Raw genomic sequence first — 53,803 nt, 5'->3', positions numbered from 1 at the left:
GAGTATAAGATCACACCCTGTTCGGTCGGTCAAATCCTCGTGCCCTGCTTAAAAAACGTTCGCGATCTTGCCCTGGGCATCTTCCCTTTTTGGTGGTATTAGCGGTGACTGCTTTTGCAGGATCAGCCGTGTTGGCGGCGGTCGTTGGCCTGGGCCAGCAGCATGCGGCTTTCCCGCAGGAACTGGTCGGCATGTTCACCGAAGAAACCGGAGACCTGCGAGAAGGCGTCGATAAAGCCGGCTCTGTCCCCCCGCTCCAGCAGCCCCAGCGCTTCGCCGAAGTTTTGGTAGTAACGGCGGATCATCGCCAGATTCTGCGGTGACGACAAAATGATGTCGGCATAGAGGTGGGGATCCTGGGCAAACAGCCGCCCGACCATGGCGAGCTCCAGTCGGTAGATGGGGGAGCTCAAACTCAGCAGGCGATCCAGATTGGCCTGCTCCCGGGAGAGGTGCCAGCCATAGGCAAAGGTGGCGAAGTGACGCAGCGCCTGAATGAGGGTCATTGCCTCATCGTGGGCCTTGGCTTCTACCTGTTGCAAGCGGGCGCCCCAGATGGTCATCTGATCCAGCAGCCATTGGCTGGCGGCGGGGTCACGACCCTGACAGCAGACGATCACCTGCTTGGCGAGGCTCGCCACATCAGGTCCGAACATGGGGTGCAGCCCCAGCACCGGCCCCTTGTGTACCGCCAGCATATGTTCGAGCGGCGCAGCTTTTACGCTGGTGACATCCACCAGCAGGCAGTGGGCGGGCAAGTTGCCGAGGCGGTCGATGATTTGGCAGGTGATGTCGATGGGCACCGCCACCATCACCAGACCGGCGTCGGCGAGGATCTCGTCAGCGCGCGGCCAGTCGGCTTGCTCCAGCGTCTCGACCCGATAGCCTGAGAGGCCGAACATATGACCGAACAGCCGGCCAAGCTGGCCCTGACCGCCGATGATGACCACCTTGCCAAGATCCGGCTTTATGCACTTGAAGCCGGTGTCTTTCTCACTGGCATAAGATTCGCGCATGACCCGGCGCAGTACGTCCTCGATGAGATCGCCGGGCACCCCCAGTAGCTCGGCCTCGGCGCGGCGGCGGGCCAGCATGCTCGCCTCCCTGTCCGGTGCATAGATGGGCAGGCCGTGGCGGCTCTTCACTTCACCCACTTCCCCCACCAGGGCCAGACGGGCGGCCAGCAGAGCGATCAGCTGCTTGTCCACCGCATCTATCTTGTCCCTGAGTTCATTCAACTCTTCAGCCATATCCAGTCCCTGCTGGCGCCGAAAGCGGCGGCGCCCTGAAATTCAAGAGGCAACAAGGTATCACTGCGTGGGCAGTGATACCTCTATGGTTCAATCAGTTACGACAAGATACCACGGCTTACCGTGCAGTTCTGCCCTTGAGCGGCGCAGCCAGCTCGCGATGGCATCGCGCCAGCAGAGTGGCTGTGCTATCCCAGTCGATGCAGGCATCGGTGATGGAGACACCGTAGCGCATCTCGCACTTGGGCTGCTCGCTGGACTGGTTCCCCTCGAACAGGTTGGATTCGAGCATTACCCCTATGATGGAGCGGTTGCCCTCCTGGATCTGGTGGATGACGTTGTCGGCCACCTTGGGCTGCAAACGGTGATCCTTGCTGGAGTTGCCGTGGCTGCAATCCACCACGAGGCTCGGCAGCAGGCCCGCTTTCTCCAGCGCCTCTTCCGCCAGCGACACGTTAACCGAGTCGTAGTTGGGATGTTTGCCGCCGCGCAGGATCACGTGGCCATCCGGGTTGCCCTGGGTCTGCAGCAAGGCAACCTGACCCTGCTGGTTGATCCCCATAAAGGCGTGGGGGCTGGAGGCGGCCTGCAGCGCATTGATGGCAGTACCCAGGTTGCCGTCGGTGCCGTTCTTGAAGCCCACCGGCATGGAGAGACCGGACGCCATCTCCCTGTGGGTCTGGGATTCGGTAGTACGGGCGCCGATGGCCGACCAGGAGAAGAGCTCGGCCAGGTATTGCGGGCTGATGGGATCGAGCGCCTCGGTCGCCAGCGGCAGCTCCAGCTCTGCCAGCCAGCAGAGCAGCTCGCGGGCACGGTGCAGTCCCAGCTCCACATCGAAGGTGCCATCCAGGTTCGGGTCGTTGATAAAGCCTTTCCAGCCGACCGTGGTGCGTGGCTTCTCAAAGTAGACCCGCATGACGATGTAGAGAGAATCCTGGTAAGCATCATGCAGCGCTTTGAGTCGGGTTGCGTACTCTTTGGCGGCATCCATGTCGTGGATGGAGCAGGGACCACAGATCACCAGCAGCCGGTGATCGCGACGGTGGATGATGTCGGCGATGGTAGTGCGGGCCCCTTGCACGAATGCCAGCGCCTTGTCGGAGATGGGTAACTTCTCCTTGAGCTGGGCAGGGGTGATCATCACTTGTTCGGACTGGATATGGATGTTGTTCAGGGGATCTCGTTGCATAGCCTGTTTGCCTCGCCAGAGTCAGCACACTGGTTTTGATACCACCAGCTGTAATTATATATTTACGAAAGTACCGCTTTCGTTACGATTGGCCACCACAATACCAAGTAAATGCCAACTTTCAAGTGCGAATATGGAATTTAATAGCCTTTTGGCAATATAAAAGTACTGTTCATCGCCAAAGGTTTGGATTAACTGCCAGATTTGTCCATGAAATGCCACCCTTGTAATCATATCTTTACGATCTGGCGATGGGAGGTCGAATGGCGGGGGCAAGTGGCCGTAAAAAACGGGAGCCTGCAAGGGATCCCGTTGTTTGTCGCGATAACAGTGCTGGGCGGAGAGTTATGCCGGCACGGCCTGCTCTACAGCCTGCTTGCGCGCCGTTTTTGCCAGTGCATCCAGCATCGGCTTGGTGACCAGTACGATCCCCTGTTCGGAACGATGGAAGCGGCGGGCATCTTCATCGGCGTTCTCACCGATCACCATCCCTTCCGGCAGCTTGCATCCCTTGTCGATCACTACCCGACGCAGTCGGCAACCCGCGCCGATCTCCACACCCGGGAAGATCACTGCCTGATCCAGGGTGCAGAATGAATCAACCCGTACATTGGTGAAGAGCACCGAACTCAGGATGAAGGAGCCGCTGACGATGGTGCCGCCGGAGAACATCGAGTTGATGGTCATGCCGTGCTGGCCGTTTCTGTCCTGCACGAACTTGGCGGAGGGGGTCATGTTCTGGCTGGTCCAGATGGGCCACTCCTGATCGTAGATATCGAGCTCCGGGGTCACCGAGGCAAGATCCATATTGGCTTCCCAGAAGGAGTCTACGGTGCCTACATCGCGCCAATAGGGGGCTCTGTCAGGGGCACAACCGACGCAGGACATGCTGAACGGGTGAGCGTAAGCGGTGCCCTCTTTCACCACGCGGGGGATCACATCCATGCCGAAATCGTGGTGGGACTGCGCGTTGGCGATATCTTCATCCAGCAGCTGATAGAGATACTCGGCATCGAAGATATAGACCCCCATGGAGGCCAGGGCGTGCTCTGGTTTGCCCGGCATGGCGGGCGGGTTGGCCGGTTTTTCGACAAACGCATTGATCTTGCGATCATCATCCACCGCCATCACTCCGAAGGCGCTTGCCTCGCTGCGCGGTACTTCGATACAGGCCACGGTGACCTTGGCGCCCATATTGACGTGATCCAGCAGCATGGCGGCGTAATCCATCTTGTAGATGTGATCGCCCGCCAGCACCACCACATATTTGGGGGCGTGATCGCGGATGATGTCCAGGTTCTGGTAGACCGCATCGGCGGTGCCACGATACCAGTTCACCTCGTCCACTCGTTGCTGGGCAGGGAGCAGATCGATAAACTCGTTCATCTGATAGCGCAAGAAGGACCAGCCGGATTGCAGGTGGCGCAACAGGCTGTGGGACTTGTATTGGGTGACGACACCGACCCGACGAATGCCGGAGTTGATGCAGTTGGAGAGCACGAAATCGATGATGCGGAATTTGCCGCCAAAATGTACCGCAGGCTTGGCCCGGTTGTCGGTTAACTGTTTGAGGCGACTCCCCCGCCCTCCTGCGAGCACCAAGGCCATGGTCTCGTTCAGCAACTGTCTGGATTTCGCTGTATTGGCAGGTTGTAACAACATCTCATATCCCTTTGTAGATAAATCACTACAATGGTGCCGCTTTTGAGCCCTCAAGAAAGTGCTTTCAGTCACATTTTGGCGGTTGATTTCGTAACAAAATGACTCTTCTGTCATTAAAAACGACGTTCCGATCAGAAAGTGTTGCGAATCTGTTCAGTTGTCAATTGAGACGAGACTGGGAGCGGTGGCCCCTGCCGTGGGTTGGCAGGGGCCTGGTCAGTACAAGGGTCAGGCCGCGTTGGCCAGTGGCTCCTCGCTCTTCTTCTGGTAGGCCTGCGGGGTGAGGCCCAGCAGCTCCTGCACGGTCGAGGCGACGGTGATGGAGGAGACGGTGCCCACCAGGATCCCGGCAAACAGGGTGAAGGAGAAGCCGTAGAGGGCGTCACCGCCAAACAGCAACAGAGCGCCCACGGTAAACAGGGTGGTGCCCGAGGTGATCATGGTGCGACTGAAGGTCGCCTTGATGGCCACATCGGAGCACTCGTGGATCCCCATCTGGGTGCGCGAGCTCAGCAGATCCCGCAGCCTGTCCGAGATGACGATGCTGTCGTTGAGGGAGTAACCGATCACCGCCATCAAGCCGGCGATGATGTTGAGGTCAAACTCGATCTGGCACAGGGAGAGCAGCCCCAGCGCCACGATGGCGTCATGGACCACCGAGAGCAGGATGCCGATGGCCTGACGCCACTCGAAGCGAAATGCCAGATAGGCCGACATCGCCAGCGAAGCCACCAGCACCGCCAGCATCCCCTGCTGGAACAGCTCGGCACCCACCTGAGGGCCGACGATGGTGGTGCGCAGCAGCTCGACCGGCATCCCCAACTGTTGGCTCAGCATGGTGGCCAGCTCGGTGGCTTGCCAGGGCAGTTCGTGGGGGGGCAGCTTGATCAGCCACTCACCGGGTACACCGGCAGAGCTCAGCTCAACGGCCCCCGCCAGCGGGGAGACCAGCATGGCATTGAGCTCATGGGCCTCTTTCAGGGTCTGGATATGAAACTCCAGCAGGATCCCGCCGGTAAAATCGAGCCCCAGAGTCAGGCCGTTCACCAGCAAGATGGCCACGCTGGCCACGGTCAGCAGGATGGAGGCCCACAGGCCGATATAGCGCCAACGGGTCAGCCCCATGGCAACGATCATTCTCAACATAATTCTCTCCTTGGCCAGCCAGCATCAGGCTGTTGGCCCATCACGACGTGTCGCGACACGCCGGGGAAAAGGGTTCTGCTTTGGCATGCCCCGGCCATCTCCATGGCCGATGGCGCCGCCAAAGCCGCTCATCAGAGGGACAGCAGTCCCGTTACACCTTCAACGTGCGCTCGCTGCTGCGTCCCCACAGGGGGTTGATGATGGCGCGCGTCCCCCAGATCCCGGTGATCATGCTGGAGAGCAGACCCAGAATGAGGGTGATGGAAAAGCCCTGCAGCGGCCCGGAGCCGATGGAGTAGAGCACCACGGCGCAGATGAGGGTGGTGATGTTGGCATCGAAGATGGTGTGGAAGGCCGAGCGATAGCCAAAGTCGATGGCGTTGGCCAGTGAGCCCCCTTCTCGCAGACGGTCCTTGATCCGCTCGAAGATCAGCACATGGGTATCCACCGCCATGCCCACCGTCAGCACCAGACCGGCGATCCCCGGCAGGGTCAGCACGGCGCCCGGCAGCACCGCCAGCATGCCGACCTGCATCAACAGGTTGGCGACCAGCGCCGTGATGGCAACCCAGCCGAACTTGCGGTACCAGGCCATCATGAACAGCATCATGCCTGCCATGCCGAAGGCCAGCGCGGTGAAGCCCGCCTCGATATTCTGCATCCCCAGCGTCGGGCCAATGGATCGCTCCTCGAGGATCTTGAGGGGGGCGGTGAGGGCGCCGGCACGCAGCAGCATGGCCAGCTCTTGCGCTTCCGGCAGACTGCCAATGCCGGTGATGCGGAACTGGTTGCCAAGGGCGGTCTGGATGGTGGCGACGTTGATCACTTCGCTCTGGGCGCGCAGCTTGCCTTGAGCGTTGGTCTTGTACTCGGTGAAGACGGTCGCCATCGGTTTGCCCACATGTTGGCGGCTGAACTGGTTCATCTTGCTGCCACCCAGGGTGTCGAGCACGATATTGACCTGGGGTTGACCCATCTCGCCCATGTTGGCGCGGGCATCGACGATGTGCTCGCCGGTCAGCACCGGTTTGCGCGCCATGCCGACGGCCTGACCGCTGCGATCGGCGATATAGAAGTGGCTGTCGGCTTTGGCCTCGTAGAAGGCCAGCGAGGCGGTGGCACCGATCACCTCTTTCGCCTGCTTGGGGTTGTGAACCCCGGGCAGTTCGATACGGATACCATCCTGCCCCTGACGTACCACCGAGGCCTCGACGATGCCGAGTTCGTTGATCCGTTTTTTCAGGATCGACAGGTTCTGGGTCACGGCGTTGTTGACCAGCAGGGTGCGCTCCGCGTCGCTCAGCACCAGTTTCAGATCATTGCCGGAGCGGGTCAGCTTCCACTGATCCTGACGGGTACCGGCACTCTCCTTGATGATGGAGAGCCAGCTCTCCTGTTCGGCGACCTCCGGCAGAGTCACGGCTACGGCGCCCTGGGCGCTGCGCATGACGCTGGCGCCGCGCAGGTTCGCTTCACGAAAGCGGGTGCGCAGGGTATCCACCAGATTCTTGGTCTGGGTGTCGATGACAAAATCCACGTCTACCCCGATCAGCAGTTGGGAGCCGCCACGCAGGTCGAGCCCCAGCTTGATGGGGTCGGCGCCGAGGCGGGTGATCCAGCCCGGCGCGTTGGAGTGAAACTCCAGGGTGAGGGCGGCACTGTCGACCCCTTGCTGCTCCAGCAACTGCTTGGCGCGCTGCTGTTCGCCCTGGCTGGCAAAGACCAGTTCGACCCGCTCAGGTTGCTCGATCACCTTGACCGGCATCAGGTGTTTGTCGGCCAGCAGCATCTGTTGCTGGGTGGTCAGGCGCTGCTGTCCGTGCAGGCCGAGGGAGGGCTGCTCACCGAAAAAGGTGGGCAGGGAGTAAAAGGTAAAGGTCAACAGCATCAACAGCAGCAGTGCGTACTGCCACTTGCTCATGCGGTTGAGAATGGTGCGATTGCTCTTTCTCATGGCAAACAAGCCTCTGTCAGGAGAATGGTGCGCAGGCCGATAGCAGCAAGGCTCGGCAAGGCGCAAAAAAATGGAATGCATCGGGTGCGGATCAGGCGGCAGCCGGATCCGTCAGGATGAGGAGATGTGCAAACAGTGGATGTGCCAGCCCCTCCGGGGTCAGGCGCTCAGATAGCTCTGGTTGAAGCGGTATTGCAGATGTTGGCGCTGTAGATGACGCCGGTGGATCGCGCCGAAGTGATGGCGAAAACTCTGTTTGTGATAGAGCTCGGGGGCCAGCATCAGCCAGCCGAGCAGCAACAGCAGGATGGCCTGGGCAGACCAGCTCTGGATCAGCTCGTAGACCACGCTATCGGGCTGGTCGTCACTGCGCAGGGATTGTTCGAGACGCAGCAGGTGATTCTGATGGCTGCCGACAAACTTGATGACGCCATCATCGCTGTCGCTCAACTGATTGAACACCTGAGTCTGCTGCTGTTCACTGTGGGGATATGCGGGTAACAGCGGGCCTTCCATTCGGGTGATGGAACAAAGCAGGGTGAGGGCGATAACCAGAGTTACCAGCACCAGTTTGGCTTTGTCGATAAGGCGCAAAAAGTTAATTCCCGATAAATAGAAAGGGCAAACTACCACAGGCGGCGGCGGAGGGACAACCCTTGCCGCCTAATTAGGATGATTCCGAGGTCGCGTTGTCAGCTTCCGGTCATCTGCTCGAAGTCGCGGGCGTAGCCCTTGAGCAGGGAGTAGAGATGGGCCCGCTGGGAGATGTCCAGCGACTGGCTCATGGCGCTCAGCCAGTTGACCGTGCGCTGGCGCGACTGTTCGGTATAGCCGGTAAAGCGGCCATCCATCAGGCCATCTCCTTCGGCCAGCAGGTCAGTCAGCTCGCGGGTAAAGTCGGGACTCTGGCGCTGCTTCATCAGCCTGTCCAGCTCCTGGGTCCATGACGCCTGAAACTCGAGCCAGGGGGGCATCAGCTCGTATTGCCACTCGGCCCACTGGGCCACCAGTGGCGCCTGTGCCGGTTTCACCTCGCCAATCCAGAATTCGAGCCGCTTGTTCATCTTGTCGCGAAACTCCGCCAGCATCTGTTCTTTGGGCTCGGTGGCGAAGTCGTGCTGCCGCTCCTGTTGCCGCTTGACCCGATCGGTCATGAAGCGGGCCACCTGATCGTCGGTCAGGGTGCGCGCCAGTCTCACTGCGCGGGGAATGGTGTTTTCCAGGGTACGGGTCAGGCTCTGCTGCACCGCATCAAGGTTGGTGGAGATCTGCTCCGGGGTCATGGGGCTGGCAATGGCTTTGGCCAGCGCATCGAGATCCTTGGCGTAGCGGGGCAGCTCATGCTGGCGATGCCAGGCCATCAACCCCTTCACTTCGCGGCTGAGCAGATCCTTTTGCGAATAGGAGAGGGCGAAGTAGTCATCCAGCTGCCAGATGATGGCGGTATCGAGCCAGTAGTAGATCACCCGGGTGGAGCACCCTGTCAGCAGCAGGCCGATCAGCAGCAGACCCCAGGTTTTCGGCTTGTGCCAGCGCACCTTGTTTATCATCTGTTACTCCAGTCGTTGCCGGTTGATGGCGATCAGGGTGTCATAGTCGTGTGAATCGTCGGGTGAGGCCTGTTGCTCGGCCATCAGCAGGGCCCAGAGCAGGCCGATATAGTCGACCCAGGGTAAAAATGCCTCGCTCTGAAAATCGGGCCACTGGTGGCGCGGCAGGGCCTGCAGATAGTGCGCTTCCAGCGCGTCGCGCCGCTCGGCGGGCCACTCGTGGGTGCGCTGGATGCTGGCGAGCTCAAAGCCGGGGTGACCTGCCGCGCCATACTCCCAGTCGATGACCCAGGGTTTGCTTCCCAACAAGTTAGCCGGATTGAGATCATGGTGGCAAGGGCGCCAGCAATCATTTGGCTCGCTACTGGCGAGCAAGCCCCGCTCCAGCACGGGCAGCCAGGAGGGAATGTGGGCCAGTCGGGCGCGATAGCCTGCCGCGTGGGCTCGCACCGCCATCACCACCGCAGGTAGCGGCAAGCGATGGAGCTTGCGCAGCACCTCAGCCAGCAGGCGGGGCTGATCGGCTGCCGGTGGCGCCGCGTGCACCCAGTTGGGCTCATCGCACCATTCGAGCAGCATCAGGCCGCTGGCGGGAGCGCCATAGTGGCAGGGTAGCGCCAGCCCTTCGGCCATCGCCCCCTGATAAAGCTGCCACTCGGTGGGGCGGTCGATGCCAAGGCGCAGCGGATCGGGGTGGCCTTGACGCAAAAAGTAACTGCGCCCCGAGGGGAGGCGCAGTCGATAGTTGCAGTTGGTCAGACCTAACCCGAGTGGTTCCAGCTGCCCCTCCCGCCAGGGGGCGGGCAGTCTGGCCAGCAGCGCATCACTGCTGCCCGTCAGCGGGAGCCGGTTACCAGCCAAAGGTGGATTTCTTCGCCTGTTTGCGGATCTCTTTCTGATCGGCCCACAGCAGTTCGCCGTTTTGCAGATCCATCAGGTTCATGGTCATCTGGTAGTAGACATCCTTCACCTTGCCATTGTCCTTGACGATGCTGGCGAGGTTGCCATAGACCATGTAGCGGGCACCGGTCTGTTTGCCCAGACGCACCATGGAGGCAGGGTCTACCATGCCGCTGCTCTGCTGGTATTCGAGCTGCTGCTTGACGGCAGCCACCTTGCTCATGTCAACGAAGCGGAATTTGCCGGCCCGCAGCAACTTGGTGCGGATGGTATCGGTGATGGCTTCGGTATCGATGTGCTCGGAGGTCTTGTTGCGGATGGAGTCCATAAACATCACCGGACGACCGCCAGCGGTGATCTCGCTGGTGGCGGGGGAGGCCAGCATGGAGTCCGCCATCTTGTCGGCGATGGCCTGCAGATCGCTTGAGCCGTAATCGACGGTGACGGTTTCGGTTTCAGTGGGATCGCCATAGCTGACGGTGGTGCTGGAGCAGCCGCCCAGCAGCAACGCGCCGGTCAGGATCAGCAGGGCATGATTCATTTTCATCAGTTGGATTCCTCAATCACTTCGCGTACGTAAATCCGGTAACCCTGCGCCGCCGGGCTGGGCGCCAGGGCCGAGAGGGTGCGGGTCTGATAGCCATGCAGCTTGATGGGGGTCCAGCCGCGGCCATCGCTGGCGACCTCCTGACCGGCCTCATCATACCAATAGAACATGTATTGCAGCTTGTTATCGCCGCGCTGGGTGCTGGCGGCGGCCACATTGACCTGCAGCAGGCCATTTTGCTGGCGGCGGCTCAACTCGGTCAGGGTGACATTGACGTTTTGATGCTGCTCCAGCGTGGGAGCGCCGCCAGCCGGGCCATAGAGCGCAATGCCGGAGGTATTGGTGGCGCAGCCGCTGAGCAGTAGCGCGAGCCCGAGGGCCAACCCGTATGCTTTCATCTTGCTCTCCTTAATCGGGGTGAGTGGGGCAGCGCGTGAGCCTGCCCGTTAATCGTCTCGTTCATCTGCGTTGGCTGTGTGTTCAAAGCGGCATCACCCGGGTGGTCAGACCGGCCCCGAGGCGCTGAACCCAGACCAGAGTGGTGCGTCCCTTGTGGATGGTGAGCGGCAATTGCCGCTGCGCCGCACCGGCTCCCAGAGTTATGGTCACGTCGCCTGCCGGCACCATTCCCTGCCAGCTCGATGCCTGCGCTGGCAGCGTCAGCCAGCTGCGGGTATCGGCCCGCTCGGAGAGGGTGTTGAAGATCCCCACCAGAATATTGCCCACATCGCCCCCCTCTTTGGCGGCGGTGTGGCGCATCTGCTCCTTGGCCACCAGTCGCAGCGCCTGACGGGTCAGCATGCCGGGCAGCCGCTCCTGCAGATCTTTGGCGGCCAACGCCTCCAGTCGCACCAGCTCGCTGGTCTGTTCGACCCGTTTGCCGACCTCCACCGTCAGCGGGCCGGTGTCGCTGGCCCGATTATCGTAATAGGGGATGGCGACGGTAAAGGTACGAAAATCGCCGCTGGAAGTGGAGATGGGCAGTGGCAGGAACAGCTCGCGCCGCGCCGGGATCAAGCCATCTTCAAACAGCACCACCAGCTGGCCTTGATCCTTGGCAAGCAGCGGCGCCTTGCGGCCCACCTTTTTTTCGGTCTCGCGGATCTCGTCCGGCGAACCACGCAGCCGCGCCAGTCGCAGCAAGGCATCTTGCAGGCTGCGGTTGTCCGGCGCTATCTGGTAGCCGCGCTGATAGTCGACCCAGGCATCGTTGAGATCCCCCGCAGCTTCATAGAGCACGGCGGAAAAATAGAAGGTGTAGGCGTTCTGAAAACCGTTTTTGACCTTGCCGATCAACCGGTCGAGATCCGGTGCGTCGCGCGACATCAGCTGGCGCATCTCGCCTTCTGCCTCGGCCTCTTCGCTCTCGTCCTTCGCCTTGCGCACCTCGTCGGCTCGCCGTTTCAGGGCCTGCTCCTGCACCTGATTGGCCCGGCGTACCTCCACCAGGGCACCATCGGCATCCCCCCGTTGCAGGTAGTTGAGGGCCAGATAGTGGTGCAGCATGGTGCGTTCGTAATCGGGGGTGAGATAGGCCATCGACTGATCGTTGGTGAGCAGACTGCCCACCTGATCGAGCCCGTGGCTCAGCCGGTATTCGGCCTGATTGTCTTCCCACTGAAGGCGGCTGTCGGCGGCGGTGAACGCCTGCTTGCTGCCTGCATCCTGTCCCGCCAGCCAGGCGATGCGCCCCTCTTCAAGGCGATCGAGGACAAAGGTGTCATCCCCAAGGGTCGAGTCACGCACCTCGGGCAGCGCCTCGGCGGCATGGCCCAGCAGCAGCTGGTTGCGCAGGGGCACCATCTGATCGGAGTAGGAGACGAACATATCCTGCCAGCGGGAGGCGCAGCCCCCCAGCAACAGCAGGGCGCCGCAGAGCAACAGGGCGCTGCGGCAGGTTGAGGCGTGGCGATTCATTACAGGCTGAGCAGCGGCCCCAGCGGTTGGCCACCGACCAGATGCATGTGGATGTGGTAGACCTCCTGCCCGCCGTGGCGGTTGCAGTTCATGATGAGGCGGTAGCCATCTTCGGCGATGCCCGCCTCGGCGGCCAGCTTGCGGGCCACGGTGAACATCCGGCCAAGGGCCAGTTCATGTTCGGCTTCCACGTCGTTGACAGTGGGGATCAGGGTATTGGGGATGATCAGAACATGGGTCTTGGCCTTGGGTTGGATATCCCGGAATGCGGTGACCAGATCGTCTTGATAAAGGATGTCGGCAGGGATCTCTTTACGGATGATTTTGCTGAAAATGGTTTCTTGCGCCATGGCTAACTCACTTATATGAAACAGAAAATTGAACTAGAACCCCAAGCGGCTCCCGAAAGGGGGGCGAGCAGCACGCCAAGTGTGACACAAGCCGACATTTGACACAGCTGATGTCCCATTCCCTTCAGTTATTGTTAAAAATACCGATAGCCAGAGGGACGTCATCTGCACCGCCTGTTCAGGGTGGTCTGCAGGGTATCAAAAGGACGGGGTACTCAGGCAAGGGACTTTTGCATATACAGCGGGACAATAATGAAACAAACAATGTCGGATCTCTCCATCTTGCAGCGAGTCTACCTTGGCTTCGCGATCCTGGTGGCCGTGATGGTGGCCAGTTCACTACTCACATTTCGTAGTCAGGAGACCCTGGGGAACGCGCTGGAGCAGGTTACCCAGCAGTCGATGCCGCTGGTGATTGCCAGCAGCCAGACCCAGATCACCCTGCTCAGCGCCAACAAGTGGCTGGGGGATGTGCTCACCGAGCAGGATCCCAAACAGCTGCCGGCCGAAGTGGCCGAACTGAAACAGGCCAAGGCCGCGGTAGGCAAGAGTCTTGACGCCTTGCGCCAGCAGGTCGCCCACCACCCCGAACTGCAAGGGGAGATGAGCAGCCTCAGCCAGCAGGTCGACAGCTATCTGCAACTGACTGACACCCTGCCCGGCGAACATGAGGCGCTGCTCACCCGGCTGCACAAGGTCAATCTGGCCAAGGGGCAGTTTCAGGTCAGTCTGCCCCAGTTCAAGAAGAGTCTGGGGGACATGATGGTCACCATCGACGACAGCTTCATCAAGATGCTCTCCGAGACCCTGACCACCAAGCTCTCCGCCATCGAACTCTCCACCATGGACGCCCTCAACCAGACCATTCCGGCTCCAATCGAAGGGGCGCTCAAGCGCAACAAGATGCAGATTGAAGGGTTCAACAGCACCATCAAGGATCTGCAGAGTGAGCTCAAGAACTTCGAGAACGACATGGGCCACTATGTTCACGGCTTCGTACGTGACACTACCGCGAGCGAAGGCGTGCTCGCCCAGTATCTGGCGCTGATGAAGCAGCAGGAGCAGATGCGGGAGAAGAGCAAGCAGGCCAGCGCGCTCATCGTCGAGATCCAGAACCGGCTTGAGCGGATCACCGGCCAGAGCCAGCAGCTGATGAGCCAAAGCATTGCGCACGCCAGAGCAGTGCAGAGCCAGAGCACCCTGACTCAGGGGGCCAGCATCGTGGTCGCCATCCTGATCGCTATGCTGGTGGCCTACACCCTCGGCAAGGCGATTCGCCGTCCGCTCAGGGAGTTGCTGCGGGTACTGACCGAAGTGACCCAGGGCGACATGACCCAGCGCATCGGTTTTCAGAGCAAGAACGAATTCGGTCAGCTGGGCAGCCAGATCAACCTGCTGATCGCCCAGATGGGGGAGGTGCTGGCGCAGCTTTCGCAGGCATCGGCCCAGCTTAACGATGCCGCCCACGGCAACCGCCACACCACCGAATCGGTGCGGGCGGATTTGGAGAAACAGCGTCAGGAGACCGCCTCGGTCGCCGCCGCCATGACCCAGATGGAGGCCTCGGTGCGGGAGGTGGCGCAGGCTGCGAACCAGACTCTGGAACGGGTGCAGGATGTGGAGAAGGCCTCCGAGACCGGCCGCAAGGTGATGGCAGGCAATATCACCACCACCCATCAGCTGGCGGGCAAGCTGCAACAGACCGGCAAGGTGATTGGCGATGTGAGCGCCATGAGCAGCCAGATCGGCAATATCCTCGATGTCATTCGCGGCATCGCCGAGCAGACCAACCTGCTGGCCCTCAACGCCGCCATCGAAGCGGCGCGGGCAGGCGAGCAGGGGCGCGGATTTGCGGTAGTGGCGGATGAGGTGCGCAGTCTGGCGGGCCGCACCGCCCAGTCCACCAGCGAGATCCAGACCATGATCGAGAATCTGCAGCAGGGGGTTGCCAAGGCGGTGACCGTGATGCAAGAGTGCTCTCGCGAAATGGATAGCTGCGTGGAGCAGAGCTCTCACGCCAACAACGCCATGGAGGAGGTGCAGGGGATCGTGGTGCTGATCAGCGACATGTCGAGCCAGATCGCCTCTGCCGCCGAGCAGCAGCAGGCGACCAGCGCCGATATCGCCACCAACCTCAACCGCATCTCCGATATCTCGGATCTCAACTATCAGGGGATCGAGCGGGTGGCCGAGACCAGCCAGCAGCTGGATTCCCTCGCCGAGCAGCAGGAGAGTCTGGTCAAGCGCTTCCGCCTCAGCGCCTGATGGTCGAACGTTGAAACTATAAGGCCCCGCAGATGCGGGGCCTTGTCCATTGTGCGGCAGTGATAAGAGGATCAGGCGTAGGCAATCGCGCCCTTGCCGACCCCTTCATAGGCGACAATCTTGACGAACTTGTCGCCCACCATCTTCTTCACTTCGCGGGCGATGTAGCAGGCCAGCAGCTCGACCGTGGTGTCGGTGTCGATCATCTCCACCTCGGCGCTGGGGATGGCCAGCTGGAACAGCCCCTGCGGCGCCACATATTTGAAGCCGATGTGATGATCGCCAAGCTGGGTATTGGCGCGGGGGCTCAAGGCGAGCTCGGTCAGCGCCACCTTGTCCTCCTCGGTGCCGAGGTAGATATCGCCCCAGCGTTCGGCCCAGTTGAGCTCAAGCTCCTGATCGCGCTCACCATCGACGTGGATCTCGATGGGGGAGCGATGGCCGTGGGCGATGCGCTGGCAGTTGCCATCATGCTTTTTCAGGCCGTGGCTGTAGTGATAGAAGGCACCGTCGATGGCTTCGTGGCGCAGGGTCAGCGACAGATCCTTGATATTGCCCGGCAGCCGTTTGGCCAGCACCGCCAGCAGGTAGCGGGTCACCGACTCTTTATCAACTTGCGGGGCAGGGATAAAGGCGAAGCCCTGGGTCGGGCAGCGCAGATGGATGGAGCGCCTCGGGCGCAGCAGATCCACCGTGCTCTCGTCGCCGTCCAGGGTTTCGATGTGGATCAGCGGGCACTCGGTCGGCACCAGCAGCTTGTGGTCCACTTCTTCATCGATGATCGATTTGATCAGCTTCTTTACCCGGCCAAAGTCCAGCAGCATGCTCATTTCGTTGAGCTCACCGCTCATCTCGATATCTACCAGCCAGCTCTCGCCGACCATGCCGCGGCGTTCGCACAGGTAGCTGGAGTCGATCACGGTCAAATCTCTTACAAATAACTTCATCAGTCAGGCCTTGCTACAGAGAAAGGGCAGTTTGCGATATTATGACCCGCGATTATCGGCAAAGGAACTGGAACCCCCCATGAACAAACTGCTTATCAAAAATGCCACCCTGGTCAACGAAGGCCGCATCTATGCCTCCGATGTGTTGATCGAGGGGGAACGGATTGCCCGCATCGCCCCGGATATCGAGGCGCCCGATGCGCTGGTTATCGATGCCGCAGGTCGTCACCTGATCCCCGGAATGATCGATGATCAGGTCCACTTCCGGGAGCCGGGATTGACCCACAAGGGGACCATCGCCAGCGAATCCCGCGCCGCCGTCGCCGGTGGCACCACCAGTTTCATGGAAATGCCCAACGTCAATCCCCAGACCACCACCCTCGAAGCCCTCGAAGCCAAATACCAGATCGCCGCCAACTCCTCCGTTGCCAACTACAGCTTCTATCTCGGCGCCACCAACGACAACCTGGAAGAGATCAAACGCCTCGACCCCAAGCAGTCCTGCGGGGTCAAGGTGTTCATGGGCTCCTCGACCGGCAACATGCTGGTGGACAATCAGGAGACCCTGGCGGCCATCTTCCGCGAGAGTCCGGTGATGATCGTCACCCACTGCGAAGACACCCCGACCATCGCCAAGGCGGAAGAGGCGGCGCGGGCCAAGTGGGGCGAGAATGTGCCGATGAGCGAGCACGGCCGCATTCGCAGTGACGAGGCGTGCTACAAATCCTCCAGCATGGCGGTGGCGCTGGCCAAACAGTACGGCGCCAAGCTGCACGTGCTGCACCTGACCTCGGCCAAGGAGCTGTCGCTCTTTACCGCCACTCCGGATCTGCGCGAGCTGAAGGACAAGAACATCACCGCAGAGGTGTGTGTGCACCATCTGTTCTTCAACGAGGCCGATTACGACACCCTGGGTAGCCAGATCAAGTGCAACCCAGCGGTGAAGAGCGCGGCCGATCAGCACGCCCTGCTCGATGCGGTGCGCAACGATGTGCTCGATATCATCGCCACCGACCACGCCCCCCACACCTGGGAAGAGAAGCAGAACAGCTACTTCAAGGCGCCGTCCGGCGTGCCGCTGGTACAACACTCCCTGCAGGCGCTGCTGGAGCTCTACCACAACGGCGTGTTCACCCTGGAGACCATCGTCAAGAAGACCTCCCACGCGGTGGCCGAGCGTTTTCAGGTGGAAGATCGCGGTTACATCCGCGAAGGTTACTTCGCCGATCTGGTGCTGCTGGATCTGGGCAAACCCTATGTGGTCAACGATGACAACCTTCTCTACCACTGCGGCTGGTCGCCCTTCAACGGCTACCGCTTCCACAGCACGGTGGAGATGACGCTGGTGAACGGCCAGATCGCCTGGCAGAACGGTCAGGTCAGCGACGGTATTTTGGGCAAGCGGCTGACCTTTAACCGCTGATTGTTCGCAAAGCAGGCGAACGCACCGTGGTCGGGGAATTGGCCGTGTTTCCCTGTTGACAGGGCGGGGTCATCTCCATAAACTCTGCCCCCGTCAGCCGAGCTGACTCCGTCGGTGTGTAGCGCAGCCAGGTAGCGCATCTGCATGGGGTGTAGAGGGTCGGAGGTTCGAATCCTCTCACACCGACCAAATTCCCCGGTAAAGGCCTTGTCAAACGACAAGGCCTTTTCTTTTGCGCGCAATTCGGCGCCGGTGTGTGGCCCGGACAGGCGGGCAGAGGCAGCTGCGAACAGAGACGGGTAGAAGAGGCGGCTAGAAGCAGCGGAGAGCGGAGATGGCCACTGTGATTGTGTCGCCACCGGGGTTTGTGCTGTAGTAACGGCTCAGTTGCTCACCCCCCCCAGCCGAGGTCCTCTGTGTTTGCATCTCTGTTCAAACCGGTTTGTCTGCTGATGTTCACCTTGCTGCTTGCGGGCTGCGCCACCCCTTACCAGAGTGAAAAGTCGTTCTGGAATGGCCAGACCGGTTTCTCCCAGACCCGGCTTGGCCCGGACAAATGGCAGCTGGAGTTTGTCGGCAACGATCTGGTGGACAGGGAGACCGCCCGCAAATATGTGCTCAAGCGGGCAGGGGAGCTGGCGCTCGCAGAAGGCTATAGCTGGCTCGGCGTCGATGAGCTGACCATTACCCGTGATGCCGTCAGGGTGACGCCATCGCGGCCGATCTTCGGCTTTGACGAGGATGAACCGGATCTCTTTATGGCCCAGATGCAGGTGCAGCACCGCATCTCGGCGCTGCTCACTTTTCGCCTGTTGCCACGGGCAATCGATGAGCGAACCCTCAACGCGAAATATCTCGCCACAATTAAAACAAACAGCGATTAATATTGGTGGCTTGCAAGATCCATATCACATACACCTAATGGCAGCATAAAATTCTGGAACAACCCTCTAGATTTACCCCCTGCTTTTAGGCATTCTCCCAGCATACCAGCCGCCAGGAATCAACGGCTCGGATCACAAAAACGGACTGTAGTGGCTCCCATGCCACCGTTAACGGCTTGCACCAATCAAAACCGGGACTCCCCCATGAAAATGAATAAACTGACGGTCGCCATCCTCATCTCCATGATGTTTGGCATCCTCACCGGCCAGGGCTATCGCATGTTTGCCGCAGATCAGGCTGCGGATTTCGCCAATAACATCACTATCCTGACCGATATCTTCCTGCGACTGATCAAGATGATCATCGCACCGCTGGTCTTCACCACTCTGGTGGTCGGCATCGCCAAGATGGGCGACACCCGCACTGTCGGCCGCATCGGCGCCAAAACCCTCGGCTGGTTCATGCTGGCCTCCCTGATGTCACTGAGCCTGGGTCTGGTGATGGTGACCCTGATGCAGCCGGGCGTGGGTCTTTCACTCTCCCTGCCCAATGACACCGCCAGTTCCGGTATTGCTGCCGGTGCCATTACCCTGAAAGATTTTGTGACCCACGCCATCCCCAAAAGCGTGGTCGAGGCGATGGCCACCAACGAGATCCTGCAGATCGTGGTGTTCTCCCTCTTCTTCGGTCTGGCTGCTGCCGCGCTGGGCGATCTGGCCAAGCCGGTGGTGGTGCTGATGGCCAGCGCTGCCGAGATCATGCTGAAAGTGACCGGTTACGTGATGAACTTTGCGCCGTTCGCGGTATTTGGTGCCATCGCCGCCATGGTCGCCAAAGAGGGGCTGGGTATTCTGGTTACTTACGGCAGCTTTATGGCTCAGTTCTACATCGCGCTGGCCTGCCTCTGGTTGCTGCTGATCGCCATGGGTAGCGTCTTCCTGCGTGGTCGCGTCATCAAATTGCTGGCGCTTATCCGCGAACCTATCCTGCTGGCCTTCTCTACCGCCAGCTCTGAAGCCGCCTATCCCAAGACCCTGGATCGTCTGGAGAAGTTCGGCTGTGACAAGCGCATCGCCAGTTTCGTGCTGCCGATGGGTTACTCCTTCAACCTCGATGGCTCCATGATGTATTGCACCTTCGCGGTGATGTTCATCGCCCAGGCTTATGGCATCGAGCTCTCCATGGCCCAGCAGATCACCATGCTGCTGCTGCTGATGGTCACCTCCAAGGGGATGGCCGGGGTGCCGCGCGCCTCTCTGGTGGTGATTGCCGCCACCCTGAACCAGTTCCATATTCCGGAAGCGGGCATCCTGTTGCTGCTGGGTATCGACCACTTCCTCGACATGGGCCGCTCTGCCACCAACGTGCTGGGTAACGCCATCGCCGCCAGCGTGGTGGCCAAGACCGAAGACAGTCTGGGCGAGACCGATGAACTGGGCGAGCGTGAGCCCGCCAAGGCGTAACAACGGTTTAAGCCGCCCGCAGGGTTGGCAGGTTGAACGAAAAATCCCCGTCATGACCATGACGGGGATTTTTTATATGGCGGGTTTCAGAAGCCCGAGCCCGGTTGCTGCAAAAATGCCGCCTCTTCCGGCGTGCTGGTGCGACCCAGTATGTCGTTGCGGTGGGGGAAGCGGCCAAAGCGTTCGATGATCACCTGATGGCGGCGGGCAAAGTCGGCAAATCCGGCGAAGGTCGCTTGCGCCGGTGTGCTGGCCTGTTTCGCTGCCAGCGCCTCGAACAGGGCCACGCTTCTGGCCTGCTGTTCGCGGGATTCTGCGTGCTCCAGCGGCAGATAGAAGAAGACCCGCGCCAGTGGCGAGAGGGATTGGTCAGCCCCGATGGACAATCCTTTCAGGCAGAGATCCCGTGCCAGCGGATCCTGGGCAAAGGCCGCAGGCGTGCCGCGATGGATATTGCGCGGCAGCTGGTCAAGCAGCAGGATCAGCGCCAGCCGACCGCTGGGGGCATCGGCCCAGTGGGCGAGGCTGCCTTCGGCCGCGGCCCGTGCCAGCTCGCCGAAGAGGCTGGCCAGCAGGGTATCCGTTTCGCTGCTTTTTCCCCACCAGAGGGGGGCTTGCCGGGTGGCCCGTAGGGCGTCATCGGCCTCGTCGCCAAACCAGAGATCGAGCAGAGGTTGCCAGGGTTGCATGGGAACTCCTTGAGGTGATTCAGAGGGAACCAAGATCAAATGGCTCAGGGGTGCTGCCGAAACGGCGGCTTCTCGTTACACTGTGCCATCTTTTGCCCGAAAGACGTAACCCCGGAGCGATGAAGCGGGTGTGCTTATCCTGTCGCTCTCTCTGAGGGGGTTTGCATCACTGATATAAGGAATCACCGATATGGCCGGAACCAGTTTGTTGGCCCTGCTCGATGACGTGGCACTGATGACCAAGGTCGTGGTGAACAAGCGCGAGACATTTTTCGGGAAGACGTTTCTCACTGATACAAGGGATCTTTGATATGGCTGGAACCAGTTTGTTGGCCCTGCTCGACGATATTGCCAGCGTGCTCGATGACGTGGCACTGATGACCAAGATGGCGGCGAAGAAGACCGCCGGGGTGCTGGGGGACGATCTTGCCCTCAACGCGGAGCAGGTCTCCGGGGTGCGCGCCGAGCGGGAGCTGCCGGTGGTGTGGGCGGTGGCCAAGGGCTCATTTCGCAACAAGCTGATCCTGGTGCCCGCCGCCATCGCCATCAGTGCGCTGGTGCCTTGGCTGATCACGCCGCTCTTGATGCTGGGGGGCGCTTACCTCTGCTTTGAAGGTGCCGAGAAGCTGGCGCACAAGTTTCTGCCCCATGAGGCGAGCGAGGGAGAGACTCACGCCACCCCCATTCCCGATGATTTGGCCGCCTTCGAGCAGCAGAAGGTGAAAGGGGCGATCCGCACCGATTTTATTCTTTCTGCCGAGATCATCGTCATCGCCCTTGGCACGGTACAGGGGGCGAGCCTCGCGCTGCAGCTCTCGGTGGTAGCGGGCATCGCCGTGCTGATGACGGTGGGTGTATACGGGCTGGTGGGGCTGATCGTCAAGCTCGACGATATCGGCCTGCACCTGCTGCAAAAGCCCGATGGCAGCGCCCTGCGCCGTGCGGTGGGGCAGGGGCTGCTGGTGACGGCGCCGCGTCTGATGCACCTGTTGGCACTGGTCGGCACCATCGCCATGTTTATGGTGGGCGGCGGCATTCTGGTGCACGGCTGGCCCTTTGCCCATCACTTGATCGAAGGGGCAGCCGCTGTCGTTGCCACCTTGCCGACCGTGGGGGCCGTACTGGCGGCGGTGACGCCGACCCTGCTCAACGCCGTGGCCGGAGTGGTGGCGGGTCTGCTGCTGGTTGCGGTGATGACGCTGGTGAGCCGTCTTGCCCCGGCCAAGGGATAAGTGAACTTGCGGGCTATTTTCTCTTTTTTTCCTCTCTTCATTTTTTTGCCTTCGGGCTTTTTCTGCCTTCGGGAGACCGAGCCTCGGGCTTGGTGCCCGCAGGTCTGTTGCGCCTCCCGATGAAGGCCTTTGCGAGAAGCTATGTATCAACAACAGTGGAATAACGACCATATCTACCCGGGCCTCGACAGCCCCGAGCTGGAAGCGGACATGCGCGCCGCCCGCCACGCGCTGGAAGAGCTGGCCAGCTATATGGCGGGTCTGGACGGGGTGCGCGGCGATGACGCTGCGCTGCAGGATTTTTTGCGGGAAGTGCGGCTGCGCGCCCGTGATATTCGCCATATCGGCTGGAACGTCGCCATTCTGGCGGCGTGTCGCGGCAGTCAGGATGCGCGGGATCCGCAGGCCAAACAGTTGGCGTCCCGTGCCCGTGCCCTCAACGCCGATCTGTTCAAGACCCTGGCGCCAGTGGACGATCTGATGCTGGCGCTGCCGGAAGAGGAATTCGCCGCGCTGATGAGGGATCCGCTGCTTGGCGAGGAGGCGTACCGCTTGTGCCATGAGCGTCGCTTGCAGGATCAGCGCCTGCCGGTGGAAGCGGAGCAGCTGGTGATCGGCCTTGGCACCGATGGCTTGCACGGCTGGGGCAACCTCTACAACGATCTGGTGGGCAAGATCCGCTTAACCCTTGATGGCCGCGAGATGGGGCTGGCCGAGGCGAGCAATCTGCTCTCCAGCCCGGTGCGGGCCCTGCGTCTGGAAGCCTTTGATGCCATCAGCGCCGGTTGGGAAGGGGAGCAGGAGACGGTTGCCGCCATCCTCAATGCCCTCAACGGCTGGCGGCTGGAGCTGGCCCGTCAGCGTGGCAAAACCCGTGTGCTCGATGCGCTGGATCTCTCCTGCCATCAGAGTCATATCGAACGCGCCACCCTTGATGCTCTGATGAGTGAAACCTGGCGGGCCCGTGGGCTGGGCCAGCGTGCTCTGGGGCTGATGGCTGCGCGGCTCGGACTTGACGAGCTGGGGCCGGAGGATCTGTTTGCGCCGCCCCCTGCTGCCAGCAGCCGCGAGATCCCGTTTGAGGAAGCGATCGAGTTGATTGCCGATGCCTTTAGCCGTTTCGATCCCGAGATGGGGGCGTTTGCCCGCATGATGGCCGAGCAGGGGTGGATTGATGCGGCACCTACGCCAAATCGCCGCACCGGTGCCTACTGCACCAAGTTTGCCGCGCCGGTGGAGCCGCGGGTCTTCGTCACCTATGCCGGTACCATGGATAACGTCATCACCCTGGCGCACGAGCTGGGCCACGCCTGGCACAACTGGGTCATTCGCGATCTGCCGATGAGCCAGCGCAGCTACCCCATGACGCTGGCGGAGACCGCCTCCATCTTTGCCGAAACCCTGGTGCGCAGCGCTCTGTTCGAGCAGGCGCAAAGCCCGGAAGATCAGCTTGCCATCGCCTGGGCGGAGGCCGATGGCGCGGCTACCTTCCTGGTCAATATCCCGGCTCGCTTCGATTTCGAGCAGGCCTTGGTGGCCGAGCGGGCGCAGGGCTATGTGCCGGCAGAGCGGCTCAAGGCGCTGACCGACGAGGCGTGGGGACGCTGGTATGAGGGGAGCCTGACCCGCTATCACCCCATGTTCTGGGCGGCCAAGGCGCACTTCTCCATCGCGGGGCTGGGTTTTTACAACTACCCCTATCTGTTTGGTTATCTGTTCAGCCTCGGGGTCTATCAGCTGTTGATGAGCCGCAAGGCGGCGGGGGAAGAGGGTGTTGCCGAGGCGTATCGCGCCTTGCTGCGCGATACCGGCCGGATGAGTGCCGAAGATCTGGTGGCGAAACATCTGGGGCAGGATATCTGTGAGGCCGCCTTCTGGCAGGGGAGTTTGGCACAGGTAGCGCAGGCGGTAGAACGCTTCGAACAGCTGCCAGCCTGATTGGTTGAGTGGCGATGTGAACAACAGGCCCCGGACAGTCTCGCTGTCCGGGGCCTGTTTGTTATGCCTGCTCCTGCTCCGGTTTGATGGGACCAACGAACAGAGGACGGGTCTGGTGACTCAGATCAGGCTGATAGCCGTTGAAGAAGAGGTTGAGTGCCACCGAGCTGATGGTGGCCAGCAGGATGCCGCTATGAAACAGCGGTTGTGCGGCCGCCGGGAAGTGCTGGAAGAAATTCCCTGAAACGGTGGGGATCATGCCGACCCCGAGGCTGATGGCGACGATGTAAAGGTTGTGGCGGTTGGTGTTGTAATCGGCGCGCGCCAGAATGCGAATGCCGGTCGCCAGCACCATGCCGAACATCACTATGCCTGCACCGCCCAATACGAAGGGCGGGATGGAGGCGACCAGCACCGACATCTTGGGGATGAGGCCAAAGGCGAGCAGGATCCCCCCCGACATCACGCAGACCCAGCGACTCGATACTCCGGTCACGCTCACCAGCCCGATATTCTGGGAAAACGAGGTGTGGGGGAAGCTGTTGAAGACCCCGCCGACGATGGTGCCGATGGCATCGACCCGAAGCCCGCGTACTATGTCGCCGCGACTGGCCGGATGGCCAACGATGTCGCCAAGCGCCAGAAACATCCCCATCGACTCGATAAAGGTGATGAGCATGATCACCGTCAGGGTGGCGATGGAGATGGGGTCGAAGGTGGGCCAGCCGAACGCGAACGGCACTATGGGGGCAAACCAGGCCGCATTGCCGAGGCCGTCTAGGCTCACTTCACCCATGGCGATGGCCACCACGAAACCGAAGATGATCCCGAGCAGCACCGAGATATTGCTGAAAAAGCCCTTGGTGAAGCGGGTCACCAGCAAGATGAAGGCGAGCACCACAAAGCTGGTGCCGATATAGCGCAGGCTGCCATATTCCGGATTGCCCTTGCCCCCCGCCATCCAGTCGATCCCCACCTGCATGATGCTGATCCCGATGGAGGTGATGACCACCCCGGTCACCACCGTGGGGAAGAGCGGCATCAACCGGCCGATCAGCGGCACCAACAGGGTCGAGATGATACCGGCGGCGATGGTGGCGCCGAAGATACCGGTCAGCCCCAGATCCGGATTGCCGCCGATGGCCAGCATCGGCATCACGGCGGCAAAGGTGACCGACATGATGACCGGCAGCCGGATCCCGGCAAAGCGGCCAATCCCGACACATTGCAGCAGGGTGACGATGCCGCAGCAGAAGAGATCCGAACTGATGAGGTAGGAGATTTGATCCTTGGGCAGCCCCAGACTGCCGCCGATCACCAGTGGCACCGCCACGGCACCGGCATACATCACCAGCACATGTTGCAGGCCGAGGGTAAAGAGCTGGCCCATGGGGAGCATGCGCTCCACTTCATCCACCGGGCGCTTGCGCGTACCCGGACGAGGGGAGGGGGGGTTGGTCTCGTTCATGAACAGATCACTCCTTGAAGCCCGCGCAACCGCTACAGGCAAGATAGTGAAAGCCGTGGCTTTCCCGGTCATTGATCTCGTGTATTGACTGACGTGCCAGATCCCTTTGCAGTGGTGAGAGGGATCCGGTGCAGCACGGGTTAGTGCACAAAACATGCACAACGCCGGTCATGAGCGAAAACGTTTGGCGCTAACGCCTTGTTTTTGTGGGATGAGTCACATCCCGGCCAGATAAGTGGCCAAGGTGGCGCTGCATCGAGCGGGAGGGGGATCTCACATTGGTAATGTTTTTATCATTATCGGGAGGCCACTCTCACTTTGATAGCCAATCGCTGGCCCCTAGGTGAGCAACGCCGTCGTGACGGGCCATGATCAGGTCTATGGGCGTGATCCAAAGCAAGAAAGTTGGATGTTTTGGTGGCGCGCGGGGCCGCCGCTGGGGTAGTTTCGATAAAACCGACACAGTTCCTGAGGTCTTATCCATGATCATCTATCTGCATGGCTTTGATGCCACCAGCCCCGGCAATCACGAGAAAGTGCTGCAGTTGCAGTTTATTGATGATGATGTGCGTTTCGTGCACTACAGCACGGTTCACCCCCGTCATGATATGAGCCACCTGCTCAAGGAAGTGAAGAAGCAGCTCGATATGAGTACCGATCCCAAACCGTTGATCTGCGGCGTGGGTCTTGGTGCTTACTGGAGCGAGCGGATCGGTTTTCTGTGCGGTATTCGCCAGGTGCTCTTCAACCCCAACCTCCATCCGGAAGAGAACATGCAGGGCAAGATCGACCGGCCGGAGGAATATGACGATATCGGTACCAAGTGTGTAACTGAATTTCGTAAGAAAAATTCAGGAAACTGTCTGTGCATCCTTTCCGTTCAGGATGAAGTGCGCGATAATCGGGACACTGAACGTGAATTGAAGAACTATTACGACATCGTGTGGGATGAGCGCGAGACCCATAAGTTCAAAAATATCTCGCATCATCTGCAGCGGATGAAGGCCTTCAAAGAAGCCTGATCCATCACGTCGACCGATTTCGTTTTAGGGAGCCAATGGCTCCCTTTCGTTTTGAGGAACCGAGGAAAATCATCATGATGAATATTGTCGTTGTAGGCGGCGGCGCCGGTGGCCTGGAGCTGGCCACCAGTCTGGGTCGCAAGCTTGGCAAAAAGAACAAGGCCAAGATCACCCTGGTTGACCGTAACCGCACCCACCTGTGGAAGCCGTTGCTGCACGAAGTGGCCACCGGCTCCATGGATGCGGGCATCGATGCCCTGAGCTACCAGTCCCATGCCAAGAACCACGGCTTCGACTTCCAGCTCGGCACCCTGACCGACATCCAGCGCGACGAGAAGCGCATCGTGCTGGCCCCGATCCACGACGACAATGGCGACATCGTGGTCAACGAGCGCGCCGTGCCTTACGACGTCCTGGTGATGGCCATCGGTTCTGTCTCCAACGACTTCAACACCAAGGGGATCAAGGATCACTGCATCTTCCTCGATAGCCCCTCCCAGGCGCACCGTTTCCATAACAGCATGATGAACCGCTTCCTGCAGTTCGCGACTGAATATAAGCCGGGCGACAAGGTGAAGATTGCCATCGTCGGCGGCGGCGCCACCGGCGTCGAGCTCTCTGCCGAGCTCTACAACGCGGTCGAGCAGCTCTACGCCTACGGCTTCAAGAACCTCACCACCGACAGCCTGAAGGTGACGCTGGTGGAAGCGGGCCCGCGCATTCTGCCGGCCCTGCCGGAGCGCATCAGCGGCGCCGCCCATCAGGAGCTGGTCAAGCTGGGTGTGGACGTGCGTACCGCCACCATGATCACCGAAGCGACGGCCGAAGGTCTTCACACCAAGGATGGCGAGCTGATTGAAGCGGACCTGATGGTGTGGGCGGCCGGTATCAAGGCGCCGGACTTCATGAAGGACATCGCCGGTCTCGAGACCAACCGCATCAACCAGCTGGTGGTGAAAGAGACCCTGCAGACCACCCGTGACGAGAACATCTTCGTTATCGGTGACTGCGCGGCCTGCCCGCAGCCGGATGGCAAGTTTGTGCCGCCGCGCGCCCAGTCTGCCCACCAGATGGCCAGCCAGGCGTTCAAGAACATTCTGGCCAAGCTGAACGGTGGCGAGCTGAAGCCCTACCTCTACCACGACCACGGTTCGCTGGTGTCCCTCAGTCGCTTCTCCACCGTGGGCAGCCTGATGGGCAACCTGATGCGCGGCTCCATGATGGTGGAAGGCTACATCGCCCGTCTGGTGTACATCTCCCTCTACCGGATGCACCAGATCGCCCTGCACGGCTACGTCAAGACTGGCCTCATCATGCTGGTGGGTCGCATCAACCGGGTACTGCGCCCGACCCTGAAGCTGCACTAAGCCAGTAACTGGCACAATTCGGAAGATCAAAAGGAGAGGCGATGGCCTCTCCTTTTTTATGGACGCAAATCAGGGAAGAGAGAGTTACTGGCCCAGATAGGTGCGGTCGAAGAAGGTATTGACCCAGTGGGGGCGGTAGATGGCCAGCACCGTCATCGCCATGCCGTTGAGCAGCGCCTCGGGGAACAGCAGCAGCGGCCAGATGGAGAGGTAATCCGCCGTGATGGTGTGCCAGGGGTAGCTGTCGCTCAGTCCCATCAGCAACGCGCTGGCTACCACCTTGACCGAGATGGTGAGGGCGCCGCCGAGAAACGCCGCCACGAAGATATAGACAAAGAGGTGGCGCGGCAGCCAGGCCCAGCTGGCCAGAAACAGCAGCCAGCTGGTGGCTACCGGCAGGGCGATGCCCACCAGTGCCTGCCAGCCAAAATCGGCCAGGTTGGTGACACCGAAGTAGCCGAGCACCAGCAGGGTCAGACAGGGGGCAAGCAGCGCCAGCCGCCAGCCCAGCAGCAGGGTGAGGGAGGTGAGCCCGAGAAAATGGACCTCCAGCCCCTCATGCAGACCGGCCCTTAGATACCAGAGCGGCACCAGCGCGATGGCACTGCCCAGCAACAGGTGCTGATAGAGAGGGTTGTCATGGAGGGTTTGCCACAGGGAGCGGCGCAGGCTAAAGGCCAGCAGTACCAGCCAGATCAGGAGGGCGGCGAGTTGTCCTTCACTCATCTTGTCGTCCATTCATGCAGTAGAGTCCGGGCAGCCTTCCCGACTGCCCCATAGCAGAGCAGGCTGACGAGTCAGCCTGCTTTTACCATCAATATTTGACGTTGTCGTGGTACTTGCCAAGGATGCCCTTGACCCGTTCCATGGTCTCCTTGCTGGGAGGCTTGATCCCGCTCAGCTCGTACGGGTCGCCCAGCACATCCCACTTGTGTTTGCCCAGCTCGTGGTAGGGGAGCAGCTCCACCTTCTCCACGCTCTCGCCCAGCTCGGCGATGAACTGGCCCAGCCCTTCGGCGCTCTCGTCGTCGTCGCTCCAGGTCGGTACCACCACGTAGCGGATCCACATGGTCTTGCCTTTGGCCGCCAGATAGCGGGCAAACTCCAGGGTGTATCTGTTGCTGACGTGGGTCAGCGGAATGTGTTTCTCGTCATTGATCTGTTTGATGTCGAGCAGCACCAGATCGGTCTGGTCGAGCAGCTTGTCCACCTGTTCGTCGAGATGACGGACGAAGCCGTTGGTGTCGAGACAGGTGTGGATCCCTTTCTCTTTGCAAGCGGTAAACAGCTCGGTAATGAAAGCCGGTTGCAGCATGGCTTCACCGCCGGACGCTGTCACGCCACCGCCGGAGGCATTCATGAAGTGGCGATAGCTGGTGATGTCACTCATCAACTCCGGTACGGTCACTTCGCGGCCACCTTCGGTATCCCAGGTATCGCGGTTATGGCAGTACTTGCAGCGCATCAGGCAGCCTTGCATGAATACGATAAAGCGTATCCCCGGACCATCGACAGTGCCGCAGGTTTCGACGGAATGGATCCGGCCAATGGTGCCGTGAGATCCGGCTGGCTGGCTGATTTCAACGGCAGGGATCCGATTAATGACAGACATAAACAACTCCAACGATTCGAGCAGGCCGTGATTTTATTACATAAACCCCTATTGATCCTACACCTTTAGTCCGGCGTCCGGCTGCCAAGCAGCTGCTCCAGCGCCTTGACGGTGAGCGGCCGACTGGTGAGAAACCCTTGATAATGCTGGCATCCCAACGCTTTGAGGATGGCAAGTTGCGCCTCCTCTTCCACTCCTTCGGCGGTGACGGTAAAGCGGAAGACCTGGGCCAGGTCGAGTATCGCCTTGACGATGGCCCTGTCCTGTTCGCTGTGCACCAGGGTCTGAATGAAGCTTCTGTCGAGCTTCACCTCATCGGCGGGCAGATCCCGTAGATAGGCCAGCGACGAGTAGCCGGTGCCGAAGTCGTCGATGGAGATGAGGATGCCCAGCTCCTTGAGCTGGCGCATTCTGGCGATGCTCTCGCGCCGATTCTCCAGCACTACCGATTCGGTCACCTCCAGCAGCAGGCGGGAGGGGGGCACGCCGGTGTCGCGCAGAATGTACTCCACCTGCTGTACGAAGCCCTGGGTGTGGAACTGGCGGGCGCTGACGTTGACCGACAGGTGGGGGATCTGCAGGCCGCGGTTGAGCCAGAAGCTGTATTGGGCGCAGGCGGTCTTCATCACCCAGTAGCCGATCTCGAGGATCAGGCTGGTCTCTTCGGCGATGGGGATAAACTCCCCGGGTGGCACCATGGTGCCATCGCTACGCTGCCAGCGCAGCAGCGCCTCGATGCCCGACAGCGAGCCATTGTCGACCCGATATTGCGGTTGATAGTGCAGTTGCAGCTCGTGATGACGCAGGGCATCGCGCAGCTCATTGGTGAGGGTCAGCCGGTTCTTCTCGTGCCGGGCCATCGCCTCGGTGAAGAAGACGTAGTGGCCCTGACCGGCCCGCTTGGCCATGTGGGTCGCGGTGTCGGCCTGTTGCATCAGGACCAGATGATCGGTCTCGTTGCCGGAGAAGAGGCTGATCCCCACCGAGGCGCTGCAGTGCAGCTTGTGATCACCGATGTCGAACGGGGTGCGAAACAGCCCCATCAGCTCGCGGGCGAAGTGCTCCGCCAGAATTTTGGCGGTGACCTCACCCTGCCCAAGCTGGGTAAAGAGCAGGGCAAACTCATCCCCCGAGATGCGCGCCTGCACCAGATTGTCCTGGGGCAGCTCCCTGAAACGCTGCACCACGGCCTGCAGCAGCAGATCGCCGCAGGCGTGACCGAGGGAGTCGTTGATCGACTTGAAGTTGTCGAGATCCACCAGTAGCAGGGCGCCCCACTGGCCGTTGGAGGCGCTCAGGGTCTGCTGCAAAATCTGGTTGAGACTGCGCCGGTTGTGCAGGCCGCAGAGATCGTCGTAGTAGGCGAGCTGCTCGATGTGTTTGGCCGCCTCTTTTTCCTGGGTGATGTCGTAGAAGCTGCAGATAAAGTGGCTGAGCTCCCCCCGCTCATCCTTGACCCCGTTCACCATCAAGCGCACCGGAAAGAGGTGGCCATCCTTGTGCAGGCAGCGCTCTTCCCCGAGCCAGAACTCCTGCTCGTTGACGGTGCGGCTGACATCCTCCTTGAGATGATCCCCGTAGTAGGTGGGGCGCAGCTTGCGAATGGAGTGACCGATCACCTCTACCTCGCCAAACCCGGTGATCCGGCTGAAGGAGTGGTTGACCTTGAGGATGATGCCGCTGTGATCCATCACGATCAGCCCATCGTGGGTATTGAAGGCCACTTCGGCCAGCCGCAAGGCGTCGTCGGCGGCGAGGCGCTTGAGCTCGATCGCCGCCCGCTCGTGCTGGCTGCTCAACAGATCTAGCAGGGGCTCGGGCTCCGCAAGGGGGGTATCGAGCAGCAGGGTGATCTGGCCAATGGGGCCGCCGCTCTGGCCATGGAGCGGAATGCCGATATAGGTGCTGGCATTGAGGGCCAGCAGCCGGGTCGCCTTGGGATAGCGCACGGGCAGATCTTCCACATAGATGGCCTGACCATGCTGGAACAGCTCCTGAGCGGGGCCGGGGTCGAGCTGGATGGGCTTGAGGGTGGAGAAGATCTCCTCGTTGATGACGCAGCGGGGGATGATCCAGAGATCCTGTCCGCGGGGCTGGAACTCGCCGATCCAGCCCACCCGGGCGCCGCTGGCGCGCATGGCCCAGCTCACCAGCGTCTTGCAGTAATCGATGCCGGTCTGCTGGTGCAGCTCGGGCGGGAGGGCCAGTTCGGCACGGCACTCTTCCGGTTGTGGCTGCCAGTGGCCGAGCAGCTGGGCGCTGCTGCGCACCAGCTGCAACATCTCTTCGCTGAGCGGAGTGGGATCGAGATACTCCAGACTCAGCACTCCGAACAGCTTGTCCTGCTCCAGCAGGGCGCCATCGAGGCGCGAGCGCACACCGGCACTGGTCAGATAGAGGTGATTGCTCAGCATTGGCTGGTGGGCCGCCTCCGAGAAGCTCAACGACTTGCGGGTACGCAGGGCGCGGATATAGCGGCTGTCACCACGAATGGGGTAGAGCGCCTCGACCCCCAGGGTGAACACCGGGGTGAGCTGCTCGCTGCCGAGATCGCCGTTGGCCTGATAGTGCCAGAGGATGAGCCGATCGGCCCCCAGACTCTCTTTAAGGGCCTCGAGCAGGGGCGCATACTGTTGCTGGCTCGCCATCTGGCTGAGGCGCGGCAGTTGCAATGCCAGATCGGCGATGGGCTCCTGACGAAGGGCCTGCAGACAGATGAGCCAGAAGCCATCCTGCTCGTGGGCGAGGGCGATATGCCACAACTGGTTGGCAAAGCGCACGGTGATCTTGCCGCCATGGCCGTTGGCCAGCAGTTGCTCGATGGGCTGGCGCAGGGCATCGGGCAACTGGGCAGGCCAGGGGGCGCGCGGCTCGTCGAGCCAGTAGAGCGGGGTTTGCATCACGTCGGTCAGGGCGACCAGCCGTTGACTGCGCAGATCCAGACGGAAAAAGAGCGGCGTCTGGAGGGCAGGAGGAAGATGACTGAGTGCGGTAGACGACATGAACAAACAACATCCTGTTAAGCAACCGTCGGGGTTGCAAGAATACTGCAAAATGGTGTGAAACAAAATTTCATTGAATTCTAAATTAGAAAAGTCTAATTTATTGCCCATTATCATGTTTGAGGAGTCTTGCAGATGAAACGGATCCTGATTATCGGTGGTGTCGCGGGGGGCGCATCGGCAGCGGCTCGCGCTCGTCGTTTGAGTGAAGAGGCTGAGATCGTGATGTTCGAGCGGGGCGAGTTTGTCAGCTTCGCCAACTGCGGTTTGCCCTACCACATCGGGGGCGATATCCCCGACCGGGATGCCTTGCTGCTGCAGACTCCCCAGAGTTTCAAGCGCCGTTTCAACGTCGATGTGCGGGTCTTCCACGATGTGATCGAGATCGACAAGGCGGGCAAAACCCTGCTGGTGCGCAACCTGCAAACCGGTGAAGAGCAGCGCGAGCATTACGATGTGCTGCTGCTGAGCCCGGGGGCGGCGCCGATCCGTCCTCCCTTCCCCGGTATCGACAGCCCCCATGTCTATACCCTGCGCAACATCCCGGACATGGATCGCATTCTGGCGGCTCTACACCACGATCAGCCGCGCCACGTCACCGTGGTGGGCGGCGGCTTTATCGGGCTGGAGATGATGGAGGCACTGCACCAGCGCAAGCTGGATGTCACTCTGCTGGAGCTGGCCGATCAGGTGATGGCGCCGGTGGACAAGGAGATGGCCAACATGCTCCATGCCCGCATCCGGGAAGAGGGGATCGACCTGCGCCTGCGCACCGGCCTCACCGCCATCGAGAGTCTGGATCTGCCTGCCGAGAAGACTTCCGCTGTGCCGACCGCCAACAGCGGTGGCCTGCGCCTGACCCTCAATGACGGCTCTCACCTCGACACCGGCCTGCTGATCCTCGCCATCGGCGTCAAACCGGAAACCCTGCTCGCCGCCAAGGCGGGGCTGGAGCTGGGCCCGCGTGGCGGCATTAAGGTAGATGCCGGGATGCGTACCTCGGATCCCTTTATCTATGCGGTGGGGGATGCGGTCGAAGAGATTGACTTCGTCACCGGCGAAGCTGTGCTGATCCCGCTGGCGGGCCCGGCCAACCGGCAGGGGCGCATCGCCGCCGACAACATGCTGGGCCGCAGCGAAACCTACAAAAAGACCCAGGGCACCGCCATCTGCAAGTTGTTCGATCTGGCGGTGGCCAGCACCGGGCTCAACGAGAAGCGACTGGTGCAGCTGGGGCTGCCGTTCGAGAAGGTCTATGTCCACCCGGGCAGCCATGCCGGTTACTACCCGGGCGCCCATCCGGTCAGCCTCAAGCTGCTATTTGCCCCGGATGGCAAGATTTACGGCGCCCAGGCCATCGGCAAGGATGGCATCGACAAGCGCATCGACGTGCTGGCGGTGGCCCAGCGTGCCGGTCTCACCGTGTTTGATCTGCAGGATATGGAGCTCACCTATGCGCCGCCGTTCGGCTCGGCCAAGGATGTGATCAATATGGCGGGCTTTGTGGCAAGCAACCACCTGAAGGGGGACACCCTGCTCTGCCACGTGGCCGAGGTGCAGGCTCGCCACCCTCACCAGCTGGTGGTGGATGTGCGCAATGGCCCCGAGCTCGACAAGCTGGGCCGCATTCCGGGTGCCATCCATATTCCCCTCGACGAGCTGCGCAGCCGTCTGCACGAGTTACCCAAAGAGAAGGAGCTGCTTATCAGCTGTCAGGTCGGGCTGCGCGGCCATGTCGCCTGCCGCTTGCTGAGCCAGCACGGCTTTAAAGTGAAGAATCTCTCCGGCGGCTTCAAAACCTGGCAGATGGCCACCGCCGAGTAACCGTTTTATTTCTGTGCCTGTTTGCCCCTCTCCCTTGTGCGTGCAAGATGAGGGGCTTTTTGCCTCTGCTGTTCGCCCTCCTTGTTACGGCAATATTTCTACACACTTTTTTTCCTGCACCGGACAAAATTAACGTTTTGTTCAGGGGATGAGTGCTATAACCCCTGCCTCGTTCATGATGAACCGTGTAGTAGGGAGAGTGACATGCTGGATATGCTGATGGCCATTTGGCATCAGGATTTTGACGCCCTGGTTCAGATGCAGGCAGTGCCCCTGCTGATCAGTTGCCTGATGCTGGTGCTGCTGCTGGAGTCCGCATTCGTCTTCATGCCCCTGCCGGGTGACAGTCTGGTGCTGCTGGCCGGCGGGCTGGTGGGCATGGGGGTATTTGGCCCCGAGGTGACTCTCTGCTATCTGCCGCTGGCGGCGGGGATGGGATCCGTGCTGGCGTACTGGCAGGGGCGGGCCCTGCAGCGCACCCGCTTTATGGAGCATATCGAGCGGATGCTGCCCCCCGACAGCCTGCCCAAGGCGACCCGGCTGCTGAAAAAGTACGGTTTTCTGGCGATGTTCTCCTCCCGTTTTATCCCGTTCGTGCGGGTCTTGACCCCCATGCTGATGGGGATTGGCCGCCTGAGCGTAGTGCGCATGTGCGTGGCCAGCTTTGCCAGTGCCTTTATGTGGGCGCTCACGGTGAGCTTGCTGGGCAAGCTGGCGATGAATACCCCCTTCTTCCTTCATCACAGCGAACTGTTGACCCGGGCGCTGCTCATCACCTCGCTGGTGCTGTTTCTGGCGGCCGTCATGGCCATCCTGTTTCGCTGGTTCAAAGGCGGGGCAAAAAACGAGACCACCCACGACTAGATGACAACCCTTGCCGCACTGAATCAGTGGGCAAGGGGGTTCTCGCGCTGCAGGGGCGCGGAATTGTGCCCATTCGGGTAATGAGCTTTGTGTCGGGTGAGCAGGATGCCTTATCCTGTTTCCTGCCACGCTGCGCTTGCAGCGCTCCAACTCGGGATGGAACCTATGCGCCTCTTCGACTCTCCCCCTGCTTCTCACCGCTCTCACGCTGGAACTGGCGCTCTGCGCCACCGCTGGTCGGCCCTGCTGCTATCCGGGTTGGCCGGTTTGCTGCTGGCCGGTTGTGGCCCCGACAAGCCTGTCTCCAGTGGGCAGACCAAAGAATCCACAGCCCAGCAGGAGGCCGGGGCGCCGAGTTCAGTCGTACAAGCCAATGCCCGCCAATATCGGGATGCCCCGGCGCTGGCGCTGGTCTTCTCCGGCCCCCTGGCGCCCAAGGCGAACTGGCAGAGCTGGCTTTCGGTGAGTGAGGGGGGCAAGCAGGTGCAGGGAGAGTGGATCCTCGCCGAAGATGGCCGCACCCTCTATTTCCCGAACGTACAGCCCGACAAGAGCTATGAGGTGAGCCTCAAGGCGGGGCTGGGCCCATCCCCCCAGAGTTGGACCCTCAAGACCCGTCCGCTGGAGGCGGGGGCCTCCTTTACCGCCAGTGGCATGGTATTGCCGCTGCGCGACGAGCTGCGCCTGCCCATCAGCGCGGTCAACGTGGACGAGGTCAATATCGACTTCTTCCGGGTCGATGCCGAATACCTGCCCCGTTTCCTGGCCGAGTATCGCCCCGGCGCCGGCATGGGCAACTGGGAGCTTGAGCAGATCACCCAGCGGGCCAAGCGGGTGTTCAGCGGCCGCTATGCGCTGGAGCTCGATGCCAACCGGCGCGAGACCCGCCTCATCAATGTGAAGGAGCCGCAGCTGGCCGAGGCTGGCGTCTACTTTGCGGTGATGTCGCCTCTTGGCAACTACGACTGGCGCAAGGAGACCACCTATTTTGCGGTGAGCGACATGGGGCTCAGTGCCCGCCGTTACCGCGATCAGCTGGAGGTGTTCGTGAGCTCCCTGGCCAGCGCCGACCCCCTCAAGGATGTGCAGCTTTCCCTGCTCGACGAGAAGGGCAACCGGCTGCAGGTGCAAACCACCGATCCCCAGGGCCATCGTCGCTTCGATCAGGTGCAGGGGGCCCGCCTGCTGCTGGCCGAGCAGGGCAAGCATCTGGCGGTACTGCGCCTCGATGGGGCGGCGCTCGATCTCTCCACCTTCGATCTCGGCACCCAGCCCTGGCAGGCCCAGCAGTTGTATCTCTTTAGCGGGCGCGATCTCTATCGCCCCGGCGAGCGGCTCGACAGCGAAATCCTGCTCAAGGGGCAGGATGGCCAGCTGCTGCCGGGCATGGCGGTGGATCTGGAGGTGAAGCAGCCAGACGGCCAGCTGCTCGAACAGAAACGGCTGCTGCCGGACAATCTTGGCGCTGCCCACTATGGCCTGCGCCTGCCGGACGATGCGCCGCTCGGGCGCTGGACCATCAACCTCAAGACTGCCGCCGGCAGCCGTTTCGAGTGGCCTTTCCTGGTGGAGGAGTTTCTGCCGGAGCGGCTGAAACTGCAGCTTGGCAAGGGGCCGGATGGGGAAGTCACGAGTCTGGACGCCGCCCTCACTCTGCCGCTGCAAGGGGACTATCTCTATGGCGCCCCGGCGAGCGCCACCAAGGCGAAGGCGGAGGTGAAAATCAGCCGCGCCACCATTCCCTTTACCCAGTGGCAGGAGTTCACTCTGGGTGACGTGCTGCTCGCGGAGCAGGCCAAAGATCTCGAGCCCCTCAATCTCACCCTCGATGCGCAGGGGCAGGGGACTTTTTCGTTAGCTGATGAGCTCGACGGGGTGCGCGCCCTCGGGCCGCTGGAGGTGGCCTACCGGGTGTCGCTCGCCGAGCCCGGCGGTCGCGCCGTCAATCGCAGCCGCACCCAGTATGGCTGGCCCATGGGCAGCCAGTGGCCGGCGCTCAAGGCCGACTTCGTGGCAGATCGGGTAGAAGGGGGCAAGCCGCTCCCCTTCCAGATCCTCAACCTCGATGACAAGGGCCAGCCGCTGGCGGGGCCGGTGAAGGTGCGCCTTATCAACGAGTACCGCGACTACTACTGGCACTACGCCGATGGGGAGGGGTGGAAGTACGAATTCAACAGCCAGCCCTATCTGGAGCAGGAGCAGACCCTGCAGCTGGATGGCAAGGGGCCGACCCCGCTCACGCTACAACTGGCGGCGGGCTGGTATCGATTGGAAGTGGAGAACAGTCAGGGCCATCAATCCAGCCTGCGGGTGGAGATCGGCAGCTACGCCTGGGGTGGCGGTGGCGAGCAGGCGCGCCCTGACAAGATTGCCATCACTCTCGACAAGCGTGCCTATCAGGCGGGTGACAAGGCCAAAGTGACGCTGGTGGCGCCGCGCCCCGGTAAGGGCTTGCTGCTGGTGGAAGATGGCGACGGCCTGCGCTGGTGGCAGCGTATCGAACTCAAGGGAGCCGATGGCGATGCCAAGGATGCCCGCGGCGAGTTCGAGATCCCGGTCAGCCCCGAGTGGCAGCGTCATGACCTGCATATCTCGGCTCAAATCGCCGCGCCAGACAGTGCCTCCAAACCGGTCGGCAAGCAGCAGGGGCAGAGTCTGCGTTCGGTCGGTCTGGTGCCGCTTACGCTGGATCGAGAAGCCCGCCGTCTTCCGCTCACCCTGAGCGCGCCTGATAAAGCGGTGCCGCTCACCCGACTGGAGGTGACCGCCACCTCCACCCCCAACAGTCAGGGCCGCGTGGTGCTGGCGGCGGTGGATCGGGGCGTGCTCAATATCAGCGACTACCAGCCTCTCGACCCGTTCGAGATCTTCTTTGGTCGCAAGCGCTTCGCCCAAGATTTGTTCGACAACTACGGGCAAGTGATCCCGCCGCAGGATGGCAAGCTGGCCCGCCTCAACTACGGGGGCGATCGGGTGCCGCTGAAAAAGGGCGGCGCGCTGGAGAGCCGGGTCGAGATAGCCGCACTGTGGAGCGGCGAGGTGAGTTTTGACCAGCAGGGCAAGGCGGTGATCCCGCTCGATTTGCCCAACTTCAACGGCGAACTGGCGCTGATGGCGCTGGCCTGGAACGAACAGCAAGTCGGCGAGGCCGAGCGCGCCGTCAAGGTAGTAGCGCCCTTGGTGGCCGAAATTGGCTGGCCGCGCTTTGGCGCCAGAGGTGATGAGACCCGGGCGCTGGTGCAACTGCGCAACATGAGCGGCGAGGATCAGACCCTCTCCCTTGTCTGGACCCTCAATGGTGGGCTCAAGGCAAACGGCGAGCTGCCCCGCACCCTGGCCCTTAAAAATGGCGAGGAGCAGTGGCTGACCCTGCCGCTCACCGTGACCGGGGCGAGCGGTGTGGCGAGCCTGCAGTTGGCGGCCAGTGGCAAGGATTTTGCCATCAGCCGCGACTGGACTTTGCCGCTGCGCTCCCCCTGGCCTGCCGAGACTCGCCAACGCTACCAGATGCTGGCCCCCGGCCAGCAGATGAGCTTTGCGCCAGCTGAGCTGGCCGGGCTGGATCGCGCCAACCTGCAGGGGCTGCTCAGCCTCTCCGGCACTCCCCCCTGGGATCCGGCAGCCCAGTGGCAGGCGCTGGCCGACTACCCCTACGCCTGTCTGGAGCAGACCCTGTCCCGTGCCTGGCCTTACTTGCTGACCACGGCGGATGAGCGCATCGCATGGAGCAAACCCGCAGAGGGCAAGAAAGCGGCGAGCGAGGCGGATGTGCAACGCGCCCTGCTGCAGCGGTTGCAGCGGTTGCAACTGCCAAGCGGCGGTTTTGGCCTCTGGGATGGTCGCTCCGACGAGGAGCAGTGGCTCACCGCCTATGCCGCCGACTACCTGCTGGCGCGCAAGGAGGCGGGCGACGCCGTGCCGGAGGCGATGCTCAATCAGGCGTTGAACCGGCTGCAAAGCTATCTCACCGACAGCCAGTATGGTGAGCGCTGGAGCAGTGCCCCCGAGCACAGCCGGCTGGCCTATCAGGCCTACAGCGCCTATGTGCTGGCCCGGGTGGGCAAGGCGCCGCTCGCTACCTTGCGCCTTGTCTGGGAGCAGCAGGCCGATCACGCCCGTTCCGGTTTGCCGCTGCTCCACCTCTCCTTGGCGCTCTCGGCCATGGGGGATGAGCAGAACGCCGCCAAGGCCCTCAGCCGGGCATTGGCGAGCGAGCGCGGTGACGATTATCTGGGGGATTACGGTTCGCCGCTACGCGATCAGGCCCTCGAGCTCTCCTTGTTGCGCCAGCACAAGCTGGCTGCGGAGCGCTGGCCAGCCCTCAGTGCCAAGGTAGCCGATACCCTGGCCCACCGTCAGTGGCTCAGCACTCAGGAGCGGCTCGCCCTGTTGCAACTCGCCCGCTTCGATCCGGCCGTCGACTGGCAGGCCAGGGTGACCTCCTCTCTTGGCAGTGGATCCCTGAGCGGTTCGGCCGCCTTGCAGTTGGGCGCCCCCGAGGCGCTGGCGGCCAGCGCCATCACCAACGAGGGCAAGGGATCCCTCTATGTGCAGCGCACCTTGGTAGGTTACCCCGAGCAGGCTCCTACCCGGTTGAGTCAGGGGATAAGCGTGACTCGCAGCTGGTTCAACAGCGACGGTCAGCGTTTTGATCCCGCCAAGGTGAAGGTCGGCGATCTGGTGGTGGTGCGACTCAATGTCAGCAGTGAATCGGCGGTGCCCGACGCCCTGCTGGTGGAGATGGTGCCCGCCGGCTTCGAGCTGGAGAACCCGGCTCTTGGCAACAGCATCAAGCTAGAAGAGCTCTCGATTGAAGGGAAACCGGCGTGGCAGAGCGAGTGGAACGACTATCTCAAGCATCAGGAGTTTCGCGATGACCGCTACACGGCGGCGCTGGATCTGAGCGAGGGGAGCAACCAGCAGCTGGTCTACCTGATGCGGGCGGTGACGCCGGGTCGCTATCAGGTGCCACCGACCCAGGTGGAGGATATGTACCGACCCGAGATCCGGGCTGTGGGTGAGGATATCCACGAGGTGCGTATCTCTGAGTAACAAGCCTTCCCTTGAGCGGGTTCGCCCGCTCACTTTTTGGCAGCGTGGTTGGCTGAGCCTGGGTCGCAGTGGCCGCGCAGGCTGGCGCTGGCTTGGCGATCTGCCGCGCTGGCTGCGCTTTTCGGTGCTGGGCGTTGTAGCACTGCTGCTGTCATTGCTGGCGCTGGATCGGATTTTCCCGCCGCCGCCACTCGACCCGGCCTATGCGCGGGTGGTGCTCGACATGAAAGGGCGGCCGCTGCGCGCCTTTGCCGATACCAGCGGCGTGTGGCGTTACCCCGTAACCCTGGAGCAGGTCTCCCCCCGCTATATCGAGGCGTTGCTGGGTTACGAGGATCGCTACTTCTGGCGTCATCCCGGGGTTAATCCGGTGGCCATGGTGCGCGGGGTCTGGCAGTGGCTGCGCTACGGACGCGCCGTGTCAGGCGGCTCGACCCTCACCATGCAGGTGGCGCGTCTTATCGAGCCCTACCACAGGAGCGTGCCCGGCAAGCTACGCCAGATGGCGCGCGCGCTGCAGCTGGAGTGGCACTACGACAAGCGCACTCTGCTCACCGTCTACCTCAACCGGGCGCCGTTTGGCGGCAATCTGGAGGGGGTACAGGCGGCAAGTTTTGCCTATCTTGGCAAGAGCGCCGCCAAGCTGACCTATGCCGAGGCTGCGCTGTTGGCGGTGCTGCCGCAGGCTCCCAGCCGCAACCGGCCGGACCGGCATCCCGAACGGGCCCGCGCCGCCCGCGACAAGGTGATGCAGCGGCTGGTGGCACAGGGTGTCTGGCCCGAACAGGTGTGGTTGGAGGGGCGTATCGAGCCGGTGCTGGCTCGCGGTCACTTCACGCCGATGGAGGCGCCGCTCTTTGCCCGTCTCGCCGCCGACAATCAGGCGGGAGCGCTGGTGCACACCACCATTGATGGCGATCTGCAGCGCTGGCTGGAGGGGCGGGTGGCGAGCTATATCCGCCGTTTCCCCGAGCAGACCTCAGCGGCGTTGCTCTTGGTAGATAACAAAACCATGGCGGTGCGCGCCTACGTGGGCAGCGCCGAGTATGGCAATTTGCGCCGCCACGGTTACCTCGACATGGTGCAGGCGATCCGCTCTCCCGGCTCCACCCTCAAGCCCTTCATCTACGGTCTGGCCATGGATGAAGGGTTGGTGCACTCGGCCTCCCTGCTCTCCGATGCACCGAGGCTGGGCTCGGAGTACCGCCCCGCCAACTTTTCCGGCGCCTTTCAGGGGCCGGTGACCCTGGCCCAGGCGCTGCAGCAATCCCTCAACGTGCCGGCGGTGCAGGTGCTGGAGGCACTGGGGCCTGACAAACTGGTCAGTCGCCTCGACAACGCCGGAGTGCGGCTGGCGCTCTCCGACAAACCCAATCCTGCCATCGCGCTGGGGGCGGCGGGCATTCGGCTCGAACAGCTGGTGGCGCTCTACAGCTCGCTGACCCGGCAGGGGCAGGTGGCGATGCCGGTCTGGCTGGCGGGGCAGCAGGCGGTGTCGCGCCCCTTGCTGAGCCCGGGGGCCGCCTGGATCATCTGGCAGATTCTGAGCGCGCAGGGGCGCGCCGATCAGCCCTTTGCCAGCGAGGCGACCGGCCGGGTCAATCGACTGGCCTGGAAGACCGGCACCAGCTATGGCTACCGCGACAGCTGGGCTATGGGGGTCTCCGGTCGCTGGACCATCGGCGTCTGGCTTGGTCGCCCCGACGGTACCCCCATGCCCGGTTTTTACGGGCAGAGCGCGGCGGTGCCGCTGCTGCTTTCGGTCTACTCGCGATTGGCTGACAACAGCCCCCTGCCGGCACAACCCAACACGGTGAGCGAAGCCGAGATCTGCTGGCCGCTGGGACGCAAGGCGAGCGCAACCCTGCCTGAGGCCTGCTTGCAGCGCCAGAGTGCCTGGTTGCTGGAAGGGCGCGATCCTCCCACCTTGCCGGATCCCATGGACTGGCCCTCGCCGCTGCGTCAAGTTGCATTGACCGCCGCGGGCAAGCCGACGCTGACCCGTTGCCCCGATGCGGCGCAATCCGGCTTTCGGGCCCTCTGGCCATTGTCGCTGGAGCCGTGGCGGTCCCCCGGCGAGCGACGGCAGGCGCTGCTGGCCAGCGGCTGCGCGGGGGAGGGGCAGAGCGCCGAGCTGCAGGCTCCCATTCGCATCGTGGCGCTGGGGGAGGGCAGCCTTATCCGCAGCCAGCGTTACCGGCTGCAGCCCAAGGTGCTCGGCGGTGTCGGCAAGCCAGCCTGGTTTCTCAACGGCCAGCGGCTGCGTTGGGATGGCGATCAGGTGCTGAGCGTGGCGGGTCGTTATCAGTTGGTGGTGGTGGACGAGGCGGGCAACAGCGATCGTATCGAGTTTCGCGTGGTGCATCCTGACAGTGATGCTGGCACCATCACCCGGTGAGCGTTTTGCCGACAGCCATTGAGGTGAATGTAATTAACTATTTGAAATGCATCAATATTTGATTGGATGAATTAATTTGTGAATAATTACGAATTCATTCAAATCCAATCGGGAGTTCTCTTTTGCTGCGTGTTCTGTGTCCCTTGCTGGTGCTGATGAGTTCGGGCTGTGCCACGACAAATCATGGTGATCACCATGTCTCTCCTGAACGTACCGGGTTCTATTCACCTTTCGAACCTGCTTCCGAGAGTTTTGCTCGTTGCTATCAGAAACAGTTTGCCTGTACCCCTTCCAATATCCGCCGTGACAGGGCGATGGAAGCGCGCCGTGATGCACAAGAGCGGGCCAATCACCGAGGTGATGATTGGTAGGCCGCAGATAACGAGAGGGGTTGGCAGATGCCAACCCCTTTTTCATTCCGCTGATTCAGCCAGGCTGGCGCAGATGACCGAGCCGGGTGAAGAAGTGCTGGCTCTTGCGCTGGTGAAAGTGGCTCTTCTTGATGGGATGGAAGATGAGGTTGCTTTCGGGGTGGCTCGCCTTTAACTGGTGGAGCATCGCCACGGCAGGCAGGCTGGTGCTGACCAGGGTAGTGAGTGGCATGCTAAGGGTCTCGGGCCCCAGCAGTTGATTGAGCCCTTGCTGAGCCTGCTCAAAGCGAGTCAGGGCTGCCGGATCGGCATAGCCGCTGCCCAGCATGGCGAGCAGGCTGTCGAGGGCCAGATGAAATTCGGCCAGCTGTTGGCGAAAGCCGCTGCGCCCGCGCAGGGCAATCAGCTCTGCAAACGGAATGTCGGCCAGGTGAGTGGGCACTTGCAACGGAATCTCTAGATGGAAGCAATCCTGACCGCCGCGATTGTGGTAGCGGGATTCCAGCAGGTGGAGCAGGCGGTCGAGATAGTCGTGATCGGTAATGAGGGCCCCGTCATTGGCGAGTGCCCACTCACGGGCGAGGCGCATGGAGAGCAGGTTGGCAAAGCGCCGCGCCATTCTGATCCCCCCCTCATCCCGGGTTGCAAAGCCGTGAGTCAGGCAAAAGCCGTGCAGCCGCTCCAGTCCCGCTTGCGCGGGGCAGAAGCAGTCATGGTTGGCGCCCTGTCGCCAGCGGCCAATCAGCTCCTTGTTGCCAAATACCTTGTGGCGCACGAAATCGGGGGCCACCAAGCCGCTGATCTGGCTCTCCAACTGGGGAGTGATGGCTGCAAAGAAGGAGGTATCGGGCCGCTCGGCCAGCAGATCGGTCTGCTGTTGCAGGGTATCGAGCAGGGTGGTGAGGCCACTTTTTTCACTGACGGTGAAGACGAAGGCGAGCCGCTCCAGATAGAGCAGGGCAAATTTGAGCCAGAGCTCGTCGCGTACCTCCATGCCGGGGTAATAGATATAGGTCTTCATCGGATCAGTCTGTTGTCAAAAATCTGGCGAGGCGCAGGGTCGGGAATATACGCAAGATTGCGGCCGTGCGGCAAACATTGCGTGGGGTAATGTGAGCAAACGCTCATCCAGTAGGCGCTGGCCACAAAGTTCTGATATAATTCGCGCCCTTAAATCAAGGCCACCCGAGTCAAAACCATGAAGTTCATTATCAAGCTGTTCCCGGAAATCACCATCAAGAGCAAATCAGTTCGCCAGCGCTTCACCAAGATGTTGCAGGGCAACATCCGCAACGTGTTGCGCCGCTTCGACGAAGATGCCCGCGTACGGATGGATTGGGACAAGCTGGTAGTGAGCTCCCGCAACGATCAGTTCCACGCCCAGTATCTCGAGACCCTGGCCTGTATCCCGGGCATTCAATACTTCCTCGAAGTGCAACTGAGCAACTTTACCGACCTGCACGACATCTTCGAGCAGACCCGCGCCGTCTGGGGTGAGCGCCTGAAAGGCAAAACTTTCTGCGTGCGTGCCCGTCGCGTCGGCAAACATGACTTCAGCTCGCTGGAGCTGGAGCGCTATGTGGGCGGTGGCCTCAATCAGCATTGCGAAACCGCCGGTGTGCGTCTGAAAAAACCGGACATCCAGATCAATCTGGAAGTGGAAAATGACGAACTCTACATCATCAGTGCGGTACACCACGGTATGGGCGGCTTCCCGATGGCCACCCAGGAAGATGTGCTGAGCCTGCTCTCCGGTGGTTTCGACTCCGGTGTTGCCTCCTACCAGTTCATCAAGCGCGGTTGCCGCGTCCACTACTGCTTCTTCAATCTGGGGGGCGCTGCCCACGAGATCGGGGTGAAGCAGGTTGCCTATTACCTGTGGAACAAGTTTGGTGCCTCCCACAAGGTGCGCTTCACCGCTATCGACTTTGAACCTGTGGTCGCCGAGATCCTCGAGAAGGTCGACAACGGCCAGATGGGCGTGGTGCTCAAGCGGATGATGATGCGTGCCGCCGGTCAGGTTGCCGACTACTTCCAGATCCCGGCGCTGGTCACCGGCGAGTGCGTGGGCCAGGTCTCCAGCCAGACGCTCACCAACTTGAACGTGATCGACCGGGTGACCGACAAGGTGATCCTGCGTCCGCTCATCACCTGGGACAAGCCGGACATCATCAGCGAAGCCCGCCGCATCGGCACCCTGGAGTTTGCCGAGACTATGCCGGAGTATTGCGGCGTTATCTCCAAGAAGCCGACCGTGAAAGCCGAGCTCTCCCGCATTGAAGCGGAAGAGGCCAACTTCGACTTCTCCATTCTGGACAAGGTGGTCTCCGAGGCCCGTTACCTCGATATCCGCCGTATCGGTGAAGAGACCGCCGCCGAAGTACAAGAGGTGGAAACGACTCAGGTGCTGGGCGCTGACGAGGTGATCCTGGATATCCGCTCTGCTGATGAGCGTGACGAGAAGCCGTTGGTGGTGGAAGATCGTGAAGTGCTGCACATCCCCTTCTTCAAGCTTGCCACCGCCTTTGGCGATCTGCCCAAGGAGAAGACCTATCTGCTCTACTGCGATCGCGGCGTGATGAGCAAGCTGCAGGCGCTCTATCTGAAAGAGAAGGGCTTTGATAACGTCAAGGTGTACCGCCCGTAAGCGTGGTTTGCACTGCCCACAAAAAATCCGGCCAATGTGCCGGATTTTTTATTTCACGGGGTCAGTGATGACCATCAGGGGCAGGGGACCGGGGTGAAGGAGTCTTGCCCCTGGCAACGCCAGCCCATTTCCGCCTCCCGCATCTGCCACAGGTTGTCGCTGCGATAGAGAGTCAGGATGTAGAGCATGTCACTCTTGCTGCCATCGAGGGCCACCGAGAGCACCAGATCATTATCCAGCTGCTGGGCATGAATGCGACTGGGTATGTCACCATGTCCCACAAATCGCAGTGCCACCTCACGGTAGTCATTGACCCAGCGTTGTTGTTGATCACTGGCTTGACGTATCTGCTGGTTGAACTGCTGCACCGGCGCCGAGGCCAGTCGTCCAAACACTACTTGAGCTTCGGCGTGGGCTGCCGTCACGTTCGCCAGGAGGAGTGTGGTAAGCATACCGATTTTACGCATGAGAAGTTCCGGCTAACAACGACTGCTTCTATGACAACAGAAAAGCCTATTTGGTTCAACGCAAGGCCCACAGCGACATGATGGCGCTGTGGGCCTGCTCTCAATTGCGTTGCAGCGAGAAGGTGGGCAGTGACAGATGCCAGTAGATAGCCGCGACCCGCAGGCCAAACACGGCCGTCATGCAGATGAGCATGGCCGTTACCCTGTCCATGTTCGCCTCCAGCGCTAGGGTATAGAGAATTCCACCGAGGATACAGGCGGTGGCATAGATCTCTTTTTGCAGCACCATGGGCACTTCTCGCGCCAGTACATCGCGGATCATGCCGCCGGCTACGCCGGTCATGGTGCCCATGATCACGGCGATCAGACCCGGGGTGCCGAAGTTGAGGGCCTTCTGGGCACCGATCACGGTAAAGAGGGCCAGCCCGAAGGCATCCGCCACCGGCAGCACATACCAGGGCATCCGGCGGGGCAGCTTGACCATCCACATACCGATCAGCGCCGTCGCGATGACGACCCAGATATAGAGGGGATCGCGCACCCAGAACACGGGGGTAGCGCCCAGGATCATGTCACGGATGGTGCCGCCGCCGATGGCGGTCACTGCCGCCAAAACCATGACGCCAAACCCGTCCATTCTGAGCCGGCCAGCCACCAAGACCCCTGAAAACGCGAATACCGCAGTACCAAACATGTCGCTGATGTAAACAATCTGCTCAACCAGTGTCTGCATGGAGAACAACTCACGCCAAATTGTTGATGGGGCCGCGATTTTAGGGGCTGGCGAGCCCAATCGCCAACTGTGCTCGATAAAATTGCGAGTCGAGACGGACTTTTTCTCACTGCATGGACCGGGTGAGTCTCGACTGTGCCCGCTTGCCGCCGCCGTTGGCGGGGTTCGCAGGATTGCTCCAATCGTAGGTTTACGGGCGTTTTTTTCCTTAAGTTTCCCCCTGACCCGCCGATATATAAGGTAAGCGGCGTTAATGCGATGAAGCGTTGAAAAAAATGCTAAAGACATCCAAAAACGAGCCGTTAAATAAGACGCATCGGGCACAGAAAATAATAAAGCCTGAGCAAATAGAAGAGTAAATTTAATAGCTTAGGAGAATAGTCATGGCCATGTTTATCAACACTAACGTTTCGTCTCTCAACGCTCAGCGTAATATGACGAATTCGACCAAATCACTGGATACTTCTTATACCCGTTTGGCATCTGGCCTGCGCATCAACAGCGCCAAAGATGATGCAGCGGGCCTGCAAATCTCCAACCGTCTGACCTCTCAGATAAACGGGCTGGATCAAGGCAACCGCAATGCCAACGATGGTATCTCTCTGGCGCAAACTGCCGAAGGGGCCATGGATGAAGTGACCGGTATGCTGCAGCGGATACGCACCTTGGCTCAACAATCTGCCAACGGATCCAACTCAGCCAAGGATCGTCAAGCCCTGCAAAAAGAGGTGGATCAACTGGGGGCTGAGGTTAATCGTATCTCCAGCGCGACCACCTTTGCGGGTACCAAGCTGCTCGATGGTTCCTTCGGTGGCACCTTCCAGGTCGGTGCGGATGCCAACCAGACCATAGGCTTCAGCCTGAGTCAGGCCGGCGGCTTCAGCATCTCCGGGATTTCTGCTGCGGTGACCGCTGGAACGGCTGACTCTATTTTTGTCAGCGGTTCAGCTGGTGCTATCGATATCAGCACTCAGAGTACAGCACAAGATGTGTTGGGTGCAGTTGATTCCATGTTGGAAGTCGTTGATGGTAAGCGAGCAGAGTTGGGTGCGGTACAAAACCGGATGGACTCGACCATCCGCAACCAAGCCAACATTTCGGAAAACGTCAGCGCAGCCCGCTCGCGTATTCGCGATGCGGATTTCGCTACCGAGACTGCCAATATGACCAAACAAAATATTTTGCAGCAGGCTGCATCCAGCGTTCTGTCGCAAGCCAACCAGCGCCCGCAGGCCGCACTCCAACTGTTGCAAGGCTAACAAAAGAAAACAGGGCGGTTGTTCAGGCCGCCCTGGTCAAGAGATGGAACAAAGGGGTGTTCGGGTTAGCACTCTGTTCTATCGGGAGAAAATCAATTCTCTACTAGTAATGCCAAGTGTTGTCCAGATGTTCAGTTCTGTCACTCTTGGTCATATTCTCCTGAGCATATGCTCAACGTTAGGCCGGTTCGCCGGCCATTTTTTATTGTGTCGCCAAATTGGCGTCACTCTTCTATGACAAGGCACAAAACGTGCCAACACTACCTTAACCCTGCGTTTACGCCACTTGCCGACCTGGCATAGTATGGCGGCTCTTCTGATATCTGTGATTTGCCACCAGCCGGATAAAAATTGCCGCTTTCGGCAAGGATTTTCCTAAAGCTTGTCCTCCTGCGGCCGTTACATAAAGTGAAGCAATCGAGGGGTGTTCGGAATCCAACGTTTGCACTACTGCGGGTGGCCTGTTCGTTCAAACAACCACCCGCCAGAAGAGAGAGGCATGTTCAACCTGCTCTTCTAACGGTGGGACGTCGCTTTGGCGGCGCAACCCGCAGTCGTATGTTCTTCGGGAGAATTTATTATGGCCATGTTCATTAACACCAATACGTCATCACTGAACGCCCAGCGTAATTTGATGAATACCAGTAAATCCTTGGATACTTCATATACCCGCTTAGCATCAGGCCTGCGCATCAATAGCGCAAAGGACGATGCGGCCGGTCTGCAGATTTCCAACCGTTTGACATCTCAAATCAACGGTCTGGATCAGGGTAACCGTAACGCCAACGATGGCATCTCCCTAGCACAAACAGCGGAAGGTGCTATGGACGAAGTGACCGGCATGCTGCAACGTATGCGCACCTTGGCTCAACAATCTGCCAACGGATCCAACTCAGCCAAGGATCGTGCAGCGTTGCAGAAGGAAGTGGATCAACTGGGGTCTGAAATAAACCGGATCTCGAAAGATACTACTTTCGCCGGTACCAAGCTGCTTGATGGAACATTTGGTGGTAGTTTCCAAGTTGGTGCTGATGCCAACCAGACCATAGGCTTCAGCCTGAGTCAGGCCGGCGGCTTCAGCATCTCCGGGATTTCTGCTGCGGTGACCGCTGGAACGGCTGACTCTATTTTTGTCAGCGGTTCAGCTGGTGCTATCGATATCAGCACTCAGAGTACAGCACAAGATGTGTTGGGTGCAGTTGATTCCATGTTGGAAGTCGTTGATGGTAAGCGAGCAGAGTTGGGTGCGGTACAAAATCGATTGGATTCAACCATCCGCAACCAAGCCAACATTTCGGAAAACGTCAGCGCAGCCCGCTCCCGTATTCGTGATGCTGACTTTGCCACCGAGACTGCCAATATGACCAAGCAGAACATTCTGCAGCAAGCGGCCTCAAGCGTATTGGCACAAGCCAATCAACGTCCTCAATCGGCGCTATCTCTGCTTGGCTAACGATGGATAGTGGCTGATTGAAATGGGAGAGATAAGATGGCAACTGAACTCGGTAATCTGTCATCTGCCAATGGCGCTTCCTTACAGCTAAGTGACAAGAGCGGCCAAGTGGCCGCTCAACTGCTTTCTGGTTTAGTGGAAGAACCTGGTGTTGCACTGCGGAAAAATCAGGATGTGACAAAAACTGATCTCCAGCCGGTACAAAGCCAAGCAGAGATTGAAAAACAGGTACAAAATTTGCAAGAATTTGGCTTGCAACAAGGCTGGACGGTTAATTTCAGCATGGAGCAAGACCTGGGGCAGGTAGTGATCAAGGTGGTGGATTCTGATACCCGATCCGTTATACGGCAAATTCCGAGTGAAGAGCTGATCGCAATTCACAAGCGGATACAGGCCCTGCGTCAGGGTGATGCGGGTGCTAACCCGAAACTGGGCCTGCTGCTAGATAGTGAGATTTAAATCGAATAAATGAGGAGAATATAACATGGCAATTACCTCTGCCGGTGCGGGTTCTGGGCTTGATCTCGAGAGTGTGATAGCGGCCAGTGTGGCGGCTAAAAAAGCACAGTTACAACAACCAATCATCAAAAAGCAAAACAGCACCCAGATCGCGATCTCTGGTATTGGTCAGCTAAAATCATCTCTCACCACCTTCACTGATATTCTCGATACATTGAGCAAACCTGGCGCTTTCAATAAACGGGCTATCAATATCACCCAAGATAAAGATAACCCAGTGATGAAAGTAGAGAGTAAAAGCGGCGGTTCCAATGGCCAGTACAACGTCACCGTCAATAAATTGGCGACCGCCAGTCGCCAAGAGGGTATCTTTGATAGCTCAACGACTGCACTTATTACTCAAGATGGCCAACTGACATTCAAAGCTGGTGCTAAAGAGTTCAAAGTGGATGTTAAAGCTGGGGATACTCTGCAAGATATTCGCAAGAGTATTAACGGCAATAGTGATAACTTCGGGTTAAGTGCAAACATTGTTAACACTTCAGATGGTAAGGCAAAATTAATTATTGATTCGGGTATCTCTGGCGATGGCAAGGATCTGACCATCACTGGAAATACATCAGAACTTGGGATGTTCTCCATCGGTGCTCCTGGCAGTGTGATGAATCAAAAACAGGCCGCGAGCAGTGCCGAAATTATAGTTGATGGCAATACACTAAAAAGTGATACCAATGTTTTTGATGATTCTATTCAAGATTTGAAACTTACGGTATTACGAGTATCTGATAAAGATAGCAGCGGTGATCTTAAACCTAACAAAGTGGATATATCTACCGATAAATCTTCAATTGAAAGTATGGTGAAACAGTTCATCGATGGCTATAACGCACTTCAGGATAAGATGGACGAGCTGGGCAAGCGTAACAGTATTGTCGGTGGAGTTAGACAAGATGATGGTGGTGCTCTCGCCGGTGATGCCAGTACGCGAACAATTAGCAACTTTATGGATAATACCGTCACAGGAAAAACGGGTTCGAGTACAACATATTCAAGTATTTTCGAAATTGGCATAAAAATGGATAATAAGGGCAAGTTATCTCTAGATAAAGAGAAATTTGGCCAAGCTGTGGATAAGAATTTCGATCAGGTTGTGGCTCTATTCGGGGGTGAGAATGGCCTTGCTGGTACGTTGAATAATGGACTTAAAGAGTATACCAAGTCAGGTGGCATGTTGGCTGAGCGTACCGATACACTGAATGCAGACTTACGTAGTTTGAATCAAAAGCAGGCAACATCAAATGCTCAGCTAGTAAAATATGAAGCATCACTGCGTGCACAATATGGCACTCTGGATGTTTTAATAGCAAAAATGAATAACTCTGCATTAGCGTTGCAGTCATTAAAGATTAACAATAAAAATAACTGATAATTATTATTAGAGGGCACATATAATGTACCAACGTAATCTAAAAGCATATAAAGCAACCAGTATCGCAGCTGATCTTGCTGTTGCAGATCCTCATCGTGTTATTCAACTCATGATGCAAGGCTTTTTAGAGCGGTTGGCGCAATCTAAAGGCGCGATAGAACGTGGTGACTTGGAAGCAAAGTCTATTGCAGTTTCTAAAGCTCAAGGACTATTACATGGATTACGGGATGCGCTTGATATGAGTCAGGGCGCGATTGCTGAAGATTTGTACAAACTCTATGCATATATGGATGAGCGGATTTGGGATGCCAGTCTGGCACTAGATGTCACACCCCTTGACGAGGTTATGGCACTAATGGTGACGATCAAGTCTGCTTGGGATCAATTGCCGGAAGTCGAAAAGCAGCGTGGCTATCAGATGCGACAAAAGTTGGGTGAGCTGTGAGAGTCACTCTTACCTCCCTCAATGAGGCATTACAGGATAATCTCCACTTGATAGAGGGTCTATTGCAACAGCAGCAATATGATGAGGCTGTACTGTGCATGGATAACCGATTGGCCTTAATAGATCAGTTGACACAACTGGCCAAAGATTGCCCGCTGCAACAGCAGGCGGTGGCGGAATTGGCTGCAACGCTGTCCATTCAAGAAGAAAGGTTGAAAGTATTAACTATCAGTCATCATAAAATTGTTTTTAAAAAGCTGATTCAAGTTGGGAAAGGTAACAAGGCTGGGCAGGCCTATAACCTTAATAGCAAGGAGTTCTGATGTCGGTCAATATAGATGCGGTGCTGGTAAAAGCTGAGCAGGAAATGCTGAGACTTCAACAACAAGCAGAGCAGGAAGCTGCCATGAAGGTGGCATTGCCCCTTCGCTTTGCACAAAATATGGCGGCGTTTCGCCAATATATTCCCCATATTGCCGACATCTATGAGGGTTATCAGCCCACCCGTCCATTCAAGTTCTTCTGCAGTGAAAACGGTCAACCCAATCTGGCATGGTTGGATGATGATGTCGCCGTGTACGGTCCCGAACCTTATCTCATCTGTAAGACGCTGGTGAAGGAGTTCATGGATAAGGGGGGATTGTCCAGGTTCTCCTTCAGCAAGGAGGCCAATCCCCTTGGCTTCATGCATGTCGAGTACCTCAACAAGCTGAATGCTTATCTTGACGACATTTCCGCTCGGGAAGAGAGGCTGGGCCAAGTGCCCCATGAGGTACCGAGTGCCCTGATCTTTGGGGTGGGTCTGGGGTATCACCTCGGTTATCTCTATGAAAGGTGCAAGATCGGTACTCTCTTTCTGTTCGAGCCGGACCTGGATCTCTTCTATGCCTCTTTGTATTGCTTCGACTGGGCGCCGCTGCTCGGCTATTTGCATCAGGAAAACCTCGGCCTGCATATTCTGCTGGGGCAGGATGAAAACACCATCGTTAAGGATTTCGCATCAGCCATTCAGCGCCGAGGTTCCTTCTTGGTTGCCAATGCCTTCATCATGTGGGGCTATCAGAACGAAAAAATCAGGAAATTGATAGAGATAGTGCAGCAGGAATATTACCAACTGGTGATGGGATGGGGTTTCTTTGATGATAATCTGATCGCACTGTCTCATACCATCAATAACATCGAGCGTGCAGTGCCATTTTTGCAGCACAATAAAAAAATCTCACCAGTATATCAACGAACCCCTGTCTTTATTATTGCCAATGGTCCCTCATTAGATGAATCTATTGCGGTTATCAAGGCACATAAAGATAGGGCCATTTTGATTTCTTGCGGCAGTGCCATGACCGCTTTGCACAAAGTGGGCATAAAACCGGATATCCATGTTGAAACGGAGAGAACCAAGATAGTTTACGATTTCCTAGCCAATTTGAACGACCCTGATTATCAGCGTGAAATTCTATTCTTGAGTAGTGATGTTATCCATCCAGATTGTTCTACACTTTTCAACAAGTCCATGCTCACGTTTAAACTCGGTGAGCCAGGTTTTACTCTTTATAAAAATTACTTTTCTCACTTGCAGCATTGTGCCGCGTTTAGTGGTATGAACCCATTGGTTGGCAATATTGGTGTAAGTCTACCCATTAATCTTGGTTTCAAGAACATATATTTATTTGGTATGGATAATGGTTACCGGCAGAGAGGGCATCATCATTCTAGATTTAGTGCATATTATAATAATAATGATAAGGCCGAGGCTTTTGGAGAGAAAGTTTATGGTGATAGCCAGAGAGCATGTGAGGGAAACTTTGGTGGTGTGGTTATCAGTAACATCATGTTTGATACTTCTCGCCGTGTGACAGAGGCGGTATTAGCCGCAAATAGCGATGTCCAATGCTTCAACTGTAGTGATGGTGCCAAAATTGAAATGGCTAGGCCTCTACTTAGTACGGAAATACAGCTTTCTCAGTCGATCAATAAGTCAGCCTTGATTGAAGAAATCACCGGGTTGGGAGCACCTATTGTCTTGTCAAAGCAGGACTTATACCCACTGTTAGATATTGATTTCTTTAACGTATTTATAGACAAGATGACTGATGATTGGCAGTGCTCATTTTCGTCTAGAAATGAACTGAATCAGCTTATGTTGCGTAATTTTGGTTATCTTGCGCAGATTGCTGCGACAAAGCAGCAGCATATCGCACAAGTTATGATTGGCTCAATGAATTATGTTTTCAGTCTGTTAAGTACTATTCTTTATTCATTTGAAGGAGAGGCGAAAACGCTGGCGTTGATGGAGCCAGCTATTGGTTTATGGCTGGAATTCTTGTCAAAAGTAAGGGATATGTATCCACGAGCGCTTGACAGTGTAGATATGATTGATGATCATCAGACTATGGAGTTATTTAAGAAATGAAATTTTCATTTCTTTATATCTGTAACAAACAATATTAATTTCTGGAAGTTTAATAATTATACTTAGGATGTATTAACGGTAAGAGGTCGCTATGGAATATCATTCTGATTTAAAAAATATAAATACTCCGAGTTGCATATTCCGGCCGATCATGAACACCAATTCCGATTCAACGTGAACACCATTTCCGGACCAATGTGAACGCTCA

The 53,803-nt window shown here is 59.2% G+C and carries 41 protein-coding genes and 1 tRNA gene; 21 read left to right on the top strand and 21 right to left on the bottom strand.

What is annotated here, in order from left to right:
• Nucleotides 1-122 precede the first annotated feature (122 nt).
• The 12 genes from tyrA to hinT form a co-directional block, all read right to left on the bottom strand.
• Nucleotides 123-1,250, bottom strand: coding sequence for a bifunctional chorismate mutase/prephenate dehydrogenase (gene tyrA / locus PG888_RS14750; RefSeq protein WP_270693679.1), 1,128 nt, complete (start codon nt 1,248-1,250; stop codon nt 123-125).
• Between the two features lie 118 nt (nt 1,251-1,368).
• On the bottom strand, nt 1,369-2,442 hold the full coding sequence (locus PG888_RS14745) for a 3-deoxy-7-phosphoheptulonate synthase (protein WP_163129788.1): 1,074 nt from the start codon (nt 2,440-2,442) through the stop codon (nt 1,369-1,371).
• Nucleotides 2,443-2,787: 345 nt separating this feature from the next.
• Entirely contained in the window at nt 2,788-4,104 is a 1,317-nt protein-coding gene (glgC, locus tag PG888_RS14740; protein ID WP_042655852.1) for a glucose-1-phosphate adenylyltransferase, read from the bottom strand.
• A 228-nt stretch (nt 4,105-4,332) separates the two neighbouring features.
• A complete protein-coding gene (secF, locus tag PG888_RS14735) occupies nt 4,333-5,250 on the bottom strand; it encodes a protein translocase subunit SecF (RefSeq protein WP_234664027.1) in 918 nt (305 codons plus the stop codon).
• A 151-nt stretch (nt 5,251-5,401) separates the two neighbouring features.
• On the bottom strand, nt 5,402-7,204 hold the full coding sequence (gene secD / locus PG888_RS14730) for a protein translocase subunit SecD (protein WP_270693677.1): 1,803 nt from the start codon (nt 7,202-7,204) through the stop codon (nt 5,402-5,404).
• A 159-nt stretch (nt 7,205-7,363) separates the two neighbouring features.
• A complete protein-coding gene (locus PG888_RS14725; protein WP_213393128.1) occupies nt 7,364-7,798 on the bottom strand; it encodes a hypothetical protein in 435 nt (144 codons plus the stop codon).
• Nucleotides 7,799-7,896: 98 nt separating this feature from the next.
• A complete protein-coding gene (locus PG888_RS14720) occupies nt 7,897-8,754 on the bottom strand; it encodes a DUF6279 family lipoprotein (protein WP_270693676.1) in 858 nt (285 codons plus the stop codon).
• Between the two features lie 3 nt (nt 8,755-8,757).
• Nucleotides 8,758-9,615, bottom strand: a complete 858-nt coding sequence (locus tag PG888_RS14715) for a phosphotransferase (RefSeq protein WP_270693674.1) — start codon at nt 9,613-9,615, stop codon at nt 8,758-8,760.
• The gene (lpoB, locus tag PG888_RS14710; RefSeq protein WP_005302153.1) at nt 9,605-10,201 is read right to left on the bottom strand and encodes a penicillin-binding protein activator LpoB; all 597 of its coding nucleotides are present in this window, start codon (nt 10,199-10,201) and stop codon (nt 9,605-9,607) included. Before lpoB ends, PG888_RS14715 begins: the two co-directional genes overlap by 11 nt.
• Nucleotides 10,201-10,599 carry a YcfL family protein gene (locus tag PG888_RS14705; RefSeq protein WP_042022171.1) on the bottom strand — a complete coding sequence of 133 codons (399 nt, stop codon included), beginning with the start codon at nt 10,597-10,599 and terminating at the stop codon, nt 10,201-10,203. Before PG888_RS14705 ends, lpoB begins: the two co-directional genes overlap by 1 nt.
• Before the next feature lie 82 nt (nt 10,600-10,681).
• Nucleotides 10,682-12,118 carry a COG3014 family protein gene (locus PG888_RS14700; RefSeq protein ID WP_270693673.1) on the bottom strand — a complete coding sequence of 479 codons (1,437 nt, stop codon included), beginning with the start codon at nt 12,116-12,118 and terminating at the stop codon, nt 10,682-10,684.
• Nucleotides 12,118-12,468, bottom strand: coding sequence for a purine nucleoside phosphoramidase (gene hinT, locus PG888_RS14695; RefSeq protein WP_075114126.1), 351 nt, complete (start codon nt 12,466-12,468; stop codon nt 12,118-12,120). Before hinT ends, PG888_RS14700 begins: the two co-directional genes overlap by 1 nt.
• Before the next feature lie 252 nt (nt 12,469-12,720).
• On the opposite strand from hinT, the gene PG888_RS14690 reads away from it, so the two are divergent.
• Nucleotides 12,721-14,733 (top strand): methyl-accepting chemotaxis protein, encoded by a 2,013-nt coding sequence (locus PG888_RS14690; RefSeq protein ID WP_270693670.1) that lies wholly within the window; start codon nt 12,721-12,723, stop codon nt 14,731-14,733.
• A gap of 71 nt (nt 14,734-14,804) precedes the next feature.
• Here PG888_RS14690 and PG888_RS14685 read toward each other — a convergent pair whose 3' ends face one another.
• On the bottom strand, nt 14,805-15,680 hold the full coding sequence (locus PG888_RS14685; protein WP_270693668.1) for a 6-carboxytetrahydropterin synthase: 876 nt from the start codon (nt 15,678-15,680) through the stop codon (nt 14,805-14,807).
• A 79-nt stretch (nt 15,681-15,759) separates the two neighbouring features.
• Between PG888_RS14685 and PG888_RS14680 the strand changes: the two genes are divergently transcribed.
• From PG888_RS14680 to PG888_RS14665, 4 genes are all read left to right on the top strand, one after another.
• Nucleotides 15,760-17,103 carry a dihydroorotase gene (locus tag PG888_RS14680; RefSeq protein WP_042655842.1) on the top strand — a complete coding sequence of 448 codons (1,344 nt, stop codon included), beginning with the start codon at nt 15,760-15,762 and terminating at the stop codon, nt 17,101-17,103.
• A gap of 112 nt (nt 17,104-17,215) precedes the next feature.
• Nucleotides 17,216-17,292, top strand: a tRNA-Pro gene (locus tag PG888_RS14675).
• A 227-nt stretch (nt 17,293-17,519) separates the two neighbouring features.
• Nucleotides 17,520-17,987 carry a CC0125/CC1285 family lipoprotein gene (locus PG888_RS14670; protein ID WP_270693666.1) on the top strand — a complete coding sequence of 156 codons (468 nt, stop codon included), beginning with the start codon at nt 17,520-17,522 and terminating at the stop codon, nt 17,985-17,987.
• Nucleotides 17,988-18,191: 204 nt separating this feature from the next.
• Nucleotides 18,192-19,451 carry a dicarboxylate/amino acid:cation symporter gene (locus PG888_RS14665; RefSeq protein ID WP_042657367.1) on the top strand — a complete coding sequence of 420 codons (1,260 nt, stop codon included), beginning with the start codon at nt 18,192-18,194 and terminating at the stop codon, nt 19,449-19,451.
• Nucleotides 19,452-19,537: 86 nt separating this feature from the next.
• On the opposite strand, the gene PG888_RS14660 is transcribed toward PG888_RS14665, so the two are convergent.
• Complete coding sequence (locus tag PG888_RS14660) at nt 19,538-20,140, bottom strand: DUF924 family protein (protein ID WP_270693664.1); 603 nt, start codon at nt 20,138-20,140, stop codon at nt 19,538-19,540.
• A gap of 311 nt (nt 20,141-20,451) precedes the next feature.
• Between PG888_RS14660 and PG888_RS14655 the strand changes: the two genes are divergently transcribed.
• Both PG888_RS14655 and PG888_RS14650 read left to right on the top strand, forming a co-directional pair.
• The gene (locus PG888_RS14655) at nt 20,452-21,372 is read left to right on the top strand and encodes a DUF808 domain-containing protein (RefSeq protein ID WP_270693662.1); all 921 of its coding nucleotides are present in this window, start codon (nt 20,452-20,454) and stop codon (nt 21,370-21,372) included.
• Between the two features lie 141 nt (nt 21,373-21,513).
• The gene (locus PG888_RS14650; RefSeq protein ID WP_270693660.1) at nt 21,514-23,310 is read left to right on the top strand and encodes a M3 family oligoendopeptidase; all 1,797 of its coding nucleotides are present in this window, start codon (nt 21,514-21,516) and stop codon (nt 23,308-23,310) included.
• A gap of 61 nt (nt 23,311-23,371) precedes the next feature.
• Here the strand turns inward: PG888_RS14650 and PG888_RS14645 are convergent, their stop codons facing one another.
• Nucleotides 23,372-24,778, bottom strand: coding sequence for a nucleobase:cation symporter-2 family protein (locus PG888_RS14645; protein ID WP_042657363.1), 1,407 nt, complete (start codon nt 24,776-24,778; stop codon nt 23,372-23,374).
• Between the two features lie 482 nt (nt 24,779-25,260).
• On the opposite strand from PG888_RS14645, the gene ycfP reads away from it, so the two are divergent.
• Together ycfP and PG888_RS14635 are read left to right on the top strand one after the other, a co-directional pair.
• Nucleotides 25,261-25,800, top strand: a complete 540-nt coding sequence (gene ycfP, locus PG888_RS14640; protein ID WP_042061892.1) for an alpha/beta hydrolase YcfP — start codon at nt 25,261-25,263, stop codon at nt 25,798-25,800.
• Between the two features lie 74 nt (nt 25,801-25,874).
• A complete protein-coding gene (locus tag PG888_RS14635; RefSeq protein WP_270693659.1) occupies nt 25,875-27,167 on the top strand; it encodes an NAD(P)/FAD-dependent oxidoreductase in 1,293 nt (430 codons plus the stop codon).
• Between the two features lie 84 nt (nt 27,168-27,251).
• Here PG888_RS14635 and PG888_RS14630 read toward each other — a convergent pair whose 3' ends face one another.
• From PG888_RS14630 to PG888_RS14620, 3 genes are all read right to left on the bottom strand, one after another.
• Nucleotides 27,252-27,893, bottom strand: coding sequence for an energy-coupling factor ABC transporter permease (locus PG888_RS14630; protein ID WP_069527773.1), 642 nt, complete (start codon nt 27,891-27,893; stop codon nt 27,252-27,254).
• Between the two features lie 88 nt (nt 27,894-27,981).
• Nucleotides 27,982-28,779 (bottom strand): pyruvate formate lyase 1-activating protein, encoded by a 798-nt coding sequence (pflA, locus tag PG888_RS14625; RefSeq protein ID WP_270693657.1) that lies wholly within the window; start codon nt 28,777-28,779, stop codon nt 27,982-27,984.
• A gap of 65 nt (nt 28,780-28,844) precedes the next feature.
• A complete protein-coding gene (locus tag PG888_RS14620; protein ID WP_270693656.1) occupies nt 28,845-31,781 on the bottom strand; it encodes a sensor domain-containing phosphodiesterase in 2,937 nt (978 codons plus the stop codon).
• A 135-nt stretch (nt 31,782-31,916) separates the two neighbouring features.
• Between PG888_RS14620 and PG888_RS14615 the strand changes: the two genes are divergently transcribed.
• From PG888_RS14615 to pbpC, 4 genes are all read left to right on the top strand, one after another.
• Nucleotides 31,917-33,605, top strand: coding sequence for an FAD-dependent oxidoreductase (locus PG888_RS14615; RefSeq protein ID WP_270693655.1), 1,689 nt, complete (start codon nt 31,917-31,919; stop codon nt 33,603-33,605).
• A 204-nt stretch (nt 33,606-33,809) separates the two neighbouring features.
• Complete coding sequence (locus tag PG888_RS14610; protein ID WP_111805882.1) at nt 33,810-34,469, top strand: DedA family protein; 660 nt, start codon at nt 33,810-33,812, stop codon at nt 34,467-34,469.
• A 165-nt stretch (nt 34,470-34,634) separates the two neighbouring features.
• Nucleotides 34,635-39,521 carry an alpha-2-macroglobulin family protein gene (locus PG888_RS14605; protein ID WP_270693652.1) on the top strand — a complete coding sequence of 1,629 codons (4,887 nt, stop codon included), beginning with the start codon at nt 34,635-34,637 and terminating at the stop codon, nt 39,519-39,521.
• Nucleotides 39,487-41,919 carry a penicillin-binding protein 1C gene (gene pbpC / locus PG888_RS14600; protein WP_270693651.1) on the top strand — a complete coding sequence of 811 codons (2,433 nt, stop codon included), beginning with the start codon at nt 39,487-39,489 and terminating at the stop codon, nt 41,917-41,919. Before PG888_RS14605 ends, pbpC begins: the two co-directional genes overlap by 35 nt.
• A gap of 426 nt (nt 41,920-42,345) precedes the next feature.
• Here the strand turns inward: pbpC and PG888_RS14595 are convergent, their stop codons facing one another.
• Nucleotides 42,346-43,311, bottom strand: a complete 966-nt coding sequence (locus PG888_RS14595) for a hypothetical protein (RefSeq protein WP_270693649.1) — start codon at nt 43,309-43,311, stop codon at nt 42,346-42,348.
• Nucleotides 43,312-43,488: 177 nt separating this feature from the next.
• Here PG888_RS14595 and thiI point away from each other — a divergent pair, with 177 nt between their 5' ends.
• On the top strand, nt 43,489-44,937 hold the full coding sequence (gene thiI / locus PG888_RS14590) for a tRNA uracil 4-sulfurtransferase ThiI (protein WP_075112611.1): 1,449 nt from the start codon (nt 43,489-43,491) through the stop codon (nt 44,935-44,937).
• Nucleotides 44,938-45,011: 74 nt separating this feature from the next.
• Here the strand turns inward: thiI and PG888_RS14585 are convergent, their stop codons facing one another.
• On the bottom strand, nt 45,012-45,404 hold the full coding sequence (locus tag PG888_RS14585; RefSeq protein ID WP_270693646.1) for a hypothetical protein: 393 nt from the start codon (nt 45,402-45,404) through the stop codon (nt 45,012-45,014).
• Between the two features lie 100 nt (nt 45,405-45,504).
• Nucleotides 45,505-46,137 carry a trimeric intracellular cation channel family protein gene (locus PG888_RS14580; protein ID WP_005333975.1) on the bottom strand — a complete coding sequence of 211 codons (633 nt, stop codon included), beginning with the start codon at nt 46,135-46,137 and terminating at the stop codon, nt 45,505-45,507.
• A 383-nt stretch (nt 46,138-46,520) separates the two neighbouring features.
• On the opposite strand from PG888_RS14580, the gene PG888_RS14575 reads away from it, so the two are divergent.
• From PG888_RS14575 to PG888_RS14545, 7 genes are all read left to right on the top strand, one after another.
• Nucleotides 46,521-47,396 (top strand): flagellin N-terminal helical domain-containing protein, encoded by an 876-nt coding sequence (locus PG888_RS14575; RefSeq protein ID WP_270693644.1) that lies wholly within the window; start codon nt 46,521-46,523, stop codon nt 47,394-47,396.
• A gap of 580 nt (nt 47,397-47,976) precedes the next feature.
• Entirely contained in the window at nt 47,977-48,849 is an 873-nt protein-coding gene (locus PG888_RS14570; RefSeq protein ID WP_270693642.1) for a flagellin N-terminal helical domain-containing protein, read from the top strand.
• Nucleotides 48,850-48,885: 36 nt separating this feature from the next.
• The gene (locus tag PG888_RS14565; RefSeq protein ID WP_270693640.1) at nt 48,886-49,308 is read left to right on the top strand and encodes a flagellar protein FlaG; all 423 of its coding nucleotides are present in this window, start codon (nt 48,886-48,888) and stop codon (nt 49,306-49,308) included.
• A 25-nt stretch (nt 49,309-49,333) separates the two neighbouring features.
• The gene (gene fliD / locus PG888_RS14560) at nt 49,334-50,734 is read left to right on the top strand and encodes a flagellar filament capping protein FliD (RefSeq protein ID WP_270693639.1); all 1,401 of its coding nucleotides are present in this window, start codon (nt 49,334-49,336) and stop codon (nt 50,732-50,734) included.
• Nucleotides 50,735-50,759: 25 nt separating this feature from the next.
• On the top strand, nt 50,760-51,182 hold the full coding sequence (gene fliS, locus PG888_RS14555) for a flagellar export chaperone FliS (RefSeq protein WP_270693638.1): 423 nt from the start codon (nt 50,760-50,762) through the stop codon (nt 51,180-51,182).
• A gap of 62 nt (nt 51,183-51,244) precedes the next feature.
• Complete coding sequence (locus PG888_RS14550; RefSeq protein ID WP_270693636.1) at nt 51,245-51,505, top strand: hypothetical protein; 261 nt, start codon at nt 51,245-51,247, stop codon at nt 51,503-51,505.
• The gene (locus tag PG888_RS14545; protein WP_270693634.1) at nt 51,505-53,595 is read left to right on the top strand and encodes a motility associated factor glycosyltransferase family protein; all 2,091 of its coding nucleotides are present in this window, start codon (nt 51,505-51,507) and stop codon (nt 53,593-53,595) included. The genes PG888_RS14550 and PG888_RS14545 overlap by 1 nt, the downstream gene beginning before the upstream one ends.
• Nucleotides 53,596-53,803: the final 208 nt, after the last annotated feature.

The sequence above is a fragment of the Aeromonas sp. QDB23 genome (assembly GCF_027707745.1).
GTDB classification, from domain to species: domain Bacteria; phylum Pseudomonadota; class Gammaproteobacteria; order Enterobacterales; family Aeromonadaceae; genus Aeromonas; species Aeromonas allosaccharophila.
Note: the sequence above shows the minus strand (reverse complement) of the source record. Positions and strands in the feature narration are given on the sequence as shown.

What these genes read in the sequence shown, in the direction of transcription:
- PG888_RS14595 (WP_270693649.1), bottom strand. Translation starts at nt 43,311, where the DNA reads ATGAAGACCTATATCTATTACCCCGGCATGGAGGTACGCGACGAGCTC.
- PG888_RS14580 (WP_005333975.1), bottom strand. Translation starts at nt 46,137, where the DNA reads ATGCAGACACTGGTTGAGCAGATTGTTTACATCAGCGACATGTTTGGT.
- PG888_RS14655 (WP_270693662.1), top strand. Translation starts at nt 20,452, where the DNA reads ATGGCTGGAACCAGTTTGTTGGCCCTGCTCGACGATATTGCCAGCGTG.
- PG888_RS14605 (WP_270693652.1), top strand. Translation starts at nt 34,635, where the DNA reads ATGCGCCTCTTCGACTCTCCCCCTGCTTCTCACCGCTCTCACGCTGGA.
- fliS (WP_270693638.1), top strand. Translation starts at nt 50,760, where the DNA reads ATGTACCAACGTAATCTAAAAGCATATAAAGCAACCAGTATCGCAGCT.
- PG888_RS14545 (WP_270693634.1), top strand. Translation starts at nt 51,505, where the DNA reads ATGTCGGTCAATATAGATGCGGTGCTGGTAAAAGCTGAGCAGGAAATG.
- PG888_RS14665 (WP_042657367.1), top strand. Translation starts at nt 18,192, where the DNA reads ATGAAAATGAATAAACTGACGGTCGCCATCCTCATCTCCATGATGTTT.
- thiI (WP_075112611.1), top strand. Translation starts at nt 43,489, where the DNA reads ATGAAGTTCATTATCAAGCTGTTCCCGGAAATCACCATCAAGAGCAAA.
- PG888_RS14565 (WP_270693640.1), top strand. Translation starts at nt 48,886, where the DNA reads ATGGCAACTGAACTCGGTAATCTGTCATCTGCCAATGGCGCTTCCTTA.
- PG888_RS14615 (WP_270693655.1), top strand. Translation starts at nt 31,917, where the DNA reads ATGAAACGGATCCTGATTATCGGTGGTGTCGCGGGGGGCGCATCGGCA.
- glgC (WP_042655852.1), bottom strand. Translation starts at nt 4,104, where the DNA reads ATGTTGTTACAACCTGCCAATACAGCGAAATCCAGACAGTTGCTGAAC.
- pflA (WP_270693657.1), bottom strand. Translation starts at nt 28,779, where the DNA reads ATGTCTGTCATTAATCGGATCCCTGCCGTTGAAATCAGCCAGCCAGCC.
- lpoB (WP_005302153.1), bottom strand. Translation starts at nt 10,201, where the DNA reads ATGAAAATGAATCATGCCCTGCTGATCCTGACCGGCGCGTTGCTGCTG.
- secD (WP_270693677.1), bottom strand. Translation starts at nt 7,204, where the DNA reads ATGAGAAAGAGCAATCGCACCATTCTCAACCGCATGAGCAAGTGGCAG.
- tyrA (WP_270693679.1), bottom strand. Translation starts at nt 1,250, where the DNA reads ATGGCTGAAGAGTTGAATGAACTCAGGGACAAGATAGATGCGGTGGAC.
- PG888_RS14635 (WP_270693659.1), top strand. Translation starts at nt 25,875, where the DNA reads ATGATGAATATTGTCGTTGTAGGCGGCGGCGCCGGTGGCCTGGAGCTG.
- PG888_RS14630 (WP_069527773.1), bottom strand. Translation starts at nt 27,893, where the DNA reads ATGAGTGAAGGACAACTCGCCGCCCTCCTGATCTGGCTGGTACTGCTG.
- PG888_RS14650 (WP_270693660.1), top strand. Translation starts at nt 21,514, where the DNA reads ATGTATCAACAACAGTGGAATAACGACCATATCTACCCGGGCCTCGAC.
- PG888_RS14700 (WP_270693673.1), bottom strand. Translation starts at nt 12,118, where the DNA reads ATGAATCGCCACGCCTCAACCTGCCGCAGCGCCCTGTTGCTCTGCGGC.
- PG888_RS14645 (WP_042657363.1), bottom strand. Translation starts at nt 24,778, where the DNA reads ATGAACGAGACCAACCCCCCCTCCCCTCGTCCGGGTACGCGCAAGCGC.
- PG888_RS14705 (WP_042022171.1), bottom strand. Translation starts at nt 10,599, where the DNA reads ATGAAAGCATACGGGTTGGCCCTCGGGCTCGCGCTACTGCTCAGCGGC.
- hinT (WP_075114126.1), bottom strand. Translation starts at nt 12,468, where the DNA reads ATGGCGCAAGAAACCATTTTCAGCAAAATCATCCGTAAAGAGATCCCT.
- PG888_RS14660 (WP_270693664.1), bottom strand. Translation starts at nt 20,140, where the DNA reads ATGCAACCCTGGCAACCTCTGCTCGATCTCTGGTTTGGCGACGAGGCC.
- fliD (WP_270693639.1), top strand. Translation starts at nt 49,334, where the DNA reads ATGGCAATTACCTCTGCCGGTGCGGGTTCTGGGCTTGATCTCGAGAGT.
- secF (WP_234664027.1), bottom strand. Translation starts at nt 5,250, where the DNA reads ATGTTGAGAATGATCGTTGCCATGGGGCTGACCCGTTGGCGCTATATC.
- PG888_RS14685 (WP_270693668.1), bottom strand. Translation starts at nt 15,680, where the DNA reads ATGAAGTTATTTGTAAGAGATTTGACCGTGATCGACTCCAGCTACCTG.
- PG888_RS14620 (WP_270693656.1), bottom strand. Translation starts at nt 31,781, where the DNA reads ATGTCGTCTACCGCACTCAGTCATCTTCCTCCTGCCCTCCAGACGCCG.
- PG888_RS14570 (WP_270693642.1), top strand. Translation starts at nt 47,977, where the DNA reads ATGGCCATGTTCATTAACACCAATACGTCATCACTGAACGCCCAGCGT.
- PG888_RS14610 (WP_111805882.1), top strand. Translation starts at nt 33,810, where the DNA reads ATGCTGGATATGCTGATGGCCATTTGGCATCAGGATTTTGACGCCCTG.
- PG888_RS14680 (WP_042655842.1), top strand. Translation starts at nt 15,760, where the DNA reads ATGAACAAACTGCTTATCAAAAATGCCACCCTGGTCAACGAAGGCCGC.
- PG888_RS14745 (WP_163129788.1), bottom strand. Translation starts at nt 2,442, where the DNA reads ATGCAACGAGATCCCCTGAACAACATCCATATCCAGTCCGAACAAGTG.
- PG888_RS14575 (WP_270693644.1), top strand. Translation starts at nt 46,521, where the DNA reads ATGGCCATGTTTATCAACACTAACGTTTCGTCTCTCAACGCTCAGCGT.
- PG888_RS14690 (WP_270693670.1), top strand. Translation starts at nt 12,721, where the DNA reads ATGAAACAAACAATGTCGGATCTCTCCATCTTGCAGCGAGTCTACCTT.
- PG888_RS14585 (WP_270693646.1), bottom strand. Translation starts at nt 45,404, where the DNA reads ATGCGTAAAATCGGTATGCTTACCACACTCCTCCTGGCGAACGTGACG.
- PG888_RS14720 (WP_270693676.1), bottom strand. Translation starts at nt 8,754, where the DNA reads ATGATAAACAAGGTGCGCTGGCACAAGCCGAAAACCTGGGGTCTGCTG.
- ycfP (WP_042061892.1), top strand. Translation starts at nt 25,261, where the DNA reads ATGATCATCTATCTGCATGGCTTTGATGCCACCAGCCCCGGCAATCAC.